The organism is Brevibacterium daeguense (assembly GCF_021729135.1).
GTDB lineage: Bacteria > Actinomycetota > Actinomycetes > Actinomycetales > Brevibacteriaceae > Brevibacterium > Brevibacterium daeguense.
Map to the genome: position 1 here is coordinate 1 of NZ_JAJTWW010000012.1, position 56,166 is coordinate 56,166.

Annotated in this window: 54 protein-coding genes and 1 other RNA gene (1 of these 55 only partly in view); 32 read left to right on the forward strand and 23 right to left on the reverse strand. The window is 68.3% G+C overall.

What is annotated here, in order from left to right; genetic code table 11:
* Window positions 1-16 precede the first annotated feature (16 nt).
* The 9 genes from LXN01_RS10715 to LXN01_RS10755 all read left to right on the forward strand — a co-directional run bounded on the left by LXN01_RS10715 (window position 17) and on the right by LXN01_RS10755 (window position 8,113).
* A complete protein-coding gene (locus LXN01_RS10715) occupies window positions 17-1,309 on the forward strand; it encodes a M20 metallopeptidase family protein (RefSeq protein ID WP_236864960.1) in 1,293 nt (430 codons plus the stop codon).
* Window positions 1,306-2,793, forward strand: coding sequence for an NAD(P)H-hydrate dehydratase (locus LXN01_RS10720; RefSeq protein WP_236864961.1), 1,488 nt, complete (start codon window positions 1,306-1,308; stop codon window positions 2,791-2,793). Before LXN01_RS10715 ends, LXN01_RS10720 begins: the two co-directional genes overlap by 4 nt.
* Entirely contained in the window at window positions 2,790-4,079 is a 1,290-nt protein-coding gene (gene alr, locus LXN01_RS10725; protein WP_236864963.1) for an alanine racemase, read from the forward strand. The genes LXN01_RS10720 and alr overlap by 4 nt, the downstream gene beginning before the upstream one ends.
* Entirely contained in the window at window positions 4,069-4,599 is a 531-nt protein-coding gene (gene tsaE / locus LXN01_RS10730; protein WP_236864971.1) for a tRNA (adenosine(37)-N6)-threonylcarbamoyltransferase complex ATPase subunit type 1 TsaE, read from the forward strand. The genes alr and tsaE overlap by 11 nt, the downstream gene beginning before the upstream one ends.
* Complete coding sequence (gene tsaB / locus LXN01_RS10735; protein WP_236864973.1) at window positions 4,596-5,261, forward strand: tRNA (adenosine(37)-N6)-threonylcarbamoyltransferase complex dimerization subunit type 1 TsaB; 666 nt, start codon at window positions 4,596-4,598, stop codon at window positions 5,259-5,261. Before tsaE ends, tsaB begins: the two co-directional genes overlap by 4 nt.
* Window positions 5,258-5,779, forward strand: coding sequence for a GNAT family N-acetyltransferase (locus tag LXN01_RS10740; RefSeq protein WP_236864975.1), 522 nt, complete (start codon window positions 5,258-5,260; stop codon window positions 5,777-5,779). Before tsaB ends, LXN01_RS10740 begins: the two co-directional genes overlap by 4 nt.
* A 111-nt stretch (window positions 5,780-5,890) precedes the next feature.
* Window positions 5,891-6,469, forward strand: a complete 579-nt coding sequence (locus LXN01_RS10745) for an SRPBCC family protein (protein WP_236864977.1) — start codon at window positions 5,891-5,893, stop codon at window positions 6,467-6,469.
* A complete protein-coding gene (gene tsaD / locus LXN01_RS10750) occupies window positions 6,466-7,560 on the forward strand; it encodes a tRNA (adenosine(37)-N6)-threonylcarbamoyltransferase complex transferase subunit TsaD (protein ID WP_236864979.1) in 1,095 nt (364 codons plus the stop codon). Before LXN01_RS10745 ends, tsaD begins: the two co-directional genes overlap by 4 nt.
* Entirely contained in the window at window positions 7,544-8,113 is a 570-nt protein-coding gene (locus LXN01_RS10755; protein WP_236864981.1) for an NUDIX domain-containing protein, read from the forward strand. Before tsaD ends, LXN01_RS10755 begins: the two co-directional genes overlap by 17 nt.
* Before the next feature lie 37 nt (window positions 8,114-8,150).
* Here the strand turns inward: LXN01_RS10755 and LXN01_RS10760 are convergent, their stop codons facing one another.
* Window positions 8,151-9,275 carry a glutamate--cysteine ligase gene (locus LXN01_RS10760; RefSeq protein WP_236864983.1) on the reverse strand — a complete coding sequence of 375 codons (1,125 nt, stop codon included), beginning with the start codon at window positions 9,273-9,275 and terminating at the stop codon, window positions 8,151-8,153.
* On the opposite strand from LXN01_RS10760, the gene LXN01_RS10765 reads away from it, so the two are divergent.
* Window positions 9,274-10,926 carry a glycoside hydrolase family 3 protein gene (locus LXN01_RS10765; protein ID WP_236864985.1) on the forward strand — a complete coding sequence of 551 codons (1,653 nt, stop codon included), beginning with the start codon at window positions 9,274-9,276 and terminating at the stop codon, window positions 10,924-10,926. The two genes, LXN01_RS10760 and LXN01_RS10765, sit on opposite strands and share 2 nt — an antisense overlap.
* A gap of 8 nt (window positions 10,927-10,934) precedes the next feature.
* On the opposite strand, the gene LXN01_RS10770 is transcribed toward LXN01_RS10765, so the two are convergent.
* Window positions 10,935-11,777 (reverse strand): sulfurtransferase, encoded by an 843-nt coding sequence (locus tag LXN01_RS10770; protein ID WP_236864988.1) that lies wholly within the window; start codon window positions 11,775-11,777, stop codon window positions 10,935-10,937.
* A gap of 125 nt (window positions 11,778-11,902) precedes the next feature.
* Complete coding sequence (locus LXN01_RS10775; protein WP_236864990.1) at window positions 11,903-13,120, reverse strand: class I SAM-dependent methyltransferase; 1,218 nt, start codon at window positions 13,118-13,120, stop codon at window positions 11,903-11,905.
* Between the two features lie 84 nt (window positions 13,121-13,204).
* Here LXN01_RS10775 and rsmA point away from each other — a divergent pair, with 84 nt between their 5' ends.
* The 3 genes from rsmA (at window position 13,205) to LXN01_RS10790 (ending at window position 17,009) form a co-directional block, all read left to right on the forward strand.
* Entirely contained in the window at window positions 13,205-14,044 is an 840-nt protein-coding gene (gene rsmA / locus LXN01_RS10780; RefSeq protein ID WP_236864992.1) for a 16S rRNA (adenine(1518)-N(6)/adenine(1519)-N(6))-dimethyltransferase RsmA, read from the forward strand.
* On the forward strand, window positions 14,041-15,027 hold the full coding sequence (locus LXN01_RS10785) for a 4-(cytidine 5'-diphospho)-2-C-methyl-D-erythritol kinase (protein WP_236864999.1): 987 nt from the start codon (window positions 14,041-14,043) through the stop codon (window positions 15,025-15,027). Before rsmA ends, LXN01_RS10785 begins: the two co-directional genes overlap by 4 nt.
* Window positions 15,028-15,122: 95 nt before the next feature.
* The gene (locus LXN01_RS10790; protein WP_236865000.1) at window positions 15,123-17,009 is read left to right on the forward strand and encodes an ABC-F family ATP-binding cassette domain-containing protein; all 1,887 of its coding nucleotides are present in this window, start codon (window positions 15,123-15,125) and stop codon (window positions 17,007-17,009) included.
* A gap of 16 nt (window positions 17,010-17,025) precedes the next feature.
* Here LXN01_RS10790 and LXN01_RS10795 read toward each other — a convergent pair whose 3' ends face one another.
* Window positions 17,026-17,613, reverse strand: a complete 588-nt coding sequence (locus LXN01_RS10795) for a MarR family winged helix-turn-helix transcriptional regulator (protein WP_236865002.1) — start codon at window positions 17,611-17,613, stop codon at window positions 17,026-17,028.
* A 226-nt stretch (window positions 17,614-17,839) separates the two neighbouring features.
* Here LXN01_RS10795 and LXN01_RS10800 point away from each other — a divergent pair, with 226 nt between their 5' ends.
* Entirely contained in the window at window positions 17,840-19,144 is a 1,305-nt protein-coding gene (locus LXN01_RS10800) for a thymidine phosphorylase (protein WP_236865004.1), read from the forward strand.
* 48 nt (window positions 19,145-19,192) lie between these two features.
* The gene (gene deoC / locus LXN01_RS10805; RefSeq protein ID WP_236865006.1) at window positions 19,193-19,843 is read left to right on the forward strand and encodes a deoxyribose-phosphate aldolase; all 651 of its coding nucleotides are present in this window, start codon (window positions 19,193-19,195) and stop codon (window positions 19,841-19,843) included.
* Between the two features lie 122 nt (window positions 19,844-19,965).
* Here the strand turns inward: deoC and LXN01_RS10810 are convergent, their stop codons facing one another.
* Together LXN01_RS10810 and LXN01_RS10815 are read right to left on the reverse strand one after the other, a co-directional pair.
* The gene (locus tag LXN01_RS10810) at window positions 19,966-21,816 is read right to left on the reverse strand and encodes a phospho-sugar mutase (protein WP_236865008.1); all 1,851 of its coding nucleotides are present in this window, start codon (window positions 21,814-21,816) and stop codon (window positions 19,966-19,968) included.
* On the reverse strand, window positions 21,816-22,652 hold the full coding sequence (locus LXN01_RS10815) for a purine-nucleoside phosphorylase (protein WP_236865010.1): 837 nt from the start codon (window positions 22,650-22,652) through the stop codon (window positions 21,816-21,818). The genes LXN01_RS10810 and LXN01_RS10815 overlap by 1 nt, the downstream gene beginning before the upstream one ends.
* 44 nt (window positions 22,653-22,696) lie before the next feature.
* Between LXN01_RS10815 and LXN01_RS10820 the strand changes: the two genes are divergently transcribed.
* Window positions 22,697-23,788 carry a GNAT family N-acetyltransferase gene (locus LXN01_RS10820; RefSeq protein ID WP_236865012.1) on the forward strand — a complete coding sequence of 364 codons (1,092 nt, stop codon included), beginning with the start codon at window positions 22,697-22,699 and terminating at the stop codon, window positions 23,786-23,788.
* Window positions 23,789-23,830: 42 nt separating this feature from the next.
* On the opposite strand, the gene LXN01_RS10825 is transcribed toward LXN01_RS10820, so the two are convergent.
* The 8 genes from LXN01_RS10825 to LXN01_RS10860 form a co-directional block, all read right to left on the reverse strand.
* Window positions 23,831-27,685 carry a type VII secretion EssC family protein gene (locus LXN01_RS10825; protein ID WP_236865014.1) on the reverse strand — a complete coding sequence of 1,285 codons (3,855 nt, stop codon included), beginning with the start codon at window positions 27,683-27,685 and terminating at the stop codon, window positions 23,831-23,833.
* Window positions 27,686-27,789: 104 nt separating this feature from the next.
* The gene (locus LXN01_RS10830; RefSeq protein ID WP_236865015.1) at window positions 27,790-28,185 is read right to left on the reverse strand and encodes a pilus assembly protein TadG-related protein; all 396 of its coding nucleotides are present in this window, start codon (window positions 28,183-28,185) and stop codon (window positions 27,790-27,792) included.
* A gap of 83 nt (window positions 28,186-28,268) precedes the next feature.
* Complete coding sequence (locus LXN01_RS10835; protein ID WP_236865016.1) at window positions 28,269-28,751, reverse strand: hypothetical protein; 483 nt, start codon at window positions 28,749-28,751, stop codon at window positions 28,269-28,271.
* Window positions 28,748-29,143, reverse strand: coding sequence for a TadE family protein (locus LXN01_RS10840; RefSeq protein ID WP_236865018.1), 396 nt, complete (start codon window positions 29,141-29,143; stop codon window positions 28,748-28,750). Before LXN01_RS10840 ends, LXN01_RS10835 begins: the two co-directional genes overlap by 4 nt.
* Window positions 29,144-29,146: 3 nt before the next feature.
* Window positions 29,147-29,377, reverse strand: coding sequence for a hypothetical protein (locus LXN01_RS10845; RefSeq protein ID WP_236865019.1), 231 nt, complete (start codon window positions 29,375-29,377; stop codon window positions 29,147-29,149).
* A gap of 46 nt (window positions 29,378-29,423) precedes the next feature.
* On the reverse strand, window positions 29,424-30,374 hold the full coding sequence (locus LXN01_RS10850) for a type II secretion system F family protein (RefSeq protein ID WP_236865020.1): 951 nt from the start codon (window positions 30,372-30,374) through the stop codon (window positions 29,424-29,426).
* Entirely contained in the window at window positions 30,371-31,243 is an 873-nt protein-coding gene (locus tag LXN01_RS10855) for a type II secretion system F family protein (protein ID WP_236865021.1), read from the reverse strand. Before LXN01_RS10855 ends, LXN01_RS10850 begins: the two co-directional genes overlap by 4 nt.
* Complete coding sequence (locus LXN01_RS10860) at window positions 31,240-32,466, reverse strand: TadA family conjugal transfer-associated ATPase (protein ID WP_236865022.1); 1,227 nt, start codon at window positions 32,464-32,466, stop codon at window positions 31,240-31,242. Before LXN01_RS10860 ends, LXN01_RS10855 begins: the two co-directional genes overlap by 4 nt.
* A gap of 106 nt (window positions 32,467-32,572) precedes the next feature.
* On the opposite strand from LXN01_RS10860, the gene LXN01_RS10865 reads away from it, so the two are divergent.
* The 8 genes from LXN01_RS10865 (at window position 32,573) to prfB (ending at window position 40,126) form a co-directional block, all read left to right on the forward strand.
* On the forward strand, window positions 32,573-32,788 hold the full coding sequence (locus LXN01_RS10865) for a hypothetical protein (RefSeq protein WP_236865077.1): 216 nt from the start codon (window positions 32,573-32,575) through the stop codon (window positions 32,786-32,788).
* Between the two features lie 224 nt (window positions 32,789-33,012).
* Window positions 33,013-33,960 carry a hydroxymethylglutaryl-CoA lyase gene (locus LXN01_RS10870; RefSeq protein WP_236865023.1) on the forward strand — a complete coding sequence of 316 codons (948 nt, stop codon included), beginning with the start codon at window positions 33,013-33,015 and terminating at the stop codon, window positions 33,958-33,960.
* Window positions 33,957-35,123 carry a CaiB/BaiF CoA transferase family protein gene (locus LXN01_RS10875; RefSeq protein WP_236865024.1) on the forward strand — a complete coding sequence of 389 codons (1,167 nt, stop codon included), beginning with the start codon at window positions 33,957-33,959 and terminating at the stop codon, window positions 35,121-35,123. Before LXN01_RS10870 ends, LXN01_RS10875 begins: the two co-directional genes overlap by 4 nt.
* Window positions 35,124-35,131: 8 nt before the next feature.
* Window positions 35,132-36,130, forward strand: coding sequence for a tripartite tricarboxylate transporter substrate binding protein (locus LXN01_RS10880; RefSeq protein ID WP_236865025.1), 999 nt, complete (start codon window positions 35,132-35,134; stop codon window positions 36,128-36,130).
* A gap of 20 nt (window positions 36,131-36,150) precedes the next feature.
* Entirely contained in the window at window positions 36,151-36,732 is a 582-nt protein-coding gene (locus tag LXN01_RS10885; protein WP_236865026.1) for a tripartite tricarboxylate transporter TctB family protein, read from the forward strand.
* A 12-nt stretch (window positions 36,733-36,744) separates the two neighbouring features.
* Window positions 36,745-38,262 carry a tripartite tricarboxylate transporter permease gene (locus tag LXN01_RS10890; RefSeq protein ID WP_236865028.1) on the forward strand — a complete coding sequence of 506 codons (1,518 nt, stop codon included), beginning with the start codon at window positions 36,745-36,747 and terminating at the stop codon, window positions 38,260-38,262.
* Window positions 38,263-38,290: 28 nt separating this feature from the next.
* Entirely contained in the window at window positions 38,291-38,938 is a 648-nt protein-coding gene (locus LXN01_RS10895; protein WP_336885266.1) for a helix-turn-helix domain-containing protein, read from the forward strand.
* Between the two features lie 57 nt (window positions 38,939-38,995).
* On the forward strand, window positions 38,996-40,126 hold the full coding sequence (gene prfB / locus LXN01_RS10900) for a peptide chain release factor 2 (RefSeq protein ID WP_236865030.1): 1,131 nt from the start codon (window positions 38,996-38,998) through the stop codon (window positions 40,124-40,126).
* 12 nt (window positions 40,127-40,138) lie between these two features.
* On the opposite strand, the gene LXN01_RS10905 is transcribed toward prfB, so the two are convergent.
* The gene (locus tag LXN01_RS10905) at window positions 40,139-40,861 is read right to left on the reverse strand and encodes a hypothetical protein (RefSeq protein WP_236865032.1); all 723 of its coding nucleotides are present in this window, start codon (window positions 40,859-40,861) and stop codon (window positions 40,139-40,141) included.
* A gap of 170 nt (window positions 40,862-41,031) precedes the next feature.
* Window positions 41,032-41,922: a PRC and DUF2382 domain-containing protein gene (locus tag LXN01_RS10910; RefSeq protein WP_236865034.1), complete on the reverse strand. Its 891-nt coding sequence runs from the start codon at window positions 41,920-41,922 to the stop codon at window positions 41,032-41,034.
* 231 nt (window positions 41,923-42,153) lie between these two features.
* Between LXN01_RS10910 and ftsE the strand changes: the two genes are divergently transcribed.
* From ftsE to ssrA, 5 genes are all read left to right on the forward strand, one after another.
* Window positions 42,154-42,843 carry a cell division ATP-binding protein FtsE gene (ftsE, locus tag LXN01_RS10915; RefSeq protein ID WP_236865036.1) on the forward strand — a complete coding sequence of 230 codons (690 nt, stop codon included), beginning with the start codon at window positions 42,154-42,156 and terminating at the stop codon, window positions 42,841-42,843.
* Window positions 42,840-43,754, forward strand: coding sequence for a permease-like cell division protein FtsX (gene ftsX / locus LXN01_RS10920; RefSeq protein ID WP_236865038.1), 915 nt, complete (start codon window positions 42,840-42,842; stop codon window positions 43,752-43,754). Before ftsE ends, ftsX begins: the two co-directional genes overlap by 4 nt.
* Before the next feature lie 5 nt (window positions 43,755-43,759).
* Entirely contained in the window at window positions 43,760-44,989 is a 1,230-nt protein-coding gene (locus tag LXN01_RS10925) for a peptidoglycan DD-metalloendopeptidase family protein (protein ID WP_236865040.1), read from the forward strand.
* 195 nt (window positions 44,990-45,184) lie between these two features.
* Window positions 45,185-45,655, forward strand: coding sequence for an SsrA-binding protein SmpB (gene smpB / locus LXN01_RS10930; RefSeq protein ID WP_236865042.1), 471 nt, complete (start codon window positions 45,185-45,187; stop codon window positions 45,653-45,655).
* Between the two features lie 474 nt (window positions 45,656-46,129).
* Window positions 46,130-46,505, forward strand: a transfer-messenger RNA (tmRNA) gene (gene ssrA / locus LXN01_RS10935).
* Between the two features lie 222 nt (window positions 46,506-46,727).
* Here the strand turns inward: ssrA and LXN01_RS10940 are convergent.
* From LXN01_RS10940 to LXN01_RS10970, 7 genes are all read right to left on the reverse strand, one after another.
* Window positions 46,728-48,788 (reverse strand): metallophosphoesterase, encoded by a 2,061-nt coding sequence (locus LXN01_RS10940; protein ID WP_236865044.1) that lies wholly within the window; start codon window positions 48,786-48,788, stop codon window positions 46,728-46,730.
* Window positions 48,789-49,111: 323 nt separating this feature from the next.
* On the reverse strand, window positions 49,112-49,933 hold the full coding sequence (locus LXN01_RS10945) for a hypothetical protein (protein ID WP_236865046.1): 822 nt from the start codon (window positions 49,931-49,933) through the stop codon (window positions 49,112-49,114).
* Between the two features lie 50 nt (window positions 49,934-49,983).
* Window positions 49,984-50,991, reverse strand: coding sequence for a VWA domain-containing protein (locus tag LXN01_RS10950; RefSeq protein WP_236865048.1), 1,008 nt, complete (start codon window positions 50,989-50,991; stop codon window positions 49,984-49,986).
* A complete protein-coding gene (locus LXN01_RS10955; RefSeq protein ID WP_236865050.1) occupies window positions 50,988-51,965 on the reverse strand; it encodes a vWA domain-containing protein in 978 nt (325 codons plus the stop codon). The genes LXN01_RS10950 and LXN01_RS10955 overlap by 4 nt, the downstream gene beginning before the upstream one ends.
* Entirely contained in the window at window positions 51,956-52,417 is a 462-nt protein-coding gene (locus LXN01_RS10960) for a hypothetical protein (RefSeq protein ID WP_236865052.1), read from the reverse strand. The genes LXN01_RS10955 and LXN01_RS10960 overlap by 10 nt, the downstream gene beginning before the upstream one ends.
* Window positions 52,404-53,294, reverse strand: coding sequence for a DUF58 domain-containing protein (locus LXN01_RS10965; RefSeq protein WP_236865053.1), 891 nt, complete (start codon window positions 53,292-53,294; stop codon window positions 52,404-52,406). Before LXN01_RS10965 ends, LXN01_RS10960 begins: the two co-directional genes overlap by 14 nt.
* Window positions 53,294-54,295, reverse strand: a complete 1,002-nt coding sequence (locus tag LXN01_RS10970; protein WP_236865054.1) for an AAA family ATPase — start codon at window positions 54,293-54,295, stop codon at window positions 53,294-53,296. The genes LXN01_RS10965 and LXN01_RS10970 overlap by 1 nt, the downstream gene beginning before the upstream one ends.
* A 590-nt stretch (window positions 54,296-54,885) precedes the next feature.
* Between LXN01_RS10970 and nrdH the strand changes: the two genes are divergently transcribed.
* The 3 genes in view from nrdH to nrdE are tightly spaced (at most 2 nt apart) and all read left to right on the forward strand, a layout consistent with a single transcriptional unit that may run on beyond the window.
* The gene (gene nrdH / locus LXN01_RS10975; protein WP_236865055.1) at window positions 54,886-55,134 is read left to right on the forward strand and encodes a glutaredoxin-like protein NrdH; all 249 of its coding nucleotides are present in this window, start codon (window positions 54,886-54,888) and stop codon (window positions 55,132-55,134) included.
* 2 nt (window positions 55,135-55,136) lie between these two features.
* Window positions 55,137-55,550, forward strand: a complete 414-nt coding sequence (gene nrdI, locus LXN01_RS10980; protein ID WP_236865056.1) for a class Ib ribonucleoside-diphosphate reductase assembly flavoprotein NrdI — start codon at window positions 55,137-55,139, stop codon at window positions 55,548-55,550.
* Window positions 55,520-56,166: the 5' end (the start) of a class 1b ribonucleoside-diphosphate reductase subunit alpha gene (gene nrdE, locus LXN01_RS10985; protein ID WP_236865062.1), read on the forward strand. 1,516 nt of this gene lie beyond the right edge of the window; 647 of the gene's 2,163 nt are visible here — the first part of the coding sequence; its start codon is at window positions 55,520-55,522; its stop codon lies beyond the right edge, outside the window. Before nrdI ends, nrdE begins: the two co-directional genes overlap by 31 nt.

Genomic DNA, 56,166 nt, shown 5'->3' on the forward strand with positions numbered 1-56,166 from the left:
CCGTTAGGCTTGGCCCATGACCTCACCCACCCACGACGACGCCCGAACTCTCCTGCCCGAACTGCGGCGATTGCGGCGCGAACTGCACCGTGAACCGGAGACCGGACTGCAGCTGCCGGCCACTCAGCGGCGGGTCGAGCAGGCGCTGTCCGGACTGGACGTGGAGATCATCCGGGGGACGGGTCTGAGCTCGCTGACGGTGGTGCTGCGCGGTGGGCGCCGCCCCGCGACCGGGGCAGCAGCCGTGCTGCTGCGCGCCGACATGGACGCCCTGCCCGTCGCGGAGGCCACCGGCTTCGACTTCGCCTCCGAAACCGGCGCGATGCACGCCTGCGGGCATGACCTGCATACGGCCGGCCTGGTCGGTGCGCTCCGACTCCTCCACGACTGCCGGGAGGACCTCGAAGGCGATGTCGTCTTCATGTTCCAGCCCGGCGAGGAGACCGGCGACGGCGCCCCCCTCATGCTGGAGGAGGGACTGCTGGAGGCCGCCGGGTCCCAGGTGGTCGCGGCGTACGGTGTGCACGTGTCCGCGGACCAGGAGCTCGGCGTGCTCTCGACCAGGCCGGGGCCGTACATGTCCGCATTCAGCCGGATGTACATCACCATCCGGGGCAAGGGCGGCCACGCGTCCCGCCCGCACACGGGCATGGACCCCATCCAGACCGGCGCGGCGGTCGTCGGCCAGCTCCAGGAGTACGCCACCCGCAGATTCGACGTCTTCGACCCGATCGTGGTCACGGTCGGCCAGTTCAACGCGGGCACGGCCCCCAACATCATGCCCGACACCGCGCAGCTGGTCGTCGGCGTTCGCACCTTCTCCGAGGTCACCACCGCTCGAGCCGAGCAGGAGCTGCCCCGCCTCGTGTCGACGCTCGCCGCCGCCCACGGCCTGTCCGCTGACGTCGAGTACGAGAACGCGCTGCCGCCCACGGTCAACGACCCGACCGAGAACGCGTTCTACCTGGAGACCTATGGGGAGCTGTTCGGCGACGACCGGGCCCGGCGGATCGACTATCCGAAGGCAGGGTCGGAGGACTTCTCCCACATCCTGCGCGCGGTCCCCGGCTCCTACGGACACCTGGGTGTCGCCATGCCGGGCACCGTGCCGGAGGAGCAGGACTCCAACCACTCACCGCGGGCCCGCCACAGCGATGACGGCCTGGCCGATCACGCGCTCTTCCTCGCACACCTGGCCGCGCGCCGGCTCGCCCGCGAATCCTCCGCCCGCTCGGTCCAGGAAGTCGGCGCTCGGGCGGCAGCGCACTCCGCGCGGGCGGGCCGCCCCACGACGGAGGTGAGCGGATGAAGCTCGGATACACCGCCGACGCCGTCCGCGCGGCCGAGCAGCCGCTGCTCGACGCCGGTCAGCTCGACCCGCTGATGCGCACCGCGGCCGCCGGGCTCGCCCGCGTCTGCCGCGAGCTGCTCACCGGGCACCATGGGCAGATCGCAGGCCGCCGCGTGGTCGTCCTCGCCGGCTCGGGCAAGAACGGTGGGGACGCGCTGTTCGCAGGTGCCGACCTCGCCTCCCGCGGTGCCGCCGTCACCGCCGTCGACGTGTTCTCCCGTCCGTTCGCCGCCGGCGTCAGCGCGCTGCGCGCGGCCGGGGGAGAGGTCGAACCCCTCGGGCCGGCTGCCCTCGCCGCGCTGCGGGCAGCCGACCTGGTGATCGACGGCGTATTCGGCACCGGCGCCAAGCCGGGACTCCCGGAGGCACTGTCCTCGCTGATCACCGACTGGCAGGCCGCCTCGGGCACGGGATCGCGCGCCGACCAGCTGGTGGTCGCCGTCGACGTCCCGACGGGCGTCGACGCCTCGACCGGAACCACTGGGGAGGTGTCCGTGCGCGCTGATCACACCGTGACCTTCGGTGCGCACAAGGCCGGACTCCTGCTGCCCGGCGGGGCCGAGGCCGCGGGTGAGATCACGCTCATCGACATCGGCCTCGACTTCGAGGACGTGATCCCCGCCGTGGAGGCGCCCGAGCCCGCCGACCTGGTCGACCTGTGGCCGCTGCCGCAGCCGCACATGCACAAGTACTCCCGCGGAGTGCTCGGCCTGGTCGCCGGCTCCCAGCGCTATCCCGGCGCCGGAGTGCTCGCGGCGGCCGGCGCGGTGTCCGCGGGGCTGGGGATGCTGCGCCTGCTGGCGCCCGCCACCGTGGAAGCCGCCGTGCTCGAGCGGCACCCGGAGACCGTGACCGAACCCGGGCGAGTCCAGGCCTGGGCACTGGGCCCGGGAGCGCCGGACTCGCTGGAGATGCGCCGGGCACTGGTGGACGCGGAGAACCGGTCGCTGCCGGTGGTCATCGACGCCGCCGGCCTCCGACTCATCACCCGCCCGCTGGAGACGAGCACGATCGTCACGCCGCATGCCGGTGAGCTCGTCGGCCTGCTCGGCCGACTCACCACGGGCGGTCCGGACCGCGCCGCGGTCGAGGCGCAGCCGGTGACGCACGCGGTGCGGGCGGCCGAGGCGCTGGGCGCGGTCGTCGTGCTCAAGGGCAACCGGACGGTCATCGCCCGCCCCGACGGAACAGTCGTCGCGCCGCCTCCCGGTCCGGCGAATCTGGCCACCGCCGGCACCGGCGATGTGCTCACCGGCATCCTCGGCGCCCTGCTGGCGACCACCGCCGGCGACCTTGCGGAAGCGCACCGCATCGACCTGGCGCGGCTGGCCGGGCTCGCGGTCCTGCTCCACGGGCTGGCCGGGCGCCACACCACGCACGCCTCCGGACTGCCCGCGGTGATCGAGGAGCTCGTCCTGGAGCTCGGCGAGCGTCGACCGTGAGCGGCACGGTCCCACCGGTCACGTGCTATCCCGGCACCGTGGTCCGCGCGGAGATCGACTCCGCGGCCCTCGTCCACAACATCCGCACGATCGCCGCCCGGATCGCTCCGGCAGCACTGATGTGCGTGCTCAAGGCCGACGCCTACGGCCACGGGATCGCCACCGCGGTTCGCGCATGCCGAGCGGCCGGCATCACCGACCTCGGAGTCGCGACCGTGCCGGAGGCGCTCCAGCTCACCGACCTGCTCGGCACTGATCCGGCCGTCCGCCGAGAACGCGTCCTGTGCTGGCTGTTCGACTCCGACACCGATCTTCGCGAGAGCGTTCGCCGCGGCATCGAGATCGGGCTGACGAATCCGCCGGCACTCGGTCAGCTCGCCGCTGCCGCCCAGGCCGCCGGGAGAGCTGCGCGGATCCACGTCAAGGTCGACACCGGGCTCGGTCGCAACGGCTTGACTGCCCGACAGCTGCGCGCCGTGATTCCGGAGCTCGAGCGCACCGCCGCTGCCGCGCCCGGCGGCATCGAGATCGTCGGAATCATGACGCACCTGGCCACCGCCGACGTCCCCTCCGACGCCGCGACCGCGGAGCAGCTCGCGAAGTTCGACGCAGCGGTGCGGATGGTGCGCGACCTCCTCGGTCGCCGGCCGGCACTGGGCAACCCGGATGCGCTGATCGTCCATGCCGCGAACTCGCCCGCCGCGCTCTCGCTCGACCCGGTGCCCGGCAGCATGGCGCGGGTGGGGCTGAGCCTCTACGGGCTGAGCCCGTTCGAGGGCACCGCGGCCTCGGAGCTCGGCCTCCGACCGGTCATGACGGTGAGATCGCGCGTGCTCACGGTCAAGGCCGTCCCCGCCGGCCACGGCGCCTCCTATGGCCTTCAGTACCGCGCCGAACGGGACACCCGCTTCGCGCTGGTCGCCGGCGGCTACGCGGACGGCATCCCGCGCGCCGCCTCCGGGCGCGCCGAGGTCACGGTGCGCGGTCGACGTCTCCCGGTGGTCGGCCGGATCGCGATGGATCAGATGATCCTCGACATCGGCGACGCGCAGGTGGAGATCGGCGACGAGGCCGTGATTCTCGGCGATGGGATCACCGGGCCGAGCGCCGAGGAATGGGGCGCCTGGGCGAACTCGATCAACTACGAGGTCGTCACCCGCATCGGTCCGCGCGTGGCCCGCGTGCCGGTTGGAGCGCCGGCGGCAGCTGGGCAGACGGCGGGACCATCGGCGCCAGAACCACCGACGGCAGCTGAACCGACGGCGGGAGACCCGAATGCGAGCTGAGCTGCAGATCACCGATCTGGCGGCGATGGAGGACTTCGCTCGGGTGCTGGCAGCCGTGCTGCGTCCCGGTGACCTCATCATCCTCACCGGTGATCTGGGCGCGGGGAAGACGACCCTGACCCAGTTCCTCGGCAGGGCGCTGGGCGTCACCGGGCGGGTGTCGTCGCCGACGTTCGTGATCGCTCGGGAGCACCGGTCGGCCGGCGACGGACCGGGTCTCATCCATGTCGACGCGTACCGATTGGGCGACGCCGCCGAATTCGCCGATCTCGACCTCGAATCCGACCTCGCCGAATCCGTGACCGTCGTCGAATGGGGCCACGGCATGGCCGAACAGCTCTCGTCCGACCGGTTGGAGATCACCCTGCTCCGAGCATTCGAGGACGCTGCGGGGGAGCAGGCCGGCGATGGTGACCCGGACGTGCCGGAGGACGAATCACGCCGGCTCATCCTCGATGCCGCCGGCGCCGGCTGGGAGACCCGGCTGCCCGTCCTGGCCGACTGGAAGGAGCCCACATGATCATCCTGGCCCTGGACACCTCGGCCGCGGCGAGCGCTGCCCTGCTCGACGATGACATCGTGCTGGCCGACTGGACGGAATTCTCCGTGCGGAAGCACGCCGAGCACCTCGGCCCGGCGCTCGCGGAGCTGCTCGCTGGACAGCCCGCGCCGCAACTGGCCGTCGTCGGCGTGGGGCCCGGACCCTTCACCGGGCTGCGGGCGGGCATTGCAACCGCGATCGGGTACGGCCTGGGCCGGGATATCCCGGTGCACGGACTGCCCAGCCATCACGGTCTGGCCCTGCGCGCGTTCGAAGCGGATCCCACCGGGGAGGTCGTCGTCGCCACCGACGCCCGGCGCAAGGAGGTCTACTGGACCCGCTACTCCGGTCTGGATTCCGCCGGCGTCCCCGTCGTCGCGGCCGGTCCCGAGGTGTCCGCTCCCGCCGCGCTCGGAGCGCAGCGCGCGCGCCGGTACGGGCGCGGATTCGCGCTCTACCCCGAACTGCTCGGGGCACCCGTCGGCGACGAACCCGCCGACCTGGAGACCACTGCGGCAGATCTGGGCCGGGTCGCGGTAAGGATGCTGACCGCGGGCAGGGAGCTGCTGCCGACCACGCCGCTCTACCTCCGGGCACCCGACGCCAAGCCGGCCGCCCCCACCACGACGAGTCTGCGATGAGCCGGCAGCTGCGCCGGATGCGCTGGTTCGACATCCGTCAGGTGGCCGGCCTCGACGCGGAGATCTTCGGTGCCGACGCGTGGACCGAGGCGTTCTTCTGGAGTGTGATGGCCGCCCCCGGGCATGAGTTCACGGTGGTCGAGGACGAGCAGCCGGGGAGCGAGCTCCTGCGAGCCGAGCGCGGGGAAGCGCAGCCGGGCAGCGAGGACCATGAACCGGTGATCATCGGCTTCGCGGGGCTGGCGGTCTCCGGTCCGCAGTCGGACATCCTCACCATCGCCTCACACCCGGCCGTGCGCGGACAGGGAGTGGGCACGGCGCTGCTCGACCACCTGCTGGCCCGGGCGCGCCACCACGGCTGCGAGGTGATCCACCTCGACGTGCGCAGCGACAACGCCGTCGCCCTCCGCCTCTACGAGTCCTACGGCTTCACCGAGCTCGGCCGGCGTCGCGGCTACTACCACGGCGCGGACGCCGTCGTGATGCGCGCCTTCCTCACCCACGGGACCCAGGCGTGATTGATAGCCTGACGGCATGACACTCACCGCGTCGCCGGTTCACCGGCTCGTCCAGCCGACCGTCCCGTCCGTGCCGGCTGCGGGTGCTGCACGCGCAGCGGTGGCGGCCCGATGATCCAGGCGTCGATCATCACCTGGGAGAGCGGCACCGACCTCGTCCTCGACGCCCGGGTGTCGCGCACCCCGCACGAGATCTGGCAGCACATCGCCGACCCCGACGCCTGCGCCGAATGGTTCGCTCCGTTCAGCAGATCGGACGAGGACCGGATCGTCTTCGACTTCGAGGACGATGCGCTGCCTGCGGAACTCCTGGTCTGCCAGGAGGACGCCCATGTGCTGCTGGCCTTCGAGGCCCTCGGTCAGCTGGGCCTGAGCCTCAAGGAGCTCGAGGACGGGACGCGCGTCACCGTGACCCACACCTTCGCCACCGTGGAGGAGGCCGCGGACATCCTGGCCGAGGTCGGCCCGGTGTGGGAGACCCACCTGCGCCTGCTGTGCGAAGTCCTCGGAGAGCAGCAGACGGACATCCGCGAGCATGAGCTCTACGCACGCTACGAGGAGCTCGCAGCGCAGGCCAGGGACGACGCCGCCTACGGCGCCGAAACCGACACCGCCGAACCCGAAGCCGCCGTATCCGACGCCGCCGAACCGGACGCGGAGGCCGACGGCGCGGGGGAGGGAAGCCGATGACCGCCACCCGGTCCGGACCGCTGGTCCTGGGCATCGAGACGTCCTGCGACGAGACGGGAGTCGGCATCGTGCGCGGCACGAGCCTCCTGACGAACACCATCGCCTCCTCGATGGACGAGCACGTGCGCTTCGGCGGGGTGGTGCCCGAGGTCGCCAGCCGCGCCCATGTGCAGTCCATCGGGCCCGCAATCTCCCGGGCCCTGGACGAGGCCGAGGTGACGTTGCCCGACCTCGACGCGATCGCCGTGACGGCCGGGCCGGGCCTGTCCGGCGCGCTCATGGTGGGAGTCAGTGCCGCCAAGGGGTTGGCCGCAGCCACCGGCAAGCCCCTCTACGGCATCAACCACCTCGCCGCGCACGTGGCGGTCGACCTCGTGGCCCCGGACTCGCCAGGTCTCCACACCCCGACGATCGCGCTGCTCGTGTCCGGGGGGCACACGGAGATTCTCCGGATCGGCGACATCGTCGACGACATCGAACTCCTCGGCGCCACGATCGACGACGCGGCCGGCGAGGCGTTCGACAAGACCGCTCGCCTGCTCGGGCTCGACTACCCCGGCGGGCCCAACATCTCCAGGGCCGCCGCCGGACAGTTCGACGAGTCGGGAGCACCGGGCGACCCGCAGGCCGTCCGCTTCCCCCGCGGGCTGAGCACCGCCAAGGACATGCGCGACCCCGAGCGCCGCTACTCCTTCTCCTTCTCCGGGCTCAAGACCGCAGCCCTGCGCTACGTCACCGCGGCCGAGCGAAACCCCGGCAGCGCGCGGCTGGCCGATGTCGCAGCGAGCTTCGAGGAGGCCGTCGTCGACGTTCTCGTCACCAAGACGCTGCTGGCCTGCGCGGACAGCGGGATCGGCCACGTGCTGCTCGGCGGAGGAGTCGCCGCCAACTCCCGGCTGCGCCGGCGGCTCACCGAACGCTGCCAGACCGCCGGCATCACCCTGCGGATCCCGCCGCTGCAGCTGTGCACCGACAACGGCGCGATGGTCGCCGCGCTCGGCGCGGAGATCGTCCGCCGCGGGATCGCACCCTCACCGTTCGAGTTCGGTGTCACCTCATCGCTGGAGGCCCACGATGTCCTCATCGCCTGATCCCCGCACGACCGGTCTGAGCTCGGCGAGCCCTGCCGGCGGCCCGGCGGAGAGCCTGCGCCACCAGAAGCCCCCGCTCGAGGTGCTGCGCCGCAATCGCAGGTCCGGCGACGGGTGGGTGGACACCCCGGACGGCCGCTACTGGGGCCGCTACGGAGCCGCCGGACTGCTCATCCACGACCCGCAGCGCGGAGTGCTCCTTCAGCACCGGGTGCCGTGGTCGGCACAGGGAGGGACCTGGGGAGTGCCCGGCGGGGCGATCGACGCGAACGAGACCCCGCTCGAGGGCGCGATCCGGGAATGCCACGAGGAGGCGGGGGTGCCGGACCCCGACGGCGGTGGCATCGAGATCCTCGACACCCACGTGCTGCAGAAGACCGGCTGGAGCTACACCACCGTGATCGCCCGGGCCACCCGCCACCTGGAGGAGTACGTGGCCGACATCGAGAGCGTGGCACTGGAATGGGTGCCGCTGGAGAAGGTGGCGGACTACCCGCTGCACCCGGGCTTCGGCGCCGCCTGGCCGCAGCTGCGCGCGGTGCTCGAAGGCTGATCAGGCAGCGCTCGATCAGGCAGCGCTCGAAGACTGATCAGAAGCTCTCGGCGGCGAACTCGCCGACCAGCTGCCGGGCGACGGCCCGGAGGTCGCCGCCGGCGGCCAGGCAGGCGCGCTGGCGCTGGTAGCTGGCCCCCGCCTCGGCGAACCGGAGCATGTCCTCGAGCTCGGCGGCGCAGCCCAGCCGCTGCGCGACCGGCCGCAGGCGCTCGACCTCCTCGGCGAGCACCGTGGTCACCAGCCGCTCACGCGCCTCGGCGTTCTCGATGATGATCGCCTCCATCCCGTAGCGGGCGGCGCGCCACTTGTTCTCGAAGTGGAACCAGTCGGGCATCCGCGGCAGCGTCTCCCCGGCGTCGAGCCGGGCGGAGAAGTCGTCGACCAGGCACTGGACGAACGCGGTCACCGCGGCGACCTCGGCGATCGTGGGCATCCCGTCGCACACGCGAACCTCGATGGTGCCCCAATTCGGTGCCGGGCGGATGTCCCAGCGGATCTCGTTGATCTGATCGATCACGCCGGTGGTGAGCATGTCGTCGGTGTAGCGCTCGTAGTCGGCCCAGGTGTCGAACTGGTAGGGCAGCCCCGCAGTGGGCAGCTGCTGGAAGAGCATCGCGCGGTTGGAGGCGTAGCCGGTGTCGTTCGCGTCCCAGAAGGGTGAGGAGGCGCTCACGGCCTGCAGATGAGGCACATAGGCCAGCAGCGCGCTGAGGATCGGCAGCACCTTGTCGCGGTGATCGATCCCCACGTGGGTGTGGACGCCGAAGATCAGCATGTGCCGGCCCCACCACTGGGTGCGGTTGATGAGCTCGGCGTAGCGCTCCTTGTCCGTGACCTCCTGGTCGACCCAGCGCGAGAACGGGTGGGTGCCGGCGCACATCAGGGAGATGCCGAGCTGGTCGGTGATCGTGCGCAGCCGGCCGACGATGTCGAGGATCTCGCGTCGGATCCCGCTCACGGTGCGGTGGACGCCGGTGACCACCTCCACGGTGTTCGTCAGCATCTCGCCCACGACGCGGCCTTCCAGCTCCGGCATCCGGGAGACGGCGTCCAGGACCTCACCGGCCCGCGGGACCAGGTCCAGGCTCGACGAGTCCACGAGGGCGAGCTCCCACTCCACACCAAGCGTGGAGCGCTCGGAGTGAGCGAAGTCAACCATGCCGCAATCCTACGTCAGCCCCACCCACGGCTCGGTCGGTACGATGGCGGCTATGCGCTTTCCCGCCCTGCTCGCAGCCCTCGCCCTCGCGCTCACCGCCTGCACCCCCGGTGCCGGCTCCGATGCCGACGCGCGGGCCGGCGACGCCGCTTCGAGCGAGACCGCGGGCACGGTCGGCCCGGGCGCCGACCAGCCGGACCGGATCGGCCGGGTCGCGGACTTCCGGGAGCTCGCCGCCGACCTCGTCGCGCAGCTGGACGACGCGGCGCTGGCCGGGGCGGTCGTGGTCGGCTCCTACGACGGAACCGACCCCGAGCTCGGAGCCGCCATGGTCCGGGACCACCAGCTGGCCGGCGCCATCGTCATGGCCTACAACCTGCCCGAGGCGCCCACCCCGGAGGATGTCCGCGCAGTCACCCGGACGCTCGCCGATTCCGGTGCGGACCGGGGATGGCGGGTCTTCCTCGGGGTGGACCAGGAGGGCGGGCCGGTGTCGCGGCTGAGCACCGCCGCGCTCGACCTGCCGCCGCTCATGGCCCACGGCGCCGCCGACGATGCGGCGCTGACGACCTCCGTCACCCAGGCGCAGGGCGCCGACCTGCGCGCCCTCGGCTTCACCGCCGATTTCGCCCCCGTCGCCGACGTCACGATCGGGGCCGGTGATCCCGCCATCAACGTGCGCTCGGCGGGCGCGGACCCGGAGCTCGTCGCCCGCACCGTCGAGGGGGCCGTCGCCGGCTACACCGACGCAGGTCTCGCCTCCTCCGCCAAGCACTTCCCCGGACACGGCGCACTGGCCGCGGACTCCCACGAGACGCTGCCGGTCTCGGACTCCTCGATCGCCGACATGGCCGACCGCGACCTCGTCCCGTTCGCCGCCGCCGTCGAGGCGGACGTGCCGATGATCATGATGGGCCACATCGGACTGCCGGGCGCGGAGACGACTCCCGCCACCCTCAACCCGGAGGCGTACTCGGAGCTGCGCGACCGGCTGGACTACGACGGCGTGGTCGTCACCGACGCGCTCAACATGGGCGCCGTGACCACGCGAGCCGCGGGTGCGGAGACGGTCGAGGCGATCCGGGCCGGCGCCGATCTCGCGCTGCTGCCGCCGGACGCCGGCGCCTCGGTGACGGCGCTGCAGGAGGCGCTCGACTCCGGCGAGCTGCCGCGCGAACGGCTCGTCGAGGCCGCCGAACGGGTGGTGGCCATGCAGCTGTGGCAGGAAGATGCCTCCGGGCTGGCGGTGACCGTCGACGACGCCGCGCACCGGGTCTCGTCCTTCGCGGAGGAGTCGCTCACGGTGCTCGCCGGCGAGTGCTCCTTCCCGGAGCCGGTCGAGGAGATCGCGCTGAGCGGGGCGGACGCAGAGGATGTCGCCGTCTTCACCGCAGCCGCCGAGTCCGCAGGTCTGCAGATCGACCCCGATGCCGGTCTCAGCGTCGGGATCGACGGCGGGAGCAGTGATGTCCTCATCGCGACCGACGGCCCGTGGCGGGCGGCCGGCACGGGGGCGGACACGGTGCTGGTGACCTACGACGACTACGCCGCAGGGTTCGCCGCGGTGGCCCGCTACCTCCGCGGCGAGGCGGAGGCCGGCGGTTCCCTGCCGGTCGACGTCGCCGGCGCCCGGCCGCCCGGCTGCGACTGAGGCGGTTCTCAGTCGCCGGTGGCCACCGGGCGCTGCGGGTCGTTCGACCAGCCGGACCAGCTCGCCGGGTAGAGGGAGCTCTCCACGCCGAGGGTGGCCAGGGCCAGCGCGTCGTGGCAGGCGCTCACGCCCGAACCGCAGTAGACCCCGACCTCGCCGTCGAGAGCACCCAGGGCCGCGAACTGCTCGCGCAGCTCGTCCTCGGGCTTGAAGAACCCATCCCGGACATTGTCGGAGGCGGGAGCGCTCGCAGCGCCGGGAATGTGGCCGGCCTGAGGATCGAGCGGCTCGGTGTCCCCGCGGAAGCGCTCTCGGGACCGGGCGTCGAGGACGGTGCCGGTCCCCGTCAGGGCGGCGGCCGCATCGGCGTCGAGCGTGGGCAGCGAATCGGGGACGATCTCGAACTCGCTGGGGGCGGGCGCCTCGGGTGCCTCCGTGCTGACCTCGTGCCCGGCGGCCTGCCAGGCGGAGAAGCCGCCGTCGAGGACGCGCACGTTGCCCACTCCCGCCCAGCGCAGCAGCCACCAGGCGCGGGCGGCGCCCATTCCGGCGACATCGTCGTAGACCACGACCGGGGTGCCGGCGTCGATGCCCCAGCGCCGGATCGTGCGCTCGAAGTGCACGGGGTCGGGCAGCGGGTGGCGCCCGGCGGTCGGGTCGGTCGAGCTGCTGTCGGCGAGCTGTTCACCGAGGGAGACGTAGAGGGCACCGGGGATGTGGCCGGCGTCGTAGTCGTCGCGGCCGTCGGGCTTCTCCAGCGTCCAGCGGACGTCGAGGAGGACGGGAGGGGCGGCGCTCATCTGCTCCCGGGCCAGCCGTTCGACGCTGATGAGGTGGTCTTCGCGTGCCATGGGCATCCTTTCGCAGCGGTCGGTGATTCCGACGGTACTCCTGTCAGCGCAGGCGGCAACTCCCGGCAGGGAACCCTCGACGAGGTCGGCGGCCTCCGGCAGGCGCCCTTCGAGCGATGCCGCAGTCACGCCGCGTCGGTGACCTCGTCGACGAGCAGCACCACGTGATCCTCGCCCAGGCGGGTGAACACGAGCGTCGCCTGCTCGCCGGGCGGCAGCTTCAGGCGGCGGCGGACGGTGTCCGGCACGATGTCGGCGCCGCGCTTCTTGATGACGACCTTGCCGACGCCGCGCTCCACCAGTGCGCGCCGCAGCGGCTTGAGCCCCGCCGGGAGCACGTCGCGGATCCGGAAGGACCGCACCAGCGCACGACCGGCACCGCCGGGCAGCCGGTCCCCGGTGAGGTAGGCGATCGGCTTGGAGATCCGCCGCGCTCCCAGGGGCGCGCACAGGGCCGTGACGAGCCCGGCACGCACCAGCGCCCCGTCGGGTTCGAACAGGAAATCGCCCAGCTCACCGATCCGGTCCTCGTCCTCGGCCGGCACCTCGGACTCGTGGACCCGCACGGCCCGGTCCGCGCCGAGCACCAGCGCGTTGCGACCGGCCTCCTGCCGGGCTTCACCGTGATAGAGCGCGACCTCGACGACGTCGCCGTCGTGCGAGACCCACTGGGCCTCCCAGCCCGGCGGCACGAGCTCGTGGTCGAGCGCGGGGCCGAGCTTGATCCCGGTGGCCGGCACCTGCTCGGCGGCGGTGAAGGCCCAGGACAGCGAGGGGGAGAACGCCTCGGGATCGGAGATGCGGGTCGCATTGCCGCGGGCGTCCGCGCGCGAGGTGCGCCGGGCCGGGTCCAGCCACAGCGCAGAGGCGCGGGTCAGGTCGTAGTCCTCGGCCCGCCCATGGGTGACGGTGACCGTGTCCAGGCTGCGCAGGTTGAACGTCGCGATCGCGGCGGTCACCTCGTCGGCCTCCACCGCCTCGACGGTGCCGCCGAGCCCGGCGAAGGCCATCGTGTCGGCACCCAGCCCGCAGCCGAGGTCGGCGATGACCTGCGGATCGGAGGCGAGCATGCGCTGTGCGTGGTGGGCGGCGACCGGCAGCCGGGTGGCCTGCGCCAGGCCGTCGCGGGTGAAGAGCATGCCGGCGGCGAAGGGGCCGAACTTCTCCGCCGCCGCCAACCGCAGCGCCGCCTGGGACACCAGCGCCGCCGCCGTGTCGGGATCGAGTCCCGACTTGCGCAGTCGCGATGCCAGGGCCAGCTCGTCGGCCGGGCGGTACTCGATGTCGGCGAGCCGCGCGTACACCTCGGGCTCGAGGAGACGGGCGAGAGTGCTGGATTCCATCGTCTCAGGGTACGGGAACCGCAGCGCCGCACGAGTCCCGGCGAAGGCCTGGTGCTGGGCACGGTGTCGTCTAGGGTGGGGGACGTGAGCACCCTGTTGAACGCGCGCGAGATCCGCGAGCTGGCCGATGACCTCGGACTGAGGCCCACCAAGCAGCGTGGGCAGAACTTCGTCATCGACCCCAACACCGTGCGCATGATCGTGGACGCGGCGGCACTGCCGGAGGCCGGCACTGTCGCGGAGGTGGGGCCCGGACTGGGCTCGCTGACGCTGGGCCTGCTGGAGGCCGGGCATCGGGTGATCGCCGTGGAGATCGACGACCTGCTGGCCGCGCGTCTGCCCCGCACAGTCGCCGAACGCTGCGGTGACGACGCCCCGTTCGAGCTCGTCCACGCCGACGCGCTGCGCGTGTCGGAGCTGCCGGGGCGCCCGCAGGCCCTCGTCGCCAATCTCCCCTACAACGTCGCCGTGCCCGTGCTGCTGCACTTCCTGGCGACCTTCGAGTCGATCACGACCGTGCTCGTCATGGTGCAGGCCGAGGTGGCCGACCGGCTGGCCGCCGGGCCGGGATCCCGGGTCTACGGGGTGCCGAGTGTCAAGGCGCGCTGGTACGGGTCCGTCGCCCGGGTGGCCACCGTCGGCAAGAACGTGTTCTGGCCCGCCCCCAACGTCGACTCCGGGCTCGTGCGGATCGAACGCCGCCCGAACCGCTTCGATGCCGACCGGTCACAGGTGTTCGCCGTCATCGACGCCGCCTTCGCCCAGCGGCGCAAGACGCTGCGCGCCGCGCTCGCCGGCTGGGCACACGGAGCCGCCCGGGCCGAGGAGATCCTGACGGCCGCCGGAATCGATCCGCGTGCCCGAGGGGAAGTGCTCGACATCGACGACTTCGTGGCCATCGCCCGAGCGAAGGAGACTGCATGACGGGTTCGCGCAACCCCGCGACCGGCTATTCCTCCGTCACCGCCCGCGCCTACGGGAAGATCAACGTCTTCCTGGCGGTCGGCCCGCAGATGGATGATGGGTATCACGAGCTCGTCACCGTATTCCAGTCCCTCGACCTCTCCGAGACCGTCACCCTGACGGTCGCCGATTCCCATGCGGTGAGTCTCACCGGCCGGTATGCCGACACCACCGTCCCGCTGGACGAGTCCAATCTGGCCCTCGCCGCCGTCCTCGCGCTGGCCGAGGCGACGGGCACCTCGGTGCCGGTGACGGTGGCGATCGAGAAGAACGTTCCGGTCGCGGGCGGCATGGGCGGCGGCTCCGCGGACGCCGCGGCCGCGCTGCTGGCCTATGCCCACCTCATCGGGTGCACCGACCGGGAGCTCATCGGGCGGGTGGCGTCCTCGCTCGGGGCGGACGTGCCCTTCGCGCTGCGCGGCGGGACCGCGCTGGGCACCGGCCGCGGCGACGAGCTCAATCCGGTCATCCATCGGGGCCGGTTCCACTGGGTGCTCGCCACCTCGACCGGCCGGCTGTCCACGCCCGAGGTGTATCGCCGCCTCGACGAGCTGCGGGCGGATGCCCCCTCCGGACCGGGTGCAGCTGAGGAGACGGCCGATCCCGCCGAGGTGCTGCGGGCGATCAGCAGCGGTGATCCGGAGGCGCTGGCCGGTGCCCTCCACAACGACATGACTGCGGCCGCGGTCGACCTGCTGCCCGGCCTGGACCACGTGATGGAGACCGGGATGCGCGCCGGGGCCCTGGCAGCGCTGGTGTCCGGCTCCGGGCCGACGATCGGCTTCCTCGCCCGCGATCACACTCACGCCCTGGAGATCGCGGTGCTGCTCGAAGCCAGTCGCGGCGTGCGCCAGGTCGTGCGCACCACCGGGCCCGCGGGCGGTGCGCGCGTGGTCGGGATGACGAGCGCGGAGGCACCGGTCAGCCTGCGCTCCGAGGACTGACGCAGCGGGACGGGCGGCAGAGACTAGACTGGTTCGTCGAACCGCGCAATTCTCTGCCCTGCCGCATCCCTGCTGCTGACGATCGAGGAAACCACGTGCACCTTCTCGGCTGCGAGTCCATCAGCCTGTCCTATCCCAACCGCACCGTCCTGGAAGACGTCACGCTCGGCATCGACGCCGGTGACCGCATCGGCATGGTCGGCCGCAACGGCGACGGCAAATCCACGCTCATGCGGATCCTGGCCGGCATCCAGGAGCCGGACTCCGGGCGGGTGACGGTCCGCGGCGGTGTGCGCGTGGGCTTCCTCGAGCAGGCCGACGAACTGGACTCCGGTCTCGACGTCCGCACCACCGTGGTCGGCGATGCCGCCGACCACGAATGGGCGTCCAAGCCCGAGGTGCGGGACGTGATGAACGGCCTGCTCGGCGACATCGAGCTGGCCGCTCAGGTGGGCGAGCTGTCCGGCGGGCAGCGCAGACGTGTCGCGCTGGCACGGCTGCTGGCAGGGGACTGGGACATCCTGATGCTCGACGAGCCGACCAACCACCTCGACATCGACGGCGTGCAGTGGCTGGCCGAGCACATCAAGCGCCGGTGGCCGGCCGGCCAGGGCGCGCTGCTCGTCGTCACCCACGACCGCTGGTTCCTCGACGAGGTCTCGACCATGACGTGGGAGGTCCACGACGCGACGGTCGACGCCTTCGAGGGCGGCTACGCGGCGTACGTCCTGCAGCGCGTGGAGCGGGACCGGCAGGCGGCCACGGCCGAGGCGAAGCGGCAGAATCTCATGCGCAAGGAGCTGGCCTGGCTGCGCCGAGGTGCCCCGGCCCGCACCTCCAAGCCCAAGTTCCGCATCGATGCCGCCAACGAGCTGATCGCCGCGGAGCCGCCGGTGCGCGACACCGTGCAGCTGGTGTCGATGGCGACCTCGCGGCTGGGCAAGGACGTCTTCGAGCTGACGGACGTGTCGGTGAGGTATCCCGGCGCTGATCAGCCCGTGGTCGAGCACGTCGACTGGAACATCGGCCCGGGCGATCGGTTCGGCATCCTCGGCCCCAACGGCGCCGGCAAGTCGACGCTGGTCGGCACGATCACCGGGGCGGTCGAGCCGAGCAGCGGACGCGTGCGGCAGGGCAAGACGGTGAAGATCGCGGTCCTTGACCAGCAGCTGCGCGAGCTCCAGGACCTGCAGGACGACCGGGTGCGGGAGATCCTGGCGCGGAAGCGCACCGAGTACCGGACCGCCGACGGCGCGCTCACCCCCAGTCAGCTGCTGGAGAAGCTGGGGCTGGGCGATGTGCTGTCCTCGCGGGTGAAGGACCTGTCGGGCGGGCAGCAGCGTCGACTGCAGCTGCTGCTCATCCTGCTCGACGAGCCCAACGTGCTCATCCTCGACGAGCCGACCAATGACATGGACACCGACATGCTCGCCGCCATGGAGGACCTGCTCGACACGTGGCCGGGCACGCTCCTGGTCATCTCGCACGACCGGTATTTCATGGAGCGCGTCACCGATCATCAGTACGCGCTGCTGTCCGGGCGGCTGCGCCATCTGCCCGGCGGCATCGACCAGTACCTGCAGCGGGCCGCCGAGGCGCGGAAGGCCGGCGGGACGAGCGCCGGAGCCGGTGCGGGCGCCTCGGGAACGGGATCCGGTGCCGACGGCAGCACAGCAGCGGGCACCGGTGCGGGCGTCAGCGGCAGCGGCGGCGGACCCGGGGGAGCGGATGGTGGGGGCCAGGCGGCTGAGGACGGGCTCAGCCCGGCCGAGCGGCGGCGGATCACCAAGGAGGTCCAGGCGGTCGCCCGGCGGATCGACAAGCTGGAGGACCGGATCGCCAGGGTGGATGCCGACCTCGCCGCACGCGATCAGAGCGACTTCGAAGGTCTCGCGGCGCTCGCGGCCGGCCGGCAGGAGCTCGCCGAGGAGAAGGACGAACTCGAACTGGAGTGGCTGGAGCTGTCAGCGGAGCTCGAGTGAGGGCGGAGCCGGTCAGTCAGTGCCGAGCGGTGGTGGCTGAACTGGGAGCCGCCTGACCGGCGAGCTCGGCGGGGTCGGCCGACTCCAGTGCGTCGAGGAGGCGCTGATTCGCCCCCGCGAGCTCATGGAGGAAGTCGATCCGCTGGCTGATGTGCTCATCGCTGAGGGTCCCGAGCGCCAGCTCATAGCTGTCGACGACCTGCTGGTAGTAGCGCATGATGAGGGCGGCCGATTCCTCGGTGTAGTACACGGAGATGCGGCGGCGGTCGGCGGAGTCGCGTTCGCGCAGCAGGAGCCCACGGTTGGCGAGGCGCTCGAGGATCGATGTCAGGGTGGACGCGGACAGCGACAGCTGCTGGCAGATGTAGCCGGGAGTCGCAGTGTGCCCCGTGTCGCCGACGGCCACCACTGTCTGCAGCACCTGGAAGTCGATGAGATTCAGACGATTGGCGTGGGCGAAGCGGGAGGCGGCGGTGCGCGCGATCATGTGCTGGACCTGATTCGCATGGACGACCGAGGCGATCCGCGCACGACGTTCCCTCTGCTCAGGACTGAGGTCGGCAGAGTCGGCGTCGAAGAGTTCAAGAAGCGAATCAGGGAGCATGGCATACATGATAGGTCAGAGCAACCCCCGTGACTGCTGGTCCGACGTACCAGTTTCCTGTGAAGGTCGTATTGTTCCAACTTCGTGAGTTGCCGGCGTCGTAGTGTTCCGACGTCTGTTGAGTATCGTGGGAGCCGCGGCGGACTCGCCCAGCAGAACCGGCGCAGCCTCGCGCATTCCCGCAGTCACGTGCATTCCCACCGACGCGCACCAGCGAAAGGACATCATGCCGATCGAACCCCACGACGCCGTCGACATCATTCGGACCAAACGCGACAGCGGCACCCTGAACCGCGACCAGATCTCCTGGGTGATCGACGCCTACACCCGCGGTGTCGTGGCCGAGGAGCAGATGTCGGCCCTGGCGATGGCGATCTACCTCAACGGGATGAGCGAGTCCGAACTCGGGCACTGGACGCGCGCGATGATCGACTCCGGGGACCGCCTCGACTTCAGCTCCCTGTCGCGGCCGACAGTGGACAAGCACTCGACCGGTGGGGTCGGTGACAAGATCACGCTTCCGCTGACGCCGCTGGTGGCCGTGTTCGGCGCGGCCGTGCCGCAGCTGTCGGGCCGCGGGCTGGGCCACACCGGCGGCACCCTCGACAAGCTCGAGTCGATCCCGGGCTGGCGGGCGGACCTGGACACCGCGGAGGTGATGCACCAGCTCGACGCCCTCGGCGCAGTGGTGTGCGCTGCCGGCACCGGCCTGGCGCCTGCCGACCGCAAGCTGTATGCCCTGCGGGACACCACCGCGACGGTGGAGTCGATCCCGCTCATCGCCTCCTCGATCATGTCGAAGAAGATCGCCGAGGGCACCGGCGCGCTGGTCCTCGATGTCAAGGTCGGCTCGGGCGCCTTCATGAAGGACCTCGCCTCCGCTGAGCAGCTCGCCCGCACCATGGTGGCCCTCGGGCGCGACGCCGGCGTGCGGACCACCGCGCTGCTCACCGACATGTCGGCACCGCTGGGTCGGACGGTCGGGAACGCGCTCGAAGTCCGCGAGGCGGTCGAGGTGCTCGCCGGCGGCGGCCCGAGCGATGTCGTCGAGCTGACGGTGGCACTGGCGACCGAGATGCTCCGGCTGGCAGGGAAGGACGACGTCGACGTCGCCGCAGCGCTGGGCGACGGCCGCGCGATGGACGTGTGGCGGGCGATGATCACCGCGCAGGGCGGCGACCCGGACGCGGACCTGCCGCAGGCTCGCGACACCGATGTCGTCACCGCCGAGACCAGCGGAGTGCTGACCGCGCTGGACGCGGAGGTGATCGGCATCGCCTCGTGGCGGCTGGGGGCAGGCCGGGCCCGCAAGGAGGAGACCGTGCAGGCGGGCGCCGGGATCGAGCTCCATGTCAAGGCGGGAGAAGCCGTCACCGCCGGGGCGCCCCTGGTGACCCTGCACTCCGATGAGTCCGAGCGGTTCGCCCGCGCCCGCGAGGCGCTCGCGGAGGCCTTCGACATCACGCCGGCCGCAGAAGGCGCCGACGCGGACACGGCGCGCTCGGTCGTCCTGAGCCGCATCGCCGACTGACTCGCACCGCACCGCAATCCCGCCGCCCTCGATTCTCAAGGAGCACCCATGACCTCGCGCACCGATGTCGCCGCCATGATCGACCACACCCTGCTCAAGCCCGAGTCCACTCCCGCCGACGTCGCAGCCCTGGTCGCGGAGGCCCAGGCACTCGGGGTCAAGGCGATCTGCGTGTCGCCGAGCGCGCTGCCCGTTGCCGACACCGGTGACCTCGTGGTCGCGACGGTGTGCGGCTTCCCCTCCGGCGGGCACCACTCCGAGATCAAGGCCGCCGAAGCCGCCCGTGCCGTGGCTGATGGAGCCGACGAGGTCGACATGGTGATCAACCTGGGGGCCGCCAAGGCCGGCGACTTCGACGCCGTCGAGTCCGACATCCGGGCAGTCGTCGCGGCGGCCGGCAGCGCACTCGTCAAGGTCATCATCGAATCAGCGGCGCTGACGGACGAGGAGATCGTCGAGGCCTGCCGGCGCGCCGAACGAGCAGGGGCGGGCTTCGTCAAGACCTCCACGGGATTCCACCCGTCCGGCGGCGCCTCGGCGCAGGCGGTCCGACTCATGCGCGCGACGGTGGGGGGCCGGCTCGGCGTCAAGGCCTCCGGCGGGATCCGCACTGCGCAGGCAGCCGAGGAGATGATCCGGGCCGGCGCCTCCCGCTTGGGACTGTCGGGCTCGCGGGTCGTCCTCGACGGCCTGGCGTAGGCCTGGCCTCGTCGACCGAGGCGCCCGCCGGCTGCTGCCGAGACGCACCGCCGGCTGCTGCCGAGGCGCACCGCTGGCTGCTGCCAAGGCGCCCCGGTCGCCGCCGAGGCCCGCTCCGGCTGCTACAGCGCCAGATACTCCGCAACCGCGGCCCGCAGCTCGGCCATCCGGGCGTTCGCCCGGGCCAGAGCCTCCGCGTCGTCACCGCCCGGGTCCTCGACGACCTCCAGATAGCACTTGAGCTTCGGCTCGGTTCCCGAGGGGCGGATCACCACGCGATCGTCGCGGGCAGTCGAGATCACCAGTCCGTCCGTCGGCGGCAGCTCGTCCGAACCCTCGGCCAGGTCGACGACTCCGGTCACGCCAGAGCCGGCGAGCGCCTCGGGCGGGGCAGTGCGCACCGACTCCATGACCAGCGGGATTCGCGTCAGGTCCGTCATCCGGAACGTCAGGGGCGCGGTGACGAACACCCCGTCCCGGCGCCGGATCCGGGCGAGCTCATCGTGAACCGTGCGGCCTGCGAACGCCAGCTCGGAGGTCAGCGCTGCGAACTCGACTGCGGCGGAGATGCCGTCCTTGTCCTTGACCGCCTCGGGATCAACACAGTAGCCCAGCGCCTCCTCGTAGCCGAAGACCAGGTCGTGGACGCGGGAGATCCACTTGAACCCCGTGAGGGTGGTGGTGTGACGGAGCCCGTGGGCGGCGGCGACGCGCGCCAGACCGCGGGAGGAGACCACCGAGCACGCAAGGACCGCGCGGGCACGGTCGGCTTCCGCAGCCGAGTCCCAGCGGGCGGCGAGGCGCTCACCGAGCAGGATCCCCACCTCGTCGCCGGTGAGCTGGGTCCAGCCGGAGGGGTCGGGCACGGCCGCCGAGAAGCGGTCGGCATCGGGATCGTGGGCGACGATGAGATCCGCGTCGACCTCCTCGGCGAGGGCGATCGCGGCATCCAGCGCGCCCGGCTCCTCGGGGTTCGGGAATGCGACCGTCGGGAAGTCGGGGTTCGGCAGGGCCTGCGACTCGACGACGTGGACATCGGTGAAGCCGCACCGGTCGAGGGCCTGCAGCGCGGTGTAGCCGCCCACCCCGTGCAGGGAGGTCAGGACGATCCGCAGCGGGCCGGAAGCGTGGGCGCCCAGCGCCTCGATGCGCTGCAGGTACGCCTCGAGCACCTCATCGCCGAGGCGCTCCCAGCTCTCATCGGCCAGCACCGTGTCCGCCACGGAGGGCACCGCGCTGATGCGCTCGGCGATCAGCTGGTCGAACGGCGCCACGATCTGGGCGCCCGCGCCGTCGTGGGCCAGAGCGGGATCCTCGCCGAGGCGCTCGGCGACGACGGCCAGCGGTGCGTGGCCCAGGTAGACCTTGTAGCCGTTGTCCTGCTTGGGGTTGTGACTGGCCGTGACCATGATCCCGGCGTCGGCGTCGATGTAGCGGAGGGTGAACGCCAGCACCGGTGTCGGAAGCTCGGGCGGCAGCAGGAGCGCCCGGCCGCCGGCACCGGTGATCACGGCCGCCGTGTCGACGGCGAACTCGTGGGAACCGTGACGGGCGTCGGCCCCGATCGCCACGGAGAAGCCCGCTCCCACCGTGTCGTCGAGGAATGCGGCGATGCCCGCGGCAGCGCGGATGACCACCGCGCGATTCATCCGGTTCGGCCCGGCGGCGACTGCGCCGCGCAGGCCCGCGGTGCCGAACTCCAGCGGTCCGGAGAACCGGCCGGCGAGCTCGGCTGCTGCGCCTTCGTGTCCGTCCTCGGCGAGCGCGAGGAGTTCGGCGAGCTCGGAGCGGGTGAGCGGGTCGGGGTCGTCCTCGATCCAGGCGCGCACGACGGCCGGATCGAAGGAGGCCGCCGCCACGGCGGCGGCCTGGGCGGCTGCGGGTTCGGCAGCAGGGGTGGTTCCGGCTCCGGCGGCAGGGCCGGCCTGCGCGGCGGCGGCCTGGGCGGACTTGTCCTCGGGCGGCTGTGCCATCAGACGCGCTCCTCGTCGCGGGCGATCCGGCCGATGATCCGGGCAAGCAGCCCCGAGATGCGGGGGCCGGCGGCGACTCCGCTGGCGACGACCTCCTCATGCGACAGGGCCGCCGGGGTCACTCCGGCGGCGGCATTGGTGACCAGGGAGATGCCCAGGATCTCCATCCCGGCCTGCCGGGCCGCGACCGCCTCGAGCGTGGTGGACATGCCCACCAGGTCGGCGCCGAGGATGCCGGCCATCCGCACCTCGGCGGGGGTTTCGTAGTGGGGGCCGGGGAACTGGGCGTAGACGCCCTCGGGCAGGCTCGGGTCGACCTCGCGGGCGAGTCCGCGCAGCCGGCTGGAGTACAGGTCGGTGAGGTCGACGAAGTCGGGGCCCTCGATGGGCGAGACGCCGGTGAGGTTGAGGTGGTCGGAGATCAGCACGGTCGTGCCCGGCTGCCAGGCCGGGAGGAGTCCGCCGCAGCCGTTGGTGAGCACGAGGGTCGAGCAGCCGGCGGCCGCGGCGGTGCGGACGCCGTGGGCGACGGCGCGGACGCCGCGTCCCTCGTAGAGGTGGGTGCGGGCGCCGAGCACCAGGGCGTGCCTGTCGGTGTCGCGGATGCGGATGGTGCGCAACGCGCCGCTGTGACCGGCCACCGTGGGCCAGTGGAAGCCCGGCACCTGGGAGGCGGGCAGTTCGCTGATCGTCTCGCCGATGAGTTCGGCGGCGCCGGCCCAGCCGGAGCCCAGCACGAGTGCGATGTCGTGGGCCGGGATGTCGGCGGCCGCGTTGAGCATCGCGGCCGCGTCCTGGGCCTGGACGGTAGGATCGTGGAGTTCGGAGTCGGTCATAGTCCGACAGTACCGAATCGGAATATCAGCACGATGCCGACCACGTGCGCGATGTCCAAGATGCCGAGCATGTGCTCGACGAGGACGACGCGGACCGCGTGCGTGATGAGGAACAGGGAGTTCGAACGATGGCCATCCGACCATTCGCCCCCGGCGACGACCTCGCCCTCAACGATGTGTTCCACGATCCGCAGACCCCTGCGGATCTGGTGGTGCGCAATCTGTTCCGGCAGGACTCCGACTCGCCGGTCACCCGTTGCGTGGTGGCCACGCTCGAGGATTCCGAGGTGCTCGTCGGCGCGGCCGCGATCGCGGAGTCGCCGGCCCACCCGACCCGGGCATGGGTGCACGTGGAGGTCGCCGAGGCGGAGCGCCGCCGAGGCGTGGGCCGGGAGCTGTTCGACGCGGTCCGGGAGCGGGCGGCCGACACCGCGATCGCCGGGCTGCCGCTGCGGGCGCGGGTGTCGACGGGCGTCAGCGGGGAGACCGCTGCGCTCGCGCTGGGGTTCCGGCAGCTGTTCACCACCCGGGTGGTGCGCGTCGACCCGACGGCCCTGGGCGGACTGGGCGCGGACCGGGTGGAGGACTTCCAGATCACGGCGACGGGTTCGGTGGCGCTGACGCAGGCATTCGCGGAGTGGTATACCGGGGTCAACCGCGTTGACCCTGCCGCGGAGATGAGTCTGGGGCGGTTCAACCAGCGCTTCCTGTCGGAGGCCACCGGCGCCCACGGGGCCGCGCTGCTGAAGTCCGACGGCGAGATCACGACTTTCGCGGTGTCCTACGCCCAGCAGCAGCCGGGGAACCCGCCGGCAGGCCAGTCGATCGCGACGGCCGACGGGGTGAAGGCGCTGATGGCGGACGACGACGCCGTGCCGCCGACCGAGCTGACCCTGGGGTCGCTGTACGACGCGCGCCTCGACCGGGCGAGCGCCGCCCGGCAGGAGTCCCCGGAGTTCCAGCAGGCGCTCGGTGATGCCGGAGCGCTGCTCGCCCGTCTCAACGTCGACACCCCGGTGGCGCTGGAGGTCACCAGCGAGATGCCCGTGGTCAGCGCCCTGGTCGACGGGCTGCTCGAAGCCGAGAAGGCGGAGGTGCTCTACAGCTACGTGACGCTGGGTGCAGATCCGCAGTGACCGCTGATGGGAGCATCGGCTGCACGTGACCCGCAGCGGGCTTCAGAGATCGCCGACGTCGACGGGAATCGCCCGTTGTGAAGTGACGAACCAGCCGCGAGTGAGCGGTCCCGGCACCACAGGCAGGTCGCGCAATCCGATGTCGGCCAGCTCGCCCTCGGTGCGTGCCCCGATCACGAGGGTGGGCCCGAGCGAGGGGGCGCGGTGCAGGGGCGATGAATACCCCGGAGTGTGGTGCAGCGGGTAGCCGAGGATGCAGGCGCGCCCGTGCATGGCCCGGTCGAGGTGATCCGGATCGGCAAGATGCGCCTCCGGGATCACAGTGAGCGCCTGGCTCGGATCCTGACCGCCGCCCCTGGTTCTCGAGTCCGCGAGCTTCCCGAGTGTCCGTCGCACCGTCGACTCGCTTCCGCGGATGCTGAGCACAGGTCCGTCCCGGTTCGGGTGCCACGTCACCGGTTCTCCGAGCGGACCGAAGCCGAGCACCACCTCCTCACCGTGGCCGGTTGCTGCCGTGTGGTTCGCATCCGAGTCTGACCGATTCCGCACCGGCCACGGGCTGTCGCGCGGATGAGCAGCCGGTCTGAAGCTCATCGGTGCGACGCGGTTGCCGTCTTCGCCTTCGGTCTCGCCGGGAAGGTGCACGAGTTGGACATCGGCTCCCTCCGATCCCGTGGAAGCGGTCACCGGACCAACTGCGACCGCGCGACCGGACGGCCAGTCGCCCTCGAACCGGCGCGCGGACATGCCGAAGTGGACACATTCGTGCGCATCGGACGGCGGGAAGACGATGCGTGTCCGAGCGTGCGGACCGATGGGCGAATGGAGGACGCGCCGCTCTGCGGCGACGACGAATTGCAGCTGACGATGACCGTGGCCGCCGGTGAGCAGCTTCTCGAGCCGGATGAGCCGGCGACTGCCCTCGAACGAGTTCCGCAGCACCTCGTAGTCGTCGATGCAGACGGTGATCGGCGGACCGGAGGACGGCTGGTTCTCCAGCGTGCCGAGCAGGTATTCGATCGCCCAGAGATCCGAATGAGCCGAGCTGACGAGATTCGGGTGGGCGGACCGAAGACGCTCGACGCCCATGTGGGCGACGAGATGGCCCGCTTCAAGCACGGCTGAGGCGAGTGACCGCACAGCGGTGCTGGTGCCGCGCCCGCGACCCCCGGTGAGGATCACGGAGCCGTCTCGGTGCGGATCGTACAGCCAGAGTTGATTTCGGTTCTCATCGGGGAAGTCGAGGAGGCCGAGTGCTCCAGGCTGCGTCTGGGACAGTCGATCGGGCAGCGGTGGGAGGACGACGCGAGAGGTCGCGTGATCCGGGGAGTCGGCCTTCCAGGCCTGAGAGCGACGCACGAGCTCCGGCACTGTCAGCCGCGGCAGACCAGCGGGTTCCGAGTGCTGCCGGAGCACCGCAGTGCCTCGCGTGCCGTCGTGCAGTCGCGTCCAGCTCACCTGGTCGAGTCGTCCGTCCGTGGCGGGGTCGGCAAAATCGGGCACGGCGACTCTGAACAGGACCGGTGAGGCGCCTCGGCTGACGTATGCCATGCCGGGTGCGGCTGGATCAAGCGCTGCGGCCGCATCGGATTCGATGACCTCCCAGGAGTCCGGGGCATCTCGGACGCGCAGGGCGATGCGCAGGTTGATGTTCGCCTTCATCCGCGAGGTCACGATGCCTGCCGGGCGCTGCGTCGCAAGGATCAGGTGAATGCCGAGGGAGCGGCCCAGCGCGGTGAGCGATTCGACGGTCTCGGTTCCCGACGGGTTGTCCTGGATGAGTGCTTGGAATTCGTCGATGATCACGACCACCCGGGGGAGCGGGGGAGAGTGGCTGGAATTGAATTCCTCTATGGACGCTGTGCCGGCATCGGCGAAGAGTTCCTCCCGTCGGAGGATCTCTGCCTGCAGACTCCGCAGCGCCCGCATCGCGGCAGAAGGTTCGAGATTGCTCACGATGGAGTCGACGTGCACAAGCTCTGCGAAGGGCGTGAAGGCCGCACCACCCTTGAAGTCGATGAGGACGAATCGCAGATCTGCGGGCGACATCGCGGCAGCCAACGAGGCGACCCAGGTCTGCAGGAGGACGGACTTGCCGCTGCCCGTGGTTCCGGCCACCAGCGCGTGGGGACCGTCACGGACCAGGTCGATCAGCAACGGACCGGCGGGCCCTGTGCCGAGCGGTGCTCCCGCGGTGCCCCGGTCAGTTCCGTGCTGCTCCGAATCGCCGGGGAGTCGTGCGCCGAGCAGATCACTCAGCGAGCGCGGCGGAAGATCCTCGTTCGACGGACCCCGCCAGCGCTGGTTGAGGTCCAGAAAGCGCTGGGAGCGAAGCCTGCGGAGTTCGATCGGGCCGGAGACCGGCAGTGGCACCCGCGCCGGCCTGACCGGGTCAAGCACCGTCAGGTGCCCGACCGAGCTGTCCGCGGTGCATTCGATCCGCCACCGTTGACGAGAGCTGTGGGCTGAGACGTCATCGGGACTGCGGATTTCTGCGCGGGTGAGTCCTCCGTGCTCGGTCACCGCGATCCGCAGAGTCGACGGCCCCTGCGACCGACTGACGGCGCTTGCCGTCGGCGCTGCGACGGCTCGGACACGGATGTCTGCGGCGAGGAGCTCCGGGTGGTGGATGGCCGACGGCTCTTCCTCGTACTGGACCGGCATTCCGACTGCTGAAGCGCTCGCGATGACCGAGCGGACGACGTCAGCGACGACGGGTGCCGGCCCGGAGACATCGAGGTCGACTTCGTGAGGGTTGAAGAGGATGGGGCAGTCGGGCAGATATGGATGGATTCGATCCTCGAACGCGTCCCCTGCGATGTGATGGCGCTCGATCAGCCTGTCGATATCAGCGGCTTGGAGCCGCGCCCGTGCAGAGACCCGTCCGAGATCAGGCTGCTGGACCGCTGGTCGACCGTGGACGGAAATCGGCGCGACTGCGGTTCCGCAGCCCAGTACCAGGGCCTCTGAAGTGAGCGGCAGAGCCCTGGCGCGATCAAGGCATTCGCTGGCGCTGCGGTCGACCTCCGCTCGGAAGTCCCTGAGGGTCGACCGGTAGGCGCGGTACGAGGTGCGCGACTCCTCCGCGAACCGTCGCTTCTCCAGCAGCCAATTCAGACCCGCGGACAGGGGCCCGGAAAGCGTGAACAGGAGGAACCACCACATCCCGGTGAGCAGCACCAGGACTACGCCGAACACCAGAGGAAGAACGTAGTACACCCATGACGGGGGGCGAGGCGGTTCGACCGTCGGCGGGATCGGCCACTCGAACTCTCGGGCGCCGATGATGGTCGGCGCATCGACGGGAATGATGGACAGTCGAGTGCTGCCGATCGTCATCGTGCTCGGCGTGTGACCGTCGACGGGAATTGTCACCGTCTTGCCGGGCCCCCAGCATGCCGTCAGGCCTCCGGGGCTGTTGCTCATCACCAGCGGGTGTCGGCTGACGTAGGGATCGGCGAGCGGGAGGTCTGCGGCTGCGGAGCGTCCGAGAGTCCAGTCGCCCGGCGGGAGATCGAAGGCGAATCCGGAGTCGGGGCCCGTGGTGATCTCGACTGTGCCGCCGCTGCCGGCCGCTCGCATGCCGGGCGGGCGGATCTTCTGTGACCCTGATTTCGATGCCACCGCAATGGCAGCCGCCGCCCGGCTGCACCAGTCCAGCCACGAATCGTCGAGTTGGAGTTCGGCCGCGGAAGCGCCGACCGCGACGAACGGCGACACCGGCGGCGCGTCGGTCGACTCCCGGTCCGGGGGATTCCGATTCCCAACATCGAACTCTGCCCCGGTGGCATCCGAGAACCGGTCGAGAACCTCCCGCGCAGAGCGCTGACCTGGTCCTTCCACGGCGTAGGCCTGAACACCGAAGGTCGACGTGAGGAGCACGAGGAGCGAGGGCATGTGTGCAGATTAGGAGGATTCGATGCTGGGCACCTGCCCACTCCTGCGCCTGTGGACAGCACCGTGCTGTCCACAGGAACCCGGGCGCAGCGCCGAGGGAGCCGTCAGCCTTCGCGCAGGGCGCCGCGGACTCTGGCGGTGGCGATCATCCCGATTCCCTCGGGAGCGAAGGGCGAGAGGAGCGGCGGCCGATACTGCGCGTGCAGGGTGACCTCGACGCTGCGTCCGTCCGGGGATCGACCCATTGCCCGGAGCGTCCGGAAAGCCGGCGACGGCTGAGCCCGCCCGAGGTACTCCTGCGCTTCGTCGGCGACCGCCGCATCGGTGAAGAGGATTGCCGGTTCACCGCCGTATGCGGGTTCGAAGGAGTCGGCTGCGGCGAGTGCGGCGGAATCCGCCAGAGCGTAGAGCTTCCGATGCGCCAGGTAGATGTCAGTGATGACGGCTGCCAGCAGGATGAGCATGAGTGCGATCGTCGTGAAGCCGATCGCAAGGGGCATGATCGAGCCGTCGTCGCCTGCAAGTCCGAGGCGAAGCTCTCGCCGCCCCCGGAGGCAGACAGCGCGGCGCGGCTGCGAGCGAGTCACTGCTCTGCCCCGAGCGGATCGCGGCGCCGATCGTTCTGTTCGCTGCGCTCGCTCTGTCCGGTGCTGTAGGGAGAGACCACGTCTGTGTGGACAGCACGAATCGTGATGTGAGGCGCGTGCACCGCGCCGAAGATCGCGGGCAGTCCCAGCACGGGAACGCGCGCCTCGACATGAGCGGTGACAGAGCTTCCGGACCGGTCGCACGGGCCGCTGCATTCGAACCGGATCGACCAGTCCGCGTCGGTGACCCCGAAATCCTCGAACTGAAGGCGAGCGAGTGCGTCCGCCCTCGCGGGAGCGGCGTCCGGAAACCGCGCGGCAGTGCGCGCGGCGCTGATGGCGGTCGCGTTGGCCGCGTACGAACCGGCCTGCACGTATGCGAGTGACAGGACCAGGTACACGAGGGGAATGAGCAGCACCACCGAGGCGAAGATGAACTCGATCGGCGCAGAACCGCGGTCACCGGAAGGAATGATCATCCGACCAGATCTTCCGCAATCGCGCGTCCTGAGAGATTCCACGCCTCCTGCGGGCCGACAAGACCGAAGACCGGAACCGGAGTGGTGACCGTGACGGTGACGACGGTGACACCTCCGACGGTCTCCTCACGCACGTCGATCTGCTCGGCATATGCAGGTCCCACCGAGACAGTGATGAGCTCCCGGGTCAGGTCTCGACCGTCGACCGGACGCTGGTCTGCCAATGCCGCCTGCCGAGCACCGGCCACTGCGGAGTCAGTCACCGTATTGCGCACATGCAGCGCCAGACCCAGCTGCAGCACGGATGCGAAGACCAGACTCAGGAGTGCTCCGACAAGCACGAATTCGGCGACAGCGGCCCCGGAGTCAGTGCGTCTGCTGCGCGTGGGCATCGCTCACCCGGCCCTGCTGACCTTGTTCATCGAGTCCTCGAACATCGAGGTGAAGGCCTCGCCCGCAAGTGCCCACAGGGCGACGACCAACGCTGCGGTCATCATCGTGATGAGGACCCAGCCCGGAACGTCTCCGCGGTCGGTCCGCCGTGCTCGTGCGCCGGCACCGGACCCGGTGCCGGTGGTCAGAAGAGTGATGAGGAGCAGGAGCCGGAGGGAGATTCTGCTGAGCATGAGTGATGGCCTTTCGAGATTCTGACAACGGTATCCAGTGGGCTGTTCAATGAGTGAGTTCGAGGACTGCGAGGGACGGGAAGACGGCGAACAGCACGGTGACCGGAAGGACGAAGAGCACGACGGGCACGAGCATTCCGACTTCCTTCTTTCCGCTGAGCTCCATGAGTCGACGACGTCCCTCTTCCCGGACATCACCGGCTTGGGCCCGCAGCACCTCGGCGAGCGGGGTGCCCCGCGCGATGGCGACGGCGATTCCGTCGACGAACTGGACAATGCTCGGAATTCCGGTCCGCCTCCCGAGGTTGTCCAGTGCCTCGATGAGTGGGGTGCCCGTGCGTGCCTCTGCCAAGGTGCTGCGAAGCTCTTCGCTGAGTTCTCCGGTGGTGCTTCTGCATGAGCGCTCCAGCGCATCGACCGTGCCCTCACCGGCGGTGATCGACAGGGCGAGCAGCTCGGCGATCGTCGGGAACTCCGCGAGGATCCGCTCTTCGCGTCGGCGCACCCGGCGCGACAGCAGCCAATCGTTGAGGAAATGTCCGCACACTCCGCCCATCGCCGGGATGAGGACGAAGGCTGCCGGATTGAAGCCGCGGCCGATGCTGACGAGAGTCCCCAAGAGGGCACCGGAAACGATCCCGGCGGCGATCAGAAGAATCTGGTGAGCTCTGAACTTCTCGATCGTCTCGGAAGGGCCGAGGCGCGACAGCCGCGTGATGATGCTCGCGTCGGTCGTCAGCCGGGAGGAGAGCCACTCGCCGGCGCGAACGGCCAGTGATCGTGCTAGTCCCAGCACTCCGGCGTCGGCCGGCACCGGCGGGCCGTACATCTTCGCCACCCGAGGGCGATCCCGAAGATAGGGAGCGATCCGGTCATCGAGTGACGGCTTCCGGAACACCGGCAGAACAGCGACGAAGTACGCCAGCGAAAGCCCGAGCAGCAGACCGGCGCCGATCACGGCGGCCGGATTGCTGAGATCGAGGGAGTCGATGTTCATCTCAGCACGCGTGGTTCTGCCGGAAGCCTGCCGATGCGCTTCATCACTGCGTAGGCAGCGATCGAAACCCCCAGTCCCACGAGCAGCAGAGTCACTCCCTGCGGCGAGTTGTACGCGGCCGCCGTCTGCGGACGGCTCGACAGCAGCGCCAGGACCACCCAGGGTGCAGCGACCGCGAGCCGGGCGCCGGTCACTGTCCAGCTCTGACGGGCCTGCATCTCGGCCCGGGTCCGCGCGTCGTCGCGGATGAACTGGCTGAGGGTCCTGAGCATGGTGCCCAGATCGGTGCCTCCGACTTCGCGGGTGACCGCGAGGGCCGCAACGATGCGATCGGCGACGGGATCTGCGCACGCGTCCTTGAACCGGTCGAGGGACATCGAGAAAGACCCGGTGGCTCGGTACTCCTGGGCGAACACCGCGAAAAGCGGCCGGAGGGACTCCGGCCCGCGGACGCTGAGCCCGCTGATCGCCTCCGGAAGAGACAGGCCCGCGCGGATGCCGGAGTTCAGGTGGTCGATCGCCTCCGGCCATAGGGTCCGCCGCTCGACCCGTCGGCTATGTGCACGATGGCGGACGAAGGCGTAAGGCGCCAGCGCGGCGAACATCCCGAAGCAGCCGCTGATGGCTGCGGAACTGGTGAAGGCATAGGCGATGAGGAACACGACGCACCCGGCCGCGATGCAGACCAGCAGAAGATGGACTGGGCTGAACCTGGGAAAGCCCGCGGTGGTGAGCATCTCGTCGAGCTCCAGCAGGAACCGGGGGCGGGGCCGTGCTGTCGCCGGCGTCTCCCACATCGACCACCAGACGAGGAACAGCCCGCATCCGAGACCGAGACCGCACAGCGCTCCCGCCAACGAGGTGCTCATGCCGCCTCCAAGATGGCGTGGATGTCCTTTCCAACGGCCGCGAAGCGATCGCCGAGGTGGGTGAACCCGGTGCCCCGCACCAGTCTCCCGTCCCTGTCAGTATGGAAGACGGTCTCCGTCTCGACGACGTCTCCTTCCAGGCCTCCAGGGATGGCGGCGATCTCCTCGACCCGGCGGTGGCCGTCATGGTCCAGCCGCAGGTGGACGATGAGGTCGATGCTGCCTGCGACTGTCGGTGAGACGAACGACGAGCCGATGTTGGGCCCGGCCAGCAACGGCAGCGTGCAGAGTTTGGTGACTGCGGAGCGGGCGGAATTGGCGTGGATCGACCCCATCCCGGGCAGGCCGCTGTTCATCGCCACGAGGAGGTCGAAGCATTCCGCCTCGCGAACCTCACCGACGATGAGACGGCTGGGCCGCATTCGCAGTGCCTCTTTGACCAATTGCCGCAGGGTGATTTCACCGGTCCCCTCCAGAGAGGGCTGGCGACACTGCATGGCCACCCAGTCGCGTGCGGGAACGGAGAGCTCGAATACCTCTTCGCACGTGATCACGCGCTCGCGTGCGGGGATTGATCCAGTGAGGGCGTTGAGCATGGTGGTCTTGCCGGCTTGAGTTGCTCCGGAGACCACGATATTGGCTCCGGCGACAACAGCGGCGTCGAGGAACGCCGCCGCTGGGGGCGGCAGCGTTCCGTTGTCGACCAGATCGTGCAGGCTGCGTGTGCGGGTGATGAACTTCCGGATGTTGACTGCCGGATGGGTCCGCGTGATGTCGGGGAGGACGACATGCAGCCGCGACCCGTCCGGCAGGGTGGCATCGACGAACGGGCTCGACAGGTCCACCCTCCGCCCGGAGGTCCGGAGCATCCGCTCGATCAGGTCCGTGACGTCTTCCTCCGTCAAGAGAGTGGGCGTCAGCTCGCTGGTCCCGTGACGGCTGATGAATACGCCATGCGGCCCATTGATCCAGATCTCCTCGACTGCCGGATCGTCGAGGTACTTCTGAAGGACGCCGAAGCCGGACACCTCGTCGAAGATCCGTCGGCCTGTTTCCTCCGGGTTCGCCAGCAGGGGAAGCGAGCCGGCGAGCGTGCGCTCGTCGTAGTCCTGGATGACCTGGAGGACGAGCTCCCGCGTTTGGGCGGAGTCGGTACGGGGGTCGATACCGCGAGCGCGAATCAGCTCTCGCACCTCATCGGCGATGATTTCGGCAGCGTCCATAATGGTCCTGGGGATCGGGCGGGGCGGGGATGCGGGGGAGTGGTGCTTGGGTACGAAGCCAACTTACGACAACTTCTGGAGTCTGACCAGGAGCTGATAGTAAACTGTGGACAAGATGCATGCCTTGCGCCGCCGCTTGTGGACGGAGAGCGTTGAGGAGGCCCCCGTGCTGGCTCGCATGCATCACGAATACCCCGACCAGGGACTGCGGATGACCGGCAAGCATCACGAGATCTGCCCGAGCGACCCGCGCAAGGCCGCTCCCGACCGCTTGCGAACCATCCTTCGACAACCCATGCGCCCGATCGCTTCGTCCCGCTGATGGACGGTGACGGCGGCCGCCGGCGAGATCGAATGCTCCAGCGAGATCGCGAGTAGTTCCCGCATCGTGGGAAGGACACGTGCTTCATCTCAGATGATGGACGGCACCTGTGACACGCGACTCCGAACTTCTAATGTGGCGTGCACAACAGTTTCTCAAGCACTGCATAGCAACCTTCCAGAGAATTCCCGCATTGCGGGAATGAACCGACCAGGTGGAGTTCAATGACGAATGCCGCGCTCCCGACGCTCCCGGCGGCGGTCGAGATCCTCGACACGACCCTCCGCGACGGGCTGCAGATCGAGAAGACGATCGTTCCTACCGGCTCCAAGATCCGATTGGGTCGAGCCCTCGCAGCAGCCGGGCTCAAGCACCTCGAGGTGGGCGCCTTCGTCAACCCCAAGAAAGTGCCGCAGATGGCCGACACGGCAGAGGTGCTCGCCGGCCTGCAGCCGCTCGAGGCGGAGGGCGTCGAGCTCTACACGCTGGTGTTCAACCGGAAGGGCGCCCAGCGCGCCGCTGACGCGGGAGCGCGCAACGTCAAGCTCGTCATCTCCGCCTCGGAGGGGCATTCGAAGGCGAATTCGGACTCCTCGATCGCGCAGGCGTCGGAGCGGCTCCTCGAAGCCGTCGACGAGCTGCGCTCACACGGCATCCGCTACGACATCGCCACCGCGGTGAGCTTCTACTGCCCGTTCGACGGAGTCACCGATGTCGACTCCCTCATCGAGATCCTCCGGACCTTCACCACCGCAGGCGCGCGTGGCATCGGACTGGCCGACACCGTCGGAAACTCCAATCCGGGACTGGTGTCACGGACCACCGCCGCAGTGCTCGCGGAGTTCCCGGAGCACCCCGTGAACCTGCATCTGCACGACACCTACAACTTCGGCATGGCCAATGTTTTCGCTGCGCTGATCCTCGGCATCACCAGCTTCGACGCCGCGATGGGCGGCCTCGGCGGCTGCCCGTTCGCGCCCGGCGCCGCCGGGAACATCGGGACGGACGACCTCGTGCACCTGCTCCACAAGGAAGGCATCGAAACCGGGGTCGACGTCGAGCAGCTGGCGGCAGTCCGAGATCCCCTGAGCGAAGCAGTGGGACATGGGCTGACCTCCAGCCTCTCCTCGATCCCGGCCGTGCCCTCGGCCGTCGTGAGGGGAGCGGCATGATTCTGCCCCTCGACGGAGTCCGCGTCATCGAGATCAGCCACATGGTCATGGGTCCGAGCTGCGGCATGATCCTGGCCGACCTGGGTGCGGAGGTCATCAAGGTCGAACCGCGCGGGGACGGCGACAAGACGCGCTACCTGCCCGGCTCGGGCTCCGGCTTGTTCCCGAGCTTCAACCGGAACAAGAAGAGCTTCCAGGCCGACCTCGCAGATCCCGACGACCAGGAAACCGTGCGCATGCTCCTCGCCTCGGCAGACGTCGTCGTGGAGAACTTCCGGACCGGCAAGATGGAGTCGTACGGGCTCGGCTACGAGGCGCTCAAGGAGATCAACCCGGGCATCGTCTACTGCTCGCTCAAGGGCTTCCTGGGCGGCCCGTACGGCAACCGGCCGGCGCTCGACGAAGTGGTGCAGATGCTCGGCGGCCTCGGCTACATGACGGGTCCACCCGGCCGGCCGCTGCGCGCCGGCGCCTCGGTCAACGACATCATGGGCGGCATGTTCGGCGTCATCGGGATCATGTCGGCGCTCATGGTCCGCGAGCGGACGGGGGAGGGGGCGCACCTGACGAGCTCCCTGTTCGAGAACAACGTGTTCCTCGTCGGCAATCACATGGTGCAGGCCGAACTGACCGGTGAAGACGTCGAGCCGATGCCCAACAGGATGGCTGCGTGGGCCGTCTACGACATCTTCCGCTCCGCCGAGGACCAGATGATCTTCGTCGCCGCGGTGAGCGATTCTCAATGGCGCGTGCTGTGCGAGGTCTTCGGGCTGCACCGGCTGGCCGAGGACGAAGACCTGGCGACCAATCCCCAACGGGTGGCGCAGCGCGATCGGATCCACGCGGAGCTCCAGAGCGTCCTCGGCTCTCTGCCGCTGGCCCGGATCGAGGAGCTGTGCGACGGCGCAGGGCTGCCGTACGCCAAAGTCAACAAGCCCAGCGACCTGGCATCGGACCCGCACCTGCTGCAGACCGGAGCGCTCACCCCGACCAGGCTGCCCGACGGGACCGAGGTGCTCGTCCCGCTGCTTCCGCTCGCGGTCAACGGGGAGCACCTGCCCAAGCGCTCGGACATTCCGGCGCCGGGGGAGCACACGCAGGAAATACTCAACTCGCTGGAAGTCAACAGCCGACAGGCAAACACAGGAAAGAGGACACCATGAAGTCAAGGATGATTTCACGATTCACCGTCGGCACGGCTGCGGTCGCGAGCCTGGCGCTGGCCCTGACGGGTTGCGGCGACTCGGGTGGCGGCTCCGCGAGCGGTGGAGGGAACTATCCCTCCAAGCCGATCAACGTCAACGCCCCGGCCGAGCCCGGGTCCGGCTGGGACACCACTGCGAGGGCGATGGTTCAAGTCCTCGAAGAAGAAGGCATCGTCGACGTGCCCCTGCCCGTCCAGAACAAGCCCGGCGGCACCGGCTGCTCCTGGCTGACCGAGATGATCAACAACCACCAGGGCAAGGACGATCAGATCGCGATCTCCTCTCTCGCCAACCAGACCATGAACGAACGCGGGCTGTGCGAGTACGGACCCGACGACGCGACCATGATCGCCACGCTCTTCGTCGAGAACTTCATCGTCGTCGGCGCTGAGGGCGGCGACATCACCGACCTCGACGGGCTCATCCAAAGCCTGAAGGATGATCCCGCAGCCGTGCCGGTCGCCGCCGCCGGCGACGACCGACTGCCGTTCGCGCTGCTCGCGGACGCGGCAGGCATCGATCCGCAGGAGGTGAACTTCGTCGACTACGAAGGCGGTGGCGAGCAGACCACGGCCCTGCTCAACGGCGACGCAAAGGTGGCGATCGCCGGACTCAGCGAGTTCCGCGCGACCCTGGAGGCCGGCGATCTCACGCCGATCGTGTCCTTCGCACCGGAGCCGCTCGAGGCCCCCTTCGAGCAGGTGCCGACGGCCGTCGACTCCGGATACGACGTCACCCTGGGCAACTGGCGCGGAGTGTACGGACCGGCCGACATGCCCGAAGAGGCCGTGACGTACTGGGAGGAGACTCTGCAGACGATGGTCGAATCCGACGCCTGGCAGGAGACGGTGGAGAAGAACCAGTGGACACCCGAATTCCTCGTCGGCGAGGAGATGGCCGCCTACATCACCGAGGCCAATGAGACCGTGCGTGAGGGCGTCGAGAAGACGGAGATCGGCAGCTGATCATGGTTCGAGCTCGCCCTGTGGACAAGCAGGAACTCGGGGTCGGAATCGTCGTTGCGCTGGTCGGCCTCGGGTACTTCCTCGAGACACTCCGCATTCAGCGCACCGATGCAGTCGTCGGGCCCGAGACCATGCCGGCGCTCGTCGGCCTCGGTCTTCTGGTGCTCGGCGGACTGCTGGCAGTCTCGGCCTTCTTCACCCATCGGCCGACCCCGGAGGAGGTGATGGAGAAGGCGCTGGAACACGAATCCGCGCCAGGCGACGCCTCCGCATCGGGGGGTGCGACAGCGGGCGCTTCAGCCGCCGAGCCCCGCGCCGCCGAGCCCCGCGCCGCCGAGCCACGGGACGGCGCGCCGCAGGTCTTCGGACTCTCGGGGCGTCGCGTGCTCATCAACTTCGCGCTGTTCTTCGCCTACATGATCATTCTCATCCCGGTCGGCTTCCTGCTCTCCACGGCAGTGTTCTTCTTCGTGATCACCTCCCTGTATGACCGACGGAAGTGGATCCGGAACCTGATCTTCGCGGCGGCGTTCTCCGCAGTCCTCTACTACTCGTTCAAGCTCGGGCTCGGCGTCTACCTGCCGCCCGGCATCCTAGGCTGAGGAGGCCGACTCGTGGATACCCTCGTCCAGCTCGGCGGCGGCTTCGCAGAAGCCATCCAGCCGCTCAGCCTGCTCTTCGCTCTGCTCGGCGTCCTGCTCGGCACCATCGTCGGCGTCCTGCCCGGGATCGGTCCGATCACTGCGATCGCCATCCTGATTCCGGTCTCGTTCGGGATGGATCCGGTGCACGGACTCATCATGCTCTGCGGCGTCTACTACGGCTCGATGTACGGCGGATCGATCACCGCGACGCTCATCAAGACCCCGGGCGAGATCGCCAGCGCGGTGACGGCGATCGACGGCTACGAGATGGCGCGGCAGGGACGAGCCCGTGCCGCGCTGGCAACTGCGGCCATCGGCTCGTTCCTCGCGGGCACGCTGGCGATCGTCGGCCTGTCGTTCCTGTCCCCGCTGCTCGTCCAGGCTGCGAGGATATTCGGGGCTGCCGAGTACTTCCTGCTCATGCTCATGGCGCTGCTGCTGGCGTCCTCGATGTCGACGGGCTCCCGCATCAAGTCGCTCGTGTCCATTCTCATCGGGCTGGGAGTCGGCCTCATCGGGCTGGACTTCCAGACCGGTCTGCCGCGGCAGACGTTCGGCATGGACGTGCTCCGCGACGGGATCGACTTCACGATCTTCGCGATGGCGCTGTTCGCCATCCCGGAGTCGATCCGCCAGCTGTCGACCCGCCTCGATCCCGCCGCTGTGCAGGTGCAGAAGATCGACTCCGGCCCGTGGATGACGAAGGACGACTGGCGCCGTTCAGCGGGGCCGTGGGGACGCGGGTCCGTGCTCGGGTTCATCATCGGCGTGCTGCCCGGCGTCGGCCCCTCGCTGGCGTCATTCATGTCCTACATCATGGAGAAGCGGATCTCGAAGACTCCGGAGCGATTCGGCAACGGAGCGATCGAAGGCGTGGCAGGCCCCGAGGCAGCGAACAACGCCGGGGTCGGCGGCGCCATGATCCCGCTCTTCAGCCTCGGCATTCCGGGGTCGGCCACCACCGCGCTGCTGCTGTTCGTGTTCACGATGTACGGATTGCAGCCGGGTCCGCTCCTCTTCGAGCAGGAATCGACGCTGATCTGGACGATCATCGCGAGCATGTACATCGGCAACGTCGCCCTCATCGTGCTCAACCTGCCGCTCGTCGGACTCTTCGTGAAGCTCCTGAAGGTGCCGCCGGAGCTGCTTTTCGGCGCGATCCTCGTCCTGGTGGGAGTGGGAGCCTACGCCATCGAGTTCAGCCTGTCGGGAATGCTCATCCTGGCCCTGCTCGGAGTGCTCGGCTATCTCATGGAGACGTTCGACTTCCCGCTGGCCCCTGCGATCCTGGCGCTCGTCCTGGTTCCCCTGCTGGAGGACAACTTCCGGCGCGTGCTCCAGATCAGCGGCGGCAGCCTGCTGCCGTTCGTGACCAGGCCGATCTCCCTGACGCTCGTCATCCTGATCGTGCTCGGCATCCTCGGCCCGATGATCCTTCGGCGGCTGCTTCGCAAGAAGGCCGTCGAGGAACACCTGATCGAAGCGTGAGGAGGGAGCACTGGAATCGATCGGCGTCATCGACAAATGCGCGGCAATCCTCTCCCTGCTCGGCGAGTCCGCGCTCACCGGCGCCGAGATCTGCTCCCGCCTCGGGATGAGCACCTCGACCGGCTACCGGATCCTGCATTCCCTGGCGCAGCACGAATTCGTCGTCCGTCGCTCCGACGGGGCATTCTGCCTCGGTCCGTTCCCCGCCGGGCGCCGGGAGAACGATGTGCAGACCGTCCTCACCGAACTCAGGAACGTGACCGGCGAGTCGGTGCAGCTGTGGCTGCTGGACGGCGACCGTCGAGTCTGTGTGATCACGGTCGAGTCGATGAATGAGCTGCGCATCTCGAAGAGCGCGGGCACAGCCCTGCTGCTCGCCGACGGCGGGTCCGCCGCTCTCGCGCTGACCGGCAGTGTGGATGGTCAGACCGTCTACGTGACTACGGAAGCACGACGGGCGGGAATCGGCTCGGCGAGCGTCGGCTTCGAACCGATGACGAGTGCGAGGCTCGCCGTATGTGTGTCGTTCCCCCTCACCCGCATGCCCAGGAGTGTCGAGAGCTCGTACGGCCCGCACCTGCGCCGGGCGGCCCAGACCCTGCAGCGCAGCCTGCGGGAGGGGGACGCCCTGCTCGTCCTGTCCGAGGTTGCCCGAGTCGCCCACCTCGAATCATGAGCGAAGCGGCAGGACTCTCAGAACTCCGGCCCCGCCATGCACTACCCTGGAATGATTATGGCCATTGACTTTCCTTCAGAGATCGCTGCCCTGCAGCAGACCTTCGCCTCGATCCGCAACGTGTCCGACATCGACCAGCTCCGGTCCGAGGTGGCAGAGCTGACGGAAGCGGCCGCGGCGCCGGACCTGTGGGACAACCCGGACGAGGCCCAGCAGGTCACCTCGAAGCTGTCCCACCGGCAGTCCACTCTGGAGAAGCTGGAGAAGTTCGACTCCCGCATCGAGGACGTCGAGCTGCTCGTGTCGATGTCGCAGGAGGAAGGCGACCAGGAATCCCTCGCAGAGGCCGCCGCCGAGATCGAGAAGCTGCGGACGGAGCTCAGCGCCCTGGAGATCTCCACACTGCTGTCGGGCGAGTACGACGAGCGCGCCGCCGTGATCACCGTTCGCGCCGGTGCCGGCGGCGACGACGCCACCGACTTCGCACAGACGCTGGCTCGGATGTACATCCGGTGGGCGGAGAACAAGGGCTACAACGTCAAGGAGCTCGACACCTCCTACGCAGAGGGAGCGGGCGTGAAGTCCGCGACGGTCGAGATCAGCGCCCCCTACGCCTTCGGCACACTGTCCGTCGAAGCCGGCACGCATCGCCTCGTGCGGATCAGCCCCTTCGACAACCAGGGACGCCGTCAGACGTCCTTCGCCGCCGTCGAGGTCATCCCGCTCATCGAGCCGACTGACCACATCGACATCGACGAGAACGACCTGAAGATCGACGTCTACCGCTCCTCGGGTCCCGGCGGTCAGTCGGTCAACACCACCGACTCCGCCGTGCGCATCACCCACCTCCCCACCGGCACCGTGGTGAGCATGCAGAACGAGAAGTCTCAGATTCAGAACCGTGCTGCCGCGATGCGCGTCCTCCAGTCCCGGCTGCTGCAGCTGAAGCAGGAAGAGGAAGCGGCGCAGAAGAAGGATCTGGCCGGCGACATCAAGGCCAGCTGGGGCGACCAGATGCGCTCCTACGTCACCCACCCGTACCAGATGGTCAAGGACCTGCGCACCGGCCACGAGGTCAACAACCCGCAGGCGGTGTTCGACGGCGACATCGACGGCTTCCTCGAAGCCGGCATCCGCTGGCGGAAGGAAGGCCAGAAGGCCGCCGAGGCGGAGGCCCAGACTCCCTGAGGCGTCCGTCGCTCAGAGGCGGATGTCGGGGCCTCCGTCGGCCGCTTGCTGGCCGGCGGCGGTGCTGCCGGTCGAGCCGGTCGTCCGCTCCTCGTCGCCGGTGAGCGCCTCGGCCCCATCGCCGGCAGGGCTCCGGTGCCCGTCCTGATCCGGAGTGACCCGCTCCTGATCCGGAGTGACGCGCTCGACGGGAGGGGTCTGATTGCCATCGATGGTGCCGTCGTCGAGCTCCGAGCGGTCGACTTGCTCCTCCGCATGAGGAGTCGTCACATCGGTGATGCCCTGATCGTCGCTGTGGGCGGGGGAGTGGGCAGCATCGGCATCGTCGGCCACGGAGTCGGCGGCGCCCTCGACGCCCGAGGTGCTCGCGTCCAGTCGTTCGTGATCGGGAGCCGGTTTGCCCTCCCCGCCAGAGGAGGGAACCAGGTTGAAGTGCTCGTGCACCCGTGCATTCTCTTCGGGAGTCAGCTCGTCTCCCTCGACGTTGGGCGCGGACTTGATCGCGTCCCGGGTGTAGGGCACCCAGACGCCGGACTCCGTGATATGGGCGGCATCGAGCGGAACGATGGTGCTCGAACCGAGGATGCCGGTGGTGACGCTGATGCAGGTGGGTGCGCCGGCGGGATCGCGCAGCACTCGGTCGACGGTCCCGACCTTGTCGTCGGTGACGTCGAAGACGGTCGTGCCCTCGTGGACGTTGAGGGTCGGATCGTCGGTGTCGAACTTCTCACTCATCTCGGGTTCCTCTCCCTGGCATGCCACTGACCTGTTGGACTCCACTCTACGACCGGCGGTCGGTCATGGGCACGAACGAGGGGCCGGATCGCTCGCGCGAATCCGACCCCTCGAAGCAGAGCCATGGGGACCGAGGCGCCCTGCGACGCCGGTCGGTCCTCCGGCGCTGGTCAGCGACGTGCGTCGGGACCCTTGGTGTCGGCCTCGATGTCGATCTCCTCCTTGCGGACGTCACCGGACACGGTCTCCGTGTCCTGCACGGTCCGCTTGCCGACGTCGACCTTCTCGGTGGCGACGGTCTCCTTGTCGACGACAGGGCGCTCCTCGCGCAGTGTCACCGTCTCCTCGACATCACCGGTGGGATCGATCCGGCCCGCGTTGCGGGCGGCGGGATCGTTCGGGTCGAGCTTCTCGCGTTCGACCACCAGTTCCTCGCGCTGCACCGGCACTTCCACGTTCTGGTGCTCGGTGCGGACCCGCTTGCGGAGCCGCGCCCGGCCGGCCTCATGCTGCTCGGTGCCGACCTTCAGCCGCTCCTCACGAGCGACCATCTCGTCGTCAGCGGCGGTTCCGGTTCCGGCGCCCGCGGTGCCTGCCGTGCCGGTATGCCCCGTCCGGCCCTCTGCAGCGCCCTTCGCGATGCCGAACTCGTCGACGTGGTCGGTGCGCTCTTCATCAAGACGGACACCAGCGGTGCCGTGCCCCGCAGTGCCATGTCCGGCGGTTCCCTGTCCTGCTGCGGGAGCGTGGTAGTCGAGTCCGTAGTACTCGAACAGGCGACGCTCCTCGTCCGGGGTGAGGTGGCCGTCGACATCAATGTTCGGCGCATCCTTGACGAAGTCCTTGGTGAACGGGACACGAAGTCCATCAGCGGACTGGTTCGCGGCGTCGAAGGGGACGAAGGTCTCCTTGGTGCCGAAGAGGCCGGTGTTCACCGTCACGAACTTCGGATCCTGGGTCTGATCGTCCAGGTACACCTGACCGATCGAGCCGATCTTCTTGTCTTCACTGTCGTAGACGTTGGCGTTCTCAAGTGCGTCGAAGTCGATGTTTTTGGTCATCGGTTACTCACTCTCCTTCCAGATGCCACCCGAAGTTCGGGTGGCGCTGTCTTCAAATCAACAAGACACCTTGTACTTTAGTACGGCAAGCCGACTTGTCAAAGCGCGGAGCGTCACAGCTTGCTGAGAGCGACACGCCTTCCGCTTCCGCTTCGAGATCCGGCCCCCGGCGCTTCCGACTCCGTAGAGTGAGCGTGGCCTGCAGTCGACTACGGGATAGAGAAGTTCTGAGTGATCACCTTCGAATCGGTTACAAAATCGTACGATTCCAAGGCCGAACCCGCGTTGGACGATGTCTCGTTCACAGCGGAGGCCGGTGAGTTCGTCTTCCTCGTGGGCCCTTCGGGCTCCGGCAAATCGACAGTGATCCGCCTCGTGCTCCGCGAGGAGATACCCACTTCCGGCCGCATCCGCGTAGCCGGCAAATCGATCGTGAAGATGCCGACGTGGAAGGTGCCCTACCTGCGGCGCAGCATCGGCACGGTGTTCCAGGACTTCCGACTGCTGCCGAACAAGAACGTCTTCGACAATGTCGCCTTCGCGCTGCATGTGATCGGCAAGTCGTCCGCGTCGATCTCCACCCTGGTTCCGGACGTGCTGGAGACCGTCGGCCTCGAGGGCAAGCAGAAGCGGTATCCCCATGAGCTGTCCGGCGGCGAGCAGCAGCGCGTCGCCATCGCCCGCGCCGTGGTCAACAAGCCCGGAATCCTGCTCGCGGACGAGCCGACCGGCAACCTCGACCCTGCCACCAGTCAGGACATCATGGACGTCATCGACCGCATCAATCGGAACGGCACCACCGTCCTGATGGCCACTCACGACGGGGAGATCGTCAATCGGATGAATCGGCGGGTCATCGAACTGGCCGATGGAGTGATCATGCGAGACGAGGAGCGCGGCTCCTACCAGGTGGGCGCATGAAGTCCTCATTCATCCTCAGTGAGGTGTTCGGCGGTCTCAAGCGCAACTTCTCGATGGTGCTGTCCGTGGTCCTCGTGACCTTCGTGTCGCTGCTGTTCGTCGGATCGGCGATCCTGCTCCAGATGCAGATCGGCGGCATGAAGGACTACTGGTACGACCGGGTGCAGGTCGCCGTCTTCCTGTGTCCGCCCGATTCCGAGGCGCCCACCTGTGCGGAGGGTGAGGTCACCGAGGAGCAGAAGGAGTCGATCAGAGCGGACCTCGAGGGGCAGGACCTCGCCGCCTACGTCGACGAGGTGCACTTCGAGGACAAGGAGATGGCCCACCGGCTGTTCAACGAGCAGTTCGCGGGAACCTCGCTCGAGGGATCGGTTCCGCAGGATCAGATGCAGGAGTCGTTCCGCGTCAAGCTCGTCGACGCAGAGCAGTACGAGATCATCAACGAGTACTTCTCCGCCACCGCCGGCGTCGAAGAGGTCGTCGACCAGAACAAGCTGCTCGACCAGCTGTTCGCCATCATGAACGTCGCGACCGCGATCGCCGTTGCGATCGCCGCGATCATGCTCCTGTGTGCCGTCCTGCTGATCGCGACCACGATCCGGTTGTCGGCGTTCTCCAGGCGGCGGGAGACCGGCATCATGCGACTGGTGGGCGCCTCGAACGCGTTCATCCAGCTGCCCTTCGTGCTCGAGGGCGTGATCGCGGCAGCGCTCGGTGCCGCATTGGCGGGAGCGGTGCTGGCGCTCGTGGTGCACTTCGGCGTCGCCGGCTGGCTGCAGGCTCAGGCCGCCGGATTCGAGCTGGTGTCGGTGGGTGACGTGCTCATCGTGACCCCGCTTCTCATCGGCATCGGGATTATCATGGCCGGTGTGTCCTCCGTCATCACCCTGCGCAGGTACATGAAGGTCTGATGCCAATGAAGTGCACACTGATTCTGACAACCCTGGCGGCGCTGCTCGCCGTTCTCATGCCCGTCACCGCGCTGTCCGCCAATCCGCGTGAGGAGAAGGACAGGGTCGACGAGCGGGTGGAGGAGCTGACCCGCGAGTTCCAGGGCTTGGACGAAGAGCTCGCTCGGGTGATCGCGGAGAAGGAATCCGCCGAGGAGGCGATGCCCGAGGCCGAGGACGCGCTGTCGCAGGCGCAGGACGAACTCGACGAGGCTCGACGCAAGGACGAAGAGCTCGCAGCGCGCATGACCTCGGCCCAGAACGCGCAGGAGGATCTGCGTGAGCAGATCGACGACGGTGAGCAGGAGATGGAGGACAGCCAGCAGGCGGTGTCGAAGATCGGCCGGCAGGCGTATCAGAACTCCGGTGTCACCTCCGACGTCGCCCTGCTGCTGCAGATGGCGACGAGCGACTCCGGCGCCGCCGGCTTCAACCGGGTCGATTCTGCTGTTCGGTCCCAGCAGCGCACGATCACCAGACTGTCCGAGCAGCGGGCGACCAACAAGAACTATCAGGATCGGCTCGATGCGGTCGCAGAGGAGATCGAAGACCTCAAGGAGGAGGCCGCGCAGGTCGTGCTGACCAAGGCTGCGGCTGAAGAGGAGGCGAGGCGGAAGAAGTCGGATCTCGACACTCTGATCGACACCAAGGATCGAGCCTCCCGCACGATCGAGGACAACAGGGCGAAGACCGAGGAAGAGCTGCGCAAGGAGAAAGAGGAACAGGAGCGCCTGGTCAGAGAGCTCGAGAAGTGGGAGGAGGAGGCCGAGGAGAAGGGCGTCTCACTGCCCGGTTCGGGGGACCTGCGGAATCCAGTGCCCGGATTTCCGATCACGTCCCCCTTCGGCTACCGCATCCACCCGATTACGCAGAGTCGCAGACTCCACACGGGCACTGACTTCGGCACCCCGTGCGGCACTCCCATCCACTCGGCAGGCGACGGCGTCGTGGTCTCTGCCGGGTGGGCCGGGGGCTATGGCAACCGAGTGATGGTCTCTCATGGCAAGATCGGCGGAACGAGCATCGCCTCTGCGTACAGCCACAACACCAGACTCACCGTCAGCCCCGGCGACCGGGTGTCGCAGGGCGACGTGATCGCGCTGGCGGGAACAACGGGATCGTCGACGGGATGCCATCTTCACTTCGAGATCATGCAGGGCGGCGGCTACGTCAACCCCATGCCATTCATCGAATAGGGAGCGGGCGGTGCGCCGCGCCGACCGGGAATGGTCTGGCTGACCGGAAATCGCAGAGTGTCGGCAGTTGTGAACGCGGGACGCCCCCTGCCAGGCGGGCCAATGTGCAGACGGCCTCTCTGTACAATGGTGTGTCTGTGCCCTCTCGGGGCACCTGTCGGCACGGAGCGCTCGAATCGGTACGGAGGGAGGACCATGGCCAAGGAGACTGGGAAGAAGGTCATCGCGCGCAATCGAAAGGCGCGGTACGACTATCACATCGAGGAGACGTTCGAAGCTGGCCTGGTGCTCACCGGAACCGAGGTCAAGTCTCTTCGGGAAGGTCGCGCCTCGCTCACAGACGGATTCGGCCTGATCTTCCAGGGCGAGGCATGGCTCGAAGGCGTCTACATCCCCGAGTACGCGCAGGGCACCTGGACCAATCACTCCGCCCGGCGGCGGCGCAAGATGCTTCTGCACAAGGACGAGATCCTCAAGATCTCGCACAAGCTCAAGGAATCCGGACGCACGCTGGTGCCGCTCGAGCTGTACTTCGAGGGATCGCTGGTCAAGGTCGAGATCGCGATTGCTCGAGGCAAGAAGGATTGGGACAAGCGCCAGGCTCTGCGGGAGAAGCAGGACGAACGTGAGGCGCAGCGGGCCATGTCCCTGCGCCAGCACCGGTGACACTCGATCACTCTGTGGATTCTGCTGTGGACAACTGAGAAACTCACCCCTTCCACTCTCGGGGAATTTCTGCTAGCGCGCTCGTGTTAACCGCGCTGATCTGCACTGATGCCGGTCTTCCACAGTGAGCGGTCCGAGGTGTGGAGAGTGTGGGCGAATCTGTGGATAACTCTGTGTGATAGGCCGTTGAGCGAGTGCTGTCCTGCGGAGCAGTCGGACCTGGCCTCTCCGTGCTCGCGTCCGATCATCGCCGGCGATGGAATGACGGCGATCTCTGGAACAGGATCGCCGAGCGACAGCGGGCGTGGACCGATCGCGTCCCCGGGGGGTTCGAAGGACCCGGTTCCGATAACTCCTACTACACAGGGGGAATGAATGTGGACCGGCCCGCGTTGATAGGTATAGAATCAGTGCTCCGGCGTGGTTCAGCGGATGAGTTCCGAGGATCGGGCGCCGGGATTGGTAATTGAATATGGGGATGATCGGTTTCGACGTTGGACACTGCGTCGGGAGAAGCGGGCCGAGAATGCAGAGTCATCTCGTTAATGTCCTCTGCAAAACAATAGGTGCTAAATCTAATAACCGCACCGATTTCGCCCTCGCTGCCTGATAGCGCGAGTTGCGGATCCGTCAGCCTAGAGTCGCTTCCGCTCTAGTCACTGGCGTCAGCTAGGAAGCCACTGCTGCCGGCACACGTTGGGGGTGCCGGTGGGACTTTTACCCAACTCCGTCTGTTGGTCGACGTGTTCGTGCGATGACCAGGACCTAAGAAGCGTTTTCACGAACTGCGCCCGGAGAAGACCTGGCAATTTGCCGACGGACGCGGGTTCGATTCCCGCCATCTCCACGTGGTAAGAGCCCTGGCAGTCCGCAGACTGCCAGGGCTCTTCCTGTTGCTTCGTGCTCGTTCAGGTGATCCCCGCGCTCAGCGACTCCGCTCCATTCGGCTCCGGAGGGCGGCCGGCGCAGGCGCGCTGGCGAATGCCGGAATACTGCTGCCGGGGGACGACCGCGGCACCCGTTCCCCGGGCAGGAAGTCCGGGGAACGGGTGCCGCGCGACATGGTCGACCGTCAGCCGCGAGGATCTGCTCCGCGCTCGGACTGATTCGCGCCGCGTTCGCGGGCGCGCTCGGACTGGTCCGCTCCCCGCTCGGGGCCCGGCTTGGACTTGTCGGCTCCGCGCTCCGACTGGTCGGCGCCGCGTTCGCGCGCGCGCTCGGACTGTTCGGAGCCAGGGGTGCCCGGCTTCGAACCCTCGTCGGAACCGTCCTCCGGCACGGTGTAGGTGACCATGAGCTTCGGTGCCTGGTCGGAACCGCCGCCGTTGTACGACTCAGCGGTGCGGGTGCCCTCGCCGTCGAGCATCAGCGCCAGCGAGTTTCCTGCCTGCCAGTCGTCACGATCCACGACGGCTTGGATCAGCTCCGAGATGTCGGGAGTGCGCTGATCTTCGCCGGCTTCCTGGGCAGCAGTCCAGACTGGGGCGTCCGACCAGTCCACTGCCGTATCGAAGTACTCGCGGCTCGAGACGTTGTGCGCTTCGAACTCGTCGTACTCCTCGGCATGTCCCGTGCTCTCCGCGTGGATCCGAACGTTGAAGGGATCCCCGGTCTTGTCGGGTTCGTCAACGGTGAACTGCACGTAGGCACCTGTGATCTCGGCGCCTGCGGGGATGTCCAGCAGGGAGAATCGCATGCCGACGTGCTGCGGGTTGGTGTCCTGGCTGCCGGGGCTCTCGTGCACGAGTTCGAGGTCGGATGAGGTCATGTCCAGTGCGCCGCCGTTGGACAGCCCCTCCTCGACGTCGTCGTAGGCGTTGAGGATTCGGCCCTCGGCGAGATAGTCGCCGGTGTCCTCGCGGAAGATCGTCTCGACCGGATCGTCATAGGTGAGGGGGCCCTCATTGCGGAACACCGTCTGCGCCGGCTCGTCGGGGATTTCATTCTCGGCCGGCTTCTCGGCGCCCTCCGGCGCTTTCGTGAGCGAGAGCGAGTCGATGGTCTCACCATTCACCTGGTACGTGGTGACATTGAGGCGACCACCGTCGATCTCCAGATGCGAATACGCAGGGGTGCGATTCTGCGACTCCACCGCGTTGAAGGTGAAGTTCGGCCCGGACTGGATCTCGTAGTACTTGGAGCCGCTGGACGACTGGTGCGTCAGGTAGAGCACCTCGTCCTCGTACTTCATGAGCTCTTCGGGTGCAGACAGATCTCCGACAGGATGACCGGCGTTGAGCAGATGGGAGCGGTTGTACACGTGATCATGGCCGGACATGACGACGTCGAAGTCCAGTTCGCTCATCAGCGGCGGCATCCACTCCCGGCGCTCTTCGATGTCCCCGTCGGTGGCATGAGAGGCGGTGGAATACAGAGAGTGATGCCAGGTGGCGATCTTCCAGTCGACATCCTGGCCGTGCGCGGCGACGACCTCCCGCAGCCACTGCTCGTGTGCTTCCGTGTCACGTTCGTTCGAGTTCAGGGAGACGAACAGGGTGTTGTTCTGGATGTACCAGTAGTTGCCCATCTCATTGTTCCAGCCCGGGTTGGCCGTGCGGTTGGGCATGTTGAAGTGCTCGGAGTAGGAATGCTGAGCATCCGAAGCCGAACCGTCGTCGTGGTTGCCGATGTTGGTGGCAAGCGCGTTCTCACGCAGCTGATCCGGTGCCAGGTAGTCGATGTACTCCGAAGCAGAATCGTGGGTATTGACCTGATCGCCGACAGAGAGCAGGAAGTCGGGGTCCTTTACCTGAGCCAGAGCTGTGTCGAGGGTGTTCTGCCACGCCGCGCCATCGGAGGGGTCACCGCCACCGGAGCCGATCTGCGTGTCGCCGAAGACGAGGACGTCCAACTCGTCATCGGACTGGACGTTGAATTCGTACGCCTCTGACCATCCGAGTTCGTCCGAGCCTGTCTGCCAGAGATAGGTCGTTCCCGGTTCGAGACCGACGACCGAGGCGTGATGCCACGTCAGACCAGGCATATCGAGTGACGTGCCGGTGTCCGTGGCGTCGAGGTACTGGGCGGCGGCCTCGTCGCCCTGCGGATACAGCCGCACCTGAGAGCTGTCCTCCGATTCCGTGTACCAGACGAAGTTCCTGTCGTTCTGTGTCGCCCCGACATTCAGCACCATGTTGGAGGCGACGGAGCCGGACTCGGGAGAAGCGGTTTGCGCGAATGCAGGGACTGCGGCGAAAGCCAGGCTTCCGCAGATCAGGCCAGCGGTGAGAGGAGAGAGATACCGGCGTCTGTGGTTCAAGATCCATCCTAAACAGCGTGTTCGACTGAGGGCGCCCTTCGAGCACCAGAAGCACCGTAGGCTCGCCGGATCGCCTGAGTGCAAAATGCACCTGAACTTCCGGACAACCCGAGGTGAGGATGAGTCCCGGAAGATGATCGCACGGGCCGCCGGCCGGTGTGCTGTGCGGGCACATGGGTCGAAGAGCTTCCGCGAGATCACCAGGGCTTGTCGTGGTAGCTCCCCTCCGAGCGCTGGCGCGAGTTCGACTCCTCCTGGCGCTGCTGGGAGTCCTGCTGACGCTGTCTGAGCTCCTCGCGCTTCTCATCGCCGGGCGACGGCTGCTCGTCGCCGGCGGACTGCTCGTCCCTCTGGTCGCCGCCATCTGCCGGACCCGTGCCGTCATCCTCACCCTGAGAACCGTCGTCCGAGCCCTCGCCCGACCCGTCCTCGCCGCCGGGCTCGCCGGGGGAGGAGCCGCTGGCGTCCTGCGATTCCTCGTGCGGCGGAGCGTTCATCTCGTCCTGCGATTCCTGCACGCGCTCTTCCGCCTGCCGCATCGCCCGGTCCTGCGGAGTGTCGGGCGGCCGGCACTCTTGTGGAGCGTCGGCGAGCGTGGTCTTCGCGGCATCGAACTTCGCATTGGCACTGGCAGGATCCTCGTCCTGCCTGAACGCCTCGGCCTGCTGCTCGTACACGTATGCGAGGTTCTGACGCACCGCACACTCATCGCGCACCGGAGTCAGCTGAAGAGCACGCTCGAGCTGGACCTGCGCGATGTCATCATTGGATTGCTTCGCCTCGGCGGTGCCGACGTTGAAGTGCGACTTGTGCCGCTCGAGCGGGCTGAGCTGACCGAACCATTCGGCCGCCGCGATCGCGCGCGCCTGGTCGCCGCTGCTCGAGGCGTTCTGCGAGACCGCCAGCAGACCGAAGAGCAGGGCGCAATAGGCGGCGAGCGCCAGCAGCAGTGCTCCTGCGCCGAGGCTGAGGAGAACCGCCGGACGGACCCGTCGTCGCCCCCGTCGGGAACGAGGCATCGGCGCTGAACTCTCCGTCTCGGCCGAAGGGTCGGCGGTGACCACCCTGCTCATGCTGCCGCCCGGAGACCGAGGTGCAGCGACCTGATGGTGCGGATGCGATGCATGGCGAGGGCCGCCTCGGCGACCACCCAGCTGAAGACTCCCAGCAGCGGAAGCCAGAAGAATTCGTCGAATCCGCCGCGGACCTCCTCGTCAATCAGCACCTGCTCGAACACGGGAGCCGTGTACGCGGTGGCGAAGGGAGTGCCGGCGGTCCTGTGCGCATAGCTCACGCCGAGGTCGGAGGCGATCGCGCGCAGCTGATCCTCGTCAATCCTGGAGATCGCACGATTCCGAGTGGTCGGATCAGCGATGTACTGCTCACTGTCGGCCTGCGAATAGTAGGACTGAGTCTCCTTCATCGGGCCGCCCTCGGAGGTTCCATAGCCGAACACAGCACCTCCGTCGATCAGCCCGCCGAGCTCGTTCATGGATTCCGCTGGCGCCTCGGCCGTCTGCTCCCCGTCGCCGAAGTAGAACACGAGCCGGGCGTTCTCCGGGTGCTGCTCGTGCGACTTCCGAAGGCGATCGACGAGGAGCCGGTGGGCTTCGGTCACCGAGCTGCCGCCGGAGTACAGGGTGACTTCCGGACCGAGGGTCTCGATTGCGGCAGCCATCGCCGTATGGTCTGTCGTCAGGGGAACCCGCACGACAGCCGAGGAGTCGAAAGTCACCATGCTCACGCGCGCTCCCGGCAGCTGCTGGAGAAGCGCGTGCAGGTCTTCCTTGATCCCGTCCAGGCGCGGTTCGCCGTCGCCCCAGTCCTCCGCTACGACCGAGGCGGTGGTGTCGACTGCCATGAAGACGTCGACCGCGGACACTGACGACTGGCTGAACGTCTCCGCCGGGACACTGGGGCGCGCAAGAGCTGCGGTCAGCAGGATCACAGCGCCGCCGCGGACCGCCCACCGCCACCGGCGGTGCGGGGTCAGCACGGCCAGCGTCACGCATCCGCCGACGAGGAGGATGCCGAGCACGGTCAGCAGGACCCAGGGAAGGACGGGCTGGAAGATCACAGCTTGAACCTCCACATCAGGACGAGTCCGGCGATCGTCCCCAGCAGCGTCAGGGTCAGCGGCACCCCGGGTGAATCATGGACGAGGGTGACCGATTTCGCCTCGGTCTTCTTCGCCTCCTGCTCCTGGATCCCGTTGACGATGCCGTCGGTCGCCGAACCCGAGCCCAAGGCATAGTGGCGCCCACCCGTGACGCGGGCGGTTTCCTCCAACTCGTCGACCTCCGAGCCGAAGAACGGGCTGCGCGGCGCCAGGGTGTACACGCGAACCTCCTCCTGCTGGGCGATCTCGGTGGCCTCCCGCAGGCTGAAGATCGGAACGCCGGCAAGCTGATTGTCCGTCGCGAGGATGATTGACCGGGAACGCTGCTCGCCCAACTTGTCGAAGTTGTCCACGCAGGAGGTGAGTCCGTCGCCGATCAGCGATGAGCCACCGTGCTGAGGGTCGACTGTGCCGGCGAAGAAGTCGGTCCCGTGGACTCCGCCGGTTTCGAACCCGGTCTTCGCCTCTTCCAGGAACTCCCGGACCATCGCGTAGTCATCGGTCAGCGGAAACACCGAGACTGCGGTGGTGTTGAAGACCGTCATGCCGATCCGCTCGCCATCGAAGGAGTCGAGCATGTCGAGGTAGGACTGGATGATGTCGGCGTCATAGCTGACCATCGATCCGGACGCATCCAGGCACAGCATCACGTCGCGGAGCTGGCGTTCGGGGTTGATCGTCTGGATCCAGACCGGGCGGGCGATTCCGAACAGGGCGCTCAGCGCAGTCAGCACGAGAACGCTGAAGACTGCGCCGGCTCCCCACAGCAGGCGGGCCCGGCGCCGGACGAACGCGGGAAGGCGGGTGAGCCTGTCGGTGTGGGCGACCGGAACGCCTCGGTTCTGTGCCCTCCCGGGCCGCGACAGCACCCAGACCGCAAGAGCGGCGATGACGAACAGGGCCAGAGCGAGCCACCAGAATTTCAGGACCATCGACCCACCAGCTCTCGGGCCGCGAGCAGCTCGCCGGTGCAGTCGGCGGAGCCGTCACGAGAGAACTCGGCCGCGTACAGGCGGGAGACGGCCACCGCGAGGGGTTCGATGCGGTGGGACTGCAGCTCCGACAGCGTCATGTGATCGACCTTCAGACCCCAGGCGGCGCGGGCGAAGTCCCGCACGACGGTGCCGAGCTGCTGGGCGACCTCGCGGGAGTCGAGGGATGATGTCTGCCACGCCTTCTCGATCTCGTCGATGCGCTGCAGGTATTTCACCCGTGTCTGCTCCGGGACCGGCGTCAGGCGTGTGCCCCTCCGCTCGGACGCCCTCCACAGCGCAGCCAGCAGCGGCCACCCCGCAACCAGGAGGCCGAGCAGCAGGCCGGCGACTGCGACCACGGCCCACCACGGCGAGGCGGTCAGGAGCGGGTGCAGCTCAGCGACGTTCATTGCGGTGCCTCTTCATGAGCCGACGCAGCTGAGCGAGTGCCTCGGCCGAGTGGCCGACAGTCACATGCGCGACCCCGAGCTGCTTGAGCACGGAGTCGGACGCGGACCGACGGGCGGCCTCTGCGGCTTCGTACTCCCGCCGGAGGTCATCGCCGCCGAGCAGGATGTCGGGAATTCCGCTGCGGTCGGGACGGAGCACGTCGAAGGGCGTCCCGTCCTGCCCGCCCAGAGAAGTGAGATCGGCGTCCGCGATGGTGACCCACAACAGCTCGTGCTGGGCGGCGAGGCGGCGCAGCAGCTGCTGGTCGAGGTCGGTCAGCGGCGCTTCGTCGGCGATCACCATGACGAGCCTCCGGCCGCGCAGGTGATCGGCCACCCAGGCGAGCTGCGTCGTGATCCGGCTTCCCGCGGCATTCGCCCCACCTGCCAGAATGCGGCGCAGCAGCTGTTCGAGGTGGGCTTCGGTGCCCTTGCTCGCAGAAGCATGGGCAGCCCGGGAGTCGCCGTGCACGAGCATCACGTCATCACCGTGCCGGACCGCCAGATAGCCGGCCATCCCCGCCAGGAGGATCGCGAGCTCGCGTTTGGGTTCTCCCGACGCCGCGACCGCATCGAAGTTCGCTCCGGAATCGACGACGAGGGCGAGGGCATGGCGGCGGTGGGCCACGTAGCGCTTGACCAGGGGAGTGGTGTGCCGGGCGGTGGCCTTCCAATCGATGTCGCGCACCTCGTCACCCGGGCTGTATTCCCGCAGATCGTCGAAGTCGAGGCTGTGCCCCTGGAAGACCGAGGCATATTCGCCGTCGAGCAGACCGCGCATCTTCCGGTGTGCGTGGATCGTCATCCGTGCCTTGACCTTGGTCAGCAGGGCTGCCATCAGGGGGTCCGGATCGACTTGAGGAGTTCCGCGATGAGGTGTTCGACGGGAACGTTCTCCGCCACTGCCTCGAAGTTGAGAAGGATCCGGTGGCGCAGAATCCTGATCGCGAGGTCCTTGACGTCTTCTGGGATGACGTAGTTGCGGCCGCGGACCATGGCCAGCGCACGGGCGGCGTTCGTGAAGGCGATCGACGCGCGGGGTGAGGCTCCGCATTCGATGAACCTGGCCAGTGGACCGATGTAGCGGGCCGCAGACCGAGTCGCCGCGACGACCTCGACGAGATACCTGGTGATCGCGGGATCGATGTAGATGCTGCGGGCGTACTTCTGCAGCGCCCGGACATCGTCCAGGGTGCAGGCGGACGCTTCTGCGGCGCCGGAGTCGAAGACGCCGGCATCCAGCCGGCGGAGGATCTCCATCTCCTCCTCCAGGGTGGGGTAGTCCAGCACGTCCTTGATCATGAAGCGGTCGAGCTGGGCTTCGGGCAGCTGGTATGTGCCCTCCTGCTCGATGGGGTTCTGGGTGGCCATGACCAGGAAGGGTGCGGGGAGGTCGAAGCGGGCGCCGCCGATGGTCGTCTGCTTCTCCTGCATTGCTTCCAGCATGGCGCTCTGAGTCTTCGCGCTCGATCGATTGATCTCGTCGAGCAGGACGATGTTGGCGTGGACCGGTCCCAGTCGGGTTTCGAAGGTTCCCGCCGAGGCGTTGTAGATCTGGGACCCGATGATGTCGCTGGGAAGCAGGTCCGGCGTGCATTGGATGCGGGCGAACTTCCCGGCGACGGCATTGGCGAGCGCCGAGGCGGCAGTCGTCTTGGCCAGCCCCGGAACGCTTTCGAGCAGCAGGTGGCCGCCGGTGAGCAGGCCGAGTACGAGGGTCTCGCGCAGCCGTGCCTGTCCCACGACGTAGTGGTCGAGGTACTGCTGCACTTCCTTCAGGATCGACTGGGCATGGCTGATCTCCTGGGTGTTCGCGGGAGCCGAAGCCGGCTGCGCCATGTCACGTCCTTTCGAAGGGGGGATGCGGTGGGGACCGGTGCTTCCAGCCTACGTGTGCCCGCGGAGTCACCACTCGGAGAAGGTGTGTCAGTACCGGAACATACAGTGTCAGCGGACGTTCCGACAGGGCGGCAGTCGACGGTCTCCAGAGGAGACGGAGTCGCAGGAATCGGGGGACGATGAGTGGGAGCCGGGAACGACAGCGGAGGGACAGCAGGAGAACTCAATGGCGCCGAAGAAAAATTTTCTTCCGGATTTCGCTGTGGATTGCCGACGTCTTCCTGGGGACGGCCGGTGGAGAAGCGAGGGGTGCTGAAGCGAGGATCCGACAAAGGTCCTGGTCATCAAACTACACAGGTGTTGTTCACACCCTGTGGACGACTCGGAGGGGCGTTGTGCACGTCTTGTGCATGAAGGATCCGCACCAGCAAACGACACTGGTGTAACACAAGTTCTAGGGGTACGCTCAATTGCAGACACAACATCTAGTGGTTACGCGTGATTTCGCCTGTACGGGCGGCAGCGTCGGGAATCCGCCGCAGATCGTGAGCAAGAAGCAGTTTGGAAGAGCATTTCGTGGAGGACAGCAGATGATCACCGTGTACACAAAGCCGGCCTGTGTGCAGTGCAACGCCACTTATCGAGCACTGGATGCCAGAGGCATCGAATACCGCTCCGTCGATCTCACCGAGGATCCCAACGCCCTCGACGTCGTCAAGGCGATGGGATACCTGCAGGCTCCTGTCGTGGTGACCGATGATGATCACTGGTCGGGATTCCGGCCGGACAAGATCGCCGCCCTGGTGGACGGACAGGGATCGGCCTCCGTAGTGGCCTGACAATGCTCGTCGTCTACTACTCGAGCGGATCTCAGTACACGCACAGGTTCGCCGAGAAGCTCAAGCACCCCTCCCGCAGGCTCCCGCTGCTGACCAAGTCGGACACCCTGCTGATCGAAGAGCCCTTCGTCCTCATCACTCCTACCTACGGCGCCGGCGTGAACCGCGGCTCGGTGCCCAAGCAAGTCATCAAGTTCCTCAACGTCAAGGCCAACAGGGACAAGCTCGTCGGAGTCATCGGTGCGGGAAACACCAACTTCGGAGAGAACTACTGCCGGGCGGCCTACACCGTGGCTCAGAAGTGCAAGGTGCCGGTGCTCTACCGATTCGAGCTCCTCGGCACCCCGGAAGACGTCGAAAAAGTCGACAAAGGATTGGATTTACTGTGTCAACGACAGCTGAACACCGCGATCTAGAGGCGATCATCCGCGAGGAGACCGACCTTGACTACCACTCGCTCAACGCGATGCTCAACCTGTATGACTCCACAGGGCGCATCCAGTTCGAGCGTGACAAGCAGGCAGCCCGGCAGTACTTCCTGCAGCACGTCAACACGAACACCGTGTTCTTCCACGATCTCAAGGAGAAGCTCGACTACCTCGTCGAGAACGACTATTACGAGAAGGAAGTGCTCGACCAGTACTCCTTCGAGTTCATCGAGCGACTCTCCAAGGCCGCCTACGCCCATAAGTTCCGCTTCCAGACCTTCCTGGGCGCGTTCAAGTTCTACACCTCCTACACGCTCAAGACCTTTGACGGAAAGCGCTACCTCGAGCGCTTCGAGGATCGCGTCGTGATGGTGGCGCTGTTCCTGGCCCGCGGTGATGAGGCCCTGGCCACGCAGCTGATGGAGGAGATCATCACAGGCCGGTTCCAGCCTGCGACCCCCACGTTCCTCAACGCCGGCAAGAAGCAGCGCGGAGAGCTCGTGTCCTGCTTCCTGCTGCGCATCGAGGACAACATGGAGTCGATCGGGCGGTCGATCAACTCGGCGCTGCAGCTGTCCAAGCGCGGCGGGGGTGTCGCGTTCGC

Bases quoted from the DNA above. Each gene is read 5' to 3' on its own strand.
- LXN01_RS10715 (WP_236864960.1), top strand. From the start codon at position 17: ATGACCTCACCCACCCACGACGACGCCCGAACTCTCCTGCCCGAACTG.
- LXN01_RS10720 (WP_236864961.1), top strand. From the start codon at position 1,306: ATGAAGCTCGGATACACCGCCGACGCCGTCCGCGCGGCCGAGCAGCCG.
- tsaE (WP_236864971.1), top strand. From the start codon at position 4,069: ATGCGAGCTGAGCTGCAGATCACCGATCTGGCGGCGATGGAGGACTTC.
- tsaB (WP_236864973.1), top strand. From the start codon at position 4,596: ATGATCATCCTGGCCCTGGACACCTCGGCCGCGGCGAGCGCTGCCCTG.
- LXN01_RS10740 (WP_236864975.1), top strand. From the start codon at position 5,258: ATGAGCCGGCAGCTGCGCCGGATGCGCTGGTTCGACATCCGTCAGGTG.
- LXN01_RS10745 (WP_236864977.1), top strand. From the start codon at position 5,891: ATGATCCAGGCGTCGATCATCACCTGGGAGAGCGGCACCGACCTCGTC.
- tsaD (WP_236864979.1), top strand. From the start codon at position 6,466: ATGACCGCCACCCGGTCCGGACCGCTGGTCCTGGGCATCGAGACGTCC.
- LXN01_RS10755 (WP_236864981.1), top strand. From the start codon at position 7,544: ATGTCCTCATCGCCTGATCCCCGCACGACCGGTCTGAGCTCGGCGAGC.
- LXN01_RS10765 (WP_236864985.1), top strand. From the start codon at position 9,274: ATGCCGCAATCCTACGTCAGCCCCACCCACGGCTCGGTCGGTACGATG.
- LXN01_RS10760 (WP_236864983.1), bottom strand. From the start codon at position 9,275: ATGGTTGACTTCGCTCACTCCGAGCGCTCCACGCTTGGTGTGGAGTGG.
- LXN01_RS10770 (WP_236864988.1), bottom strand. From the start codon at position 11,777: ATGGCACGCGAAGACCACCTCATCAGCGTCGAACGGCTGGCCCGGGAG.
- LXN01_RS10775 (WP_236864990.1), bottom strand. From the start codon at position 13,120: ATGGAATCCAGCACTCTCGCCCGTCTCCTCGAGCCCGAGGTGTACGCG.
- LXN01_RS10785 (WP_236864999.1), top strand. From the start codon at position 14,041: ATGACGGGTTCGCGCAACCCCGCGACCGGCTATTCCTCCGTCACCGCC.
- LXN01_RS10795 (WP_236865002.1), bottom strand. From the start codon at position 17,613: ATGCTCCCTGATTCGCTTCTTGAACTCTTCGACGCCGACTCTGCCGAC.
- LXN01_RS10800 (WP_236865004.1), top strand. From the start codon at position 17,840: ATGCCGATCGAACCCCACGACGCCGTCGACATCATTCGGACCAAACGC.
- deoC (WP_236865006.1), top strand. From the start codon at position 19,193: ATGACCTCGCGCACCGATGTCGCCGCCATGATCGACCACACCCTGCTC.
- LXN01_RS10810 (WP_236865008.1), bottom strand. From the start codon at position 21,816: ATGGCACAGCCGCCCGAGGACAAGTCCGCCCAGGCCGCCGCCGCGCAG.
- LXN01_RS10815 (WP_236865010.1), bottom strand. From the start codon at position 22,652: ATGACCGACTCCGAACTCCACGATCCTACCGTCCAGGCCCAGGACGCG.
- LXN01_RS10825 (WP_236865014.1), bottom strand. From the start codon at position 27,685: ATGCCCTCGCTCCTCGTGCTCCTCACGTCGACCTTCGGTGTTCAGGCC.
- LXN01_RS10830 (WP_236865015.1), bottom strand. From the start codon at position 28,185: ATGCCCCTTGCGATCGGCTTCACGACGATCGCACTCATGCTCATCCTG.
- LXN01_RS10835 (WP_236865016.1), bottom strand. From the start codon at position 28,751: ATGATCATTCCTTCCGGTGACCGCGGTTCTGCGCCGATCGAGTTCATC.
- LXN01_RS10840 (WP_236865018.1), bottom strand. From the start codon at position 29,143: ATGCCCACGCGCAGCAGACGCACTGACTCCGGGGCCGCTGTCGCCGAA.
- LXN01_RS10845 (WP_236865019.1), bottom strand. From the start codon at position 29,377: ATGCTCAGCAGAATCTCCCTCCGGCTCCTGCTCCTCATCACTCTTCTG.
- LXN01_RS10850 (WP_236865020.1), bottom strand. From the start codon at position 30,374: ATGAACATCGACTCCCTCGATCTCAGCAATCCGGCCGCCGTGATCGGC.
- LXN01_RS10855 (WP_236865021.1), bottom strand. From the start codon at position 31,243: ATGAGCACCTCGTTGGCGGGAGCGCTGTGCGGTCTCGGTCTCGGATGC.
- LXN01_RS10860 (WP_236865022.1), bottom strand. From the start codon at position 32,466: ATGGACGCTGCCGAAATCATCGCCGATGAGGTGCGAGAGCTGATTCGC.
- LXN01_RS10870 (WP_236865023.1), top strand. From the start codon at position 33,013: ATGACGAATGCCGCGCTCCCGACGCTCCCGGCGGCGGTCGAGATCCTC.
- LXN01_RS10875 (WP_236865024.1), top strand. From the start codon at position 33,957: ATGATTCTGCCCCTCGACGGAGTCCGCGTCATCGAGATCAGCCACATG.
- LXN01_RS10880 (WP_236865025.1), top strand. From the start codon at position 35,132: ATGATTTCACGATTCACCGTCGGCACGGCTGCGGTCGCGAGCCTGGCG.
- prfB (WP_236865030.1), top strand. From the start codon at position 38,996: ATGGCCATTGACTTTCCTTCAGAGATCGCTGCCCTGCAGCAGACCTTC.
- LXN01_RS10905 (WP_236865032.1), bottom strand. From the start codon at position 40,861: ATGAGTGAGAAGTTCGACACCGACGATCCGACCCTCAACGTCCACGAG.
- LXN01_RS10910 (WP_236865034.1), bottom strand. From the start codon at position 41,922: ATGACCAAAAACATCGACTTCGACGCACTTGAGAACGCCAACGTCTAC.
- ftsX (WP_236865038.1), top strand. From the start codon at position 42,840: ATGAAGTCCTCATTCATCCTCAGTGAGGTGTTCGGCGGTCTCAAGCGC.
- LXN01_RS10925 (WP_236865040.1), top strand. From the start codon at position 43,760: ATGAAGTGCACACTGATTCTGACAACCCTGGCGGCGCTGCTCGCCGTT.
- smpB (WP_236865042.1), top strand. From the start codon at position 45,185: ATGGCCAAGGAGACTGGGAAGAAGGTCATCGCGCGCAATCGAAAGGCG.
- LXN01_RS10940 (WP_236865044.1), bottom strand. From the start codon at position 48,788: ATGGTGCTGAATGTCGGGGCGACACAGAACGACAGGAACTTCGTCTGG.
- LXN01_RS10945 (WP_236865046.1), bottom strand. From the start codon at position 49,933: ATGCCTCGTTCCCGACGGGGGCGACGACGGGTCCGTCCGGCGGTTCTC.
- LXN01_RS10955 (WP_236865050.1), bottom strand. From the start codon at position 51,965: ATGGTCCTGAAATTCTGGTGGCTCGCTCTGGCCCTGTTCGTCATCGCC.
- LXN01_RS10960 (WP_236865052.1), bottom strand. From the start codon at position 52,417: ATGAACGTCGCTGAGCTGCACCCGCTCCTGACCGCCTCGCCGTGGTGG.
- LXN01_RS10965 (WP_236865053.1), bottom strand. From the start codon at position 53,294: ATGGCAGCCCTGCTGACCAAGGTCAAGGCACGGATGACGATCCACGCA.
- LXN01_RS10970 (WP_236865054.1), bottom strand. From the start codon at position 54,295: ATGGCGCAGCCGGCTTCGGCTCCCGCGAACACCCAGGAGATCAGCCAT.
- nrdH (WP_236865055.1), top strand. From the start codon at position 54,886: ATGATCACCGTGTACACAAAGCCGGCCTGTGTGCAGTGCAACGCCACT.
- nrdI (WP_236865056.1), top strand. From the start codon at position 55,137: ATGCTCGTCGTCTACTACTCGAGCGGATCTCAGTACACGCACAGGTTC.